At 35.6% G+C, this 57,671-nt stretch carries 53 protein-coding genes and 2 pseudogenes (2 of these 55 cut by a window edge); 16 read left to right on the top strand and 39 right to left on the bottom strand.

The window, feature by feature from the left end; translation table 11 throughout:
* The 5 genes from ACWNMZ_RS04745 to ACWNMZ_RS04725 form a co-directional block, all read right to left on the bottom strand.
* Positions 1 to 105 carry the beginning of a pseudouridine-5'-phosphate glycosidase gene (locus ACWNMZ_RS04745; protein WP_031537417.1) on the bottom strand. Its footprint begins 807 nt before the window's first position, so 105 of the gene's 912 nt are visible here — the first part of the coding sequence; the start codon lies at positions 103 to 105; its stop codon lies off the left edge, out of view.
* Between the two features lie 13 nt (positions 106 to 118).
* A complete protein-coding gene (locus ACWNMZ_RS04740; protein ID WP_031537416.1) occupies positions 119 to 1,222 on the bottom strand; it encodes a carbohydrate kinase in 1,104 nt (367 codons plus the stop codon).
* Between the two features lie 208 nt (positions 1,223 to 1,430).
* Positions 1,431 to 2,231, bottom strand: coding sequence for a flagellar motor protein MotB (motB, locus tag ACWNMZ_RS04735; RefSeq protein ID WP_031537415.1), 801 nt, complete (start codon positions 2,229 to 2,231; stop codon positions 1,431 to 1,433).
* Positions 2,224 to 3,024 (bottom strand): flagellar motor stator protein MotA, encoded by an 801-nt coding sequence (motA, locus tag ACWNMZ_RS04730; RefSeq protein ID WP_031537414.1) that lies wholly within the window; start codon positions 3,022 to 3,024, stop codon positions 2,224 to 2,226. Before motA ends, motB begins: the two co-directional genes overlap by 8 nt.
* A gap of 262 nt (positions 3,025 to 3,286) precedes the next feature.
* Positions 3,287 to 3,667: a DnaJ family domain-containing protein gene (locus tag ACWNMZ_RS04725; RefSeq protein ID WP_031537413.1), complete on the bottom strand. Its 381-nt coding sequence runs from the start codon at positions 3,665 to 3,667 to the stop codon at positions 3,287 to 3,289.
* A gap of 113 nt (positions 3,668 to 3,780) precedes the next feature.
* Between ACWNMZ_RS04725 and ACWNMZ_RS04720 the strand changes: the two genes are divergently transcribed.
* From ACWNMZ_RS04720 to ACWNMZ_RS04705, 4 genes and pseudogenes are all read left to right on the top strand, one after another.
* The gene (locus tag ACWNMZ_RS04720; RefSeq protein ID WP_162837578.1) at positions 3,781 to 3,939 is read left to right on the top strand and encodes a hypothetical protein; all 159 of its coding nucleotides are present in this window, start codon (positions 3,781 to 3,783) and stop codon (positions 3,937 to 3,939) included.
* A gap of 245 nt (positions 3,940 to 4,184) precedes the next feature.
* Positions 4,185 to 5,276: pseudogene (locus tag ACWNMZ_RS04715) on the top strand (DNA topoisomerase); the annotation flags it as partial.
* Positions 5,277 to 5,974: 698 nt separating this feature from the next.
* Positions 5,975 to 7,801: a group II intron reverse transcriptase/maturase gene (gene ltrA, locus ACWNMZ_RS04710; RefSeq protein ID WP_251627701.1), complete on the top strand. Its 1,827-nt coding sequence runs from the start codon at positions 5,975 to 5,977 to the stop codon at positions 7,799 to 7,801.
* Between the two features lie 103 nt (positions 7,802 to 7,904).
* On the top strand, positions 7,905 to 8,894 hold the full coding sequence (locus tag ACWNMZ_RS04705) for a DNA topoisomerase (protein ID WP_311296933.1): 990 nt from the start codon (positions 7,905 to 7,907) through the stop codon (positions 8,892 to 8,894).
* A gap of 47 nt (positions 8,895 to 8,941) precedes the next feature.
* Here the strand turns inward: ACWNMZ_RS04705 and pgmB are convergent, their stop codons facing one another.
* Positions 8,942 to 9,607, bottom strand: coding sequence for a beta-phosphoglucomutase (gene pgmB / locus ACWNMZ_RS04700; RefSeq protein ID WP_251627702.1), 666 nt, complete (start codon positions 9,605 to 9,607; stop codon positions 8,942 to 8,944).
* Between the two features lie 213 nt (positions 9,608 to 9,820).
* Between pgmB and ACWNMZ_RS04695 the strand changes: the two genes are divergently transcribed.
* On the top strand, positions 9,821 to 11,053 hold the full coding sequence (locus ACWNMZ_RS04695; protein ID WP_449598296.1) for an aminopeptidase: 1,233 nt from the start codon (positions 9,821 to 9,823) through the stop codon (positions 11,051 to 11,053).
* A gap of 107 nt (positions 11,054 to 11,160) precedes the next feature.
* Here the strand turns inward: ACWNMZ_RS04695 and ACWNMZ_RS04690 are convergent, their stop codons facing one another.
* Entirely contained in the window at positions 11,161 to 12,279 is a 1,119-nt protein-coding gene (locus ACWNMZ_RS04690; protein ID WP_048717935.1) for a DUF4309 domain-containing protein, read from the bottom strand.
* Between the two features lie 389 nt (positions 12,280 to 12,668).
* Here ACWNMZ_RS04690 and ACWNMZ_RS04685 point away from each other — a divergent pair, with 389 nt between their 5' ends.
* From ACWNMZ_RS04685 to ACWNMZ_RS04675, 3 genes are all read left to right on the top strand, one after another.
* Positions 12,669 to 12,941, top strand: a complete 273-nt coding sequence (locus tag ACWNMZ_RS04685; protein WP_048716789.1) for an acylphosphatase — start codon at positions 12,669 to 12,671, stop codon at positions 12,939 to 12,941.
* A gap of 139 nt (positions 12,942 to 13,080) precedes the next feature.
* Positions 13,081 to 13,458: a large conductance mechanosensitive channel protein MscL gene (gene mscL, locus ACWNMZ_RS04680; RefSeq protein WP_349204154.1), complete on the top strand. Its 378-nt coding sequence runs from the start codon at positions 13,081 to 13,083 to the stop codon at positions 13,456 to 13,458.
* Positions 13,459 to 13,531: 73 nt separating this feature from the next.
* Positions 13,532 to 14,170, top strand: a complete 639-nt coding sequence (locus ACWNMZ_RS04675) for a Bax inhibitor-1/YccA family protein (protein ID WP_449598295.1) — start codon at positions 13,532 to 13,534, stop codon at positions 14,168 to 14,170.
* 72 nt (positions 14,171 to 14,242) lie between these two features.
* Here the strand turns inward: ACWNMZ_RS04675 and ACWNMZ_RS04670 are convergent, their stop codons facing one another.
* The 3 genes from ACWNMZ_RS04670 to ACWNMZ_RS04660 form a co-directional block, all read right to left on the bottom strand.
* The gene (locus tag ACWNMZ_RS04670) at positions 14,243 to 14,527 is read right to left on the bottom strand and encodes a hypothetical protein (RefSeq protein WP_449598294.1); all 285 of its coding nucleotides are present in this window, start codon (positions 14,525 to 14,527) and stop codon (positions 14,243 to 14,245) included.
* A 279-nt stretch (positions 14,528 to 14,806) separates the two neighbouring features.
* The gene (locus ACWNMZ_RS04665; protein WP_031537398.1) at positions 14,807 to 15,313 is read right to left on the bottom strand and encodes an acyl-CoA thioesterase; all 507 of its coding nucleotides are present in this window, start codon (positions 15,311 to 15,313) and stop codon (positions 14,807 to 14,809) included.
* Positions 15,314 to 15,419: 106 nt separating this feature from the next.
* A complete protein-coding gene (locus tag ACWNMZ_RS04660) occupies positions 15,420 to 16,352 on the bottom strand; it encodes a magnesium transporter CorA family protein (RefSeq protein WP_031537397.1) in 933 nt (310 codons plus the stop codon).
* 126 nt (positions 16,353 to 16,478) lie between these two features.
* Here ACWNMZ_RS04660 and ACWNMZ_RS04655 point away from each other — a divergent pair, with 126 nt between their 5' ends.
* The gene (locus tag ACWNMZ_RS04655; protein WP_031537394.1) at positions 16,479 to 16,739 is read left to right on the top strand and encodes a hypothetical protein; all 261 of its coding nucleotides are present in this window, start codon (positions 16,479 to 16,481) and stop codon (positions 16,737 to 16,739) included.
* A gap of 188 nt (positions 16,740 to 16,927) precedes the next feature.
* Here the strand turns inward: ACWNMZ_RS04655 and ACWNMZ_RS04650 are convergent, their stop codons facing one another.
* The 9 genes from ACWNMZ_RS04650 to ACWNMZ_RS04610 all read right to left on the bottom strand — a co-directional run bounded on the left by ACWNMZ_RS04650 (position 16,928) and on the right by ACWNMZ_RS04610 (position 25,764).
* Positions 16,928 to 17,488 (bottom strand): RNA polymerase sigma factor, encoded by a 561-nt coding sequence (locus ACWNMZ_RS04650; RefSeq protein WP_048716776.1) that lies wholly within the window; start codon positions 17,486 to 17,488, stop codon positions 16,928 to 16,930.
* Positions 17,489 to 17,576: 88 nt separating this feature from the next.
* Entirely contained in the window at positions 17,577 to 18,902 is a 1,326-nt protein-coding gene (locus ACWNMZ_RS04645) for an oligosaccharide flippase family protein (RefSeq protein WP_048716773.1), read from the bottom strand.
* Between the two features lie 197 nt (positions 18,903 to 19,099).
* Positions 19,100 to 19,732, bottom strand: a complete 633-nt coding sequence (locus ACWNMZ_RS04640; protein WP_031537391.1) for a response regulator — start codon at positions 19,730 to 19,732, stop codon at positions 19,100 to 19,102.
* Positions 19,725 to 20,771 carry a sensor histidine kinase gene (locus ACWNMZ_RS04635; RefSeq protein ID WP_031537390.1) on the bottom strand — a complete coding sequence of 349 codons (1,047 nt, stop codon included), beginning with the start codon at positions 20,769 to 20,771 and terminating at the stop codon, positions 19,725 to 19,727. Before ACWNMZ_RS04635 ends, ACWNMZ_RS04640 begins: the two co-directional genes overlap by 8 nt.
* Positions 20,768 to 21,502 carry a cell wall-active antibiotics response protein LiaF gene (gene liaF, locus ACWNMZ_RS04630; RefSeq protein WP_031537389.1) on the bottom strand — a complete coding sequence of 245 codons (735 nt, stop codon included), beginning with the start codon at positions 21,500 to 21,502 and terminating at the stop codon, positions 20,768 to 20,770. The genes ACWNMZ_RS04635 and liaF overlap by 4 nt, the downstream gene beginning before the upstream one ends.
* 288 nt (positions 21,503 to 21,790) lie before the next feature.
* Positions 21,791 to 22,441, bottom strand: coding sequence for a PspA/IM30 family protein (locus ACWNMZ_RS04625; RefSeq protein WP_031537388.1), 651 nt, complete (start codon positions 22,439 to 22,441; stop codon positions 21,791 to 21,793).
* Between the two features lie 20 nt (positions 22,442 to 22,461).
* Positions 22,462 to 22,812, bottom strand: a complete 351-nt coding sequence (locus ACWNMZ_RS04620; protein ID WP_031537387.1) for a lmo0954 family membrane protein — start codon at positions 22,810 to 22,812, stop codon at positions 22,462 to 22,464.
* Positions 22,813 to 22,978: 166 nt separating this feature from the next.
* Positions 22,979 to 24,175, bottom strand: a complete 1,197-nt coding sequence (locus ACWNMZ_RS04615; protein WP_031537386.1) for a Ger(x)C family spore germination protein — start codon at positions 24,173 to 24,175, stop codon at positions 22,979 to 22,981.
* Complete coding sequence (locus tag ACWNMZ_RS04610; protein WP_449598293.1) at positions 24,172 to 25,764, bottom strand: spore germination protein; 1,593 nt, start codon at positions 25,762 to 25,764, stop codon at positions 24,172 to 24,174. The genes ACWNMZ_RS04615 and ACWNMZ_RS04610 overlap by 4 nt, the downstream gene beginning before the upstream one ends.
* Before the next feature lie 428 nt (positions 25,765 to 26,192).
* Here ACWNMZ_RS04610 and ACWNMZ_RS04605 point away from each other — a divergent pair, with 428 nt between their 5' ends.
* The gene (locus ACWNMZ_RS04605; protein WP_031540352.1) at positions 26,193 to 27,422 is read left to right on the top strand and encodes an IS110 family RNA-guided transposase; all 1,230 of its coding nucleotides are present in this window, start codon (positions 26,193 to 26,195) and stop codon (positions 27,420 to 27,422) included.
* Positions 27,423 to 27,486: 64 nt separating this feature from the next.
* Here ACWNMZ_RS04605 and ACWNMZ_RS04600 read toward each other — a convergent pair whose 3' ends face one another.
* The 20 genes and pseudogenes from ACWNMZ_RS04600 to ACWNMZ_RS04505 form a co-directional block, all read right to left on the bottom strand.
* On the bottom strand, positions 27,487 to 28,401 hold the full coding sequence (locus ACWNMZ_RS04600) for a GerAB/ArcD/ProY family transporter (RefSeq protein WP_449598483.1): 915 nt from the start codon (positions 28,399 to 28,401) through the stop codon (positions 27,487 to 27,489).
* Between the two features lie 12 nt (positions 28,402 to 28,413).
* Entirely contained in the window at positions 28,414 to 29,775 is a 1,362-nt protein-coding gene (locus tag ACWNMZ_RS04595; RefSeq protein WP_449598292.1) for an IS4 family transposase, read from the bottom strand.
* 141 nt (positions 29,776 to 29,916) lie between these two features.
* Positions 29,917 to 30,207: a GerAB/ArcD/ProY family transporter gene (locus ACWNMZ_RS04590; RefSeq protein WP_449598291.1), complete on the bottom strand. Its 291-nt coding sequence runs from the start codon at positions 30,205 to 30,207 to the stop codon at positions 29,917 to 29,919.
* Between the two features lie 124 nt (positions 30,208 to 30,331).
* Positions 30,332 to 31,463, bottom strand: a pseudogene (locus ACWNMZ_RS04585) (GerAB/ArcD/ProY family transporter).
* A gap of 394 nt (positions 31,464 to 31,857) precedes the next feature.
* On the bottom strand, positions 31,858 to 32,091 hold the full coding sequence (locus tag ACWNMZ_RS04580; RefSeq protein ID WP_284561467.1) for a hypothetical protein: 234 nt from the start codon (positions 32,089 to 32,091) through the stop codon (positions 31,858 to 31,860).
* 193 nt (positions 32,092 to 32,284) lie between these two features.
* The gene (locus tag ACWNMZ_RS04575) at positions 32,285 to 33,439 is read right to left on the bottom strand and encodes a DEAD/DEAH box helicase (RefSeq protein ID WP_031540218.1); all 1,155 of its coding nucleotides are present in this window, start codon (positions 33,437 to 33,439) and stop codon (positions 32,285 to 32,287) included.
* Positions 33,440 to 33,635: 196 nt separating this feature from the next.
* The gene (locus ACWNMZ_RS04570) at positions 33,636 to 34,334 is read right to left on the bottom strand and encodes a GTP pyrophosphokinase (RefSeq protein WP_031539551.1); all 699 of its coding nucleotides are present in this window, start codon (positions 34,332 to 34,334) and stop codon (positions 33,636 to 33,638) included.
* Positions 34,335 to 34,680: 346 nt separating this feature from the next.
* Positions 34,681 to 36,510, bottom strand: coding sequence for an ABC transporter ATP-binding protein (locus tag ACWNMZ_RS04565; RefSeq protein WP_449598290.1), 1,830 nt, complete (start codon positions 36,508 to 36,510; stop codon positions 34,681 to 34,683).
* A complete protein-coding gene (locus ACWNMZ_RS04560; RefSeq protein WP_251627725.1) occupies positions 36,473 to 38,230 on the bottom strand; it encodes an ABC transporter ATP-binding protein in 1,758 nt (585 codons plus the stop codon). Before ACWNMZ_RS04560 ends, ACWNMZ_RS04565 begins: the two co-directional genes overlap by 38 nt.
* A gap of 519 nt (positions 38,231 to 38,749) precedes the next feature.
* A complete protein-coding gene (locus ACWNMZ_RS04555; protein WP_251627727.1) occupies positions 38,750 to 40,369 on the bottom strand; it encodes an ABC transporter substrate-binding protein in 1,620 nt (539 codons plus the stop codon).
* 49 nt (positions 40,370 to 40,418) lie between these two features.
* Positions 40,419 to 41,345, bottom strand: coding sequence for an oligopeptide ABC transporter permease (opp4C, locus tag ACWNMZ_RS04550; RefSeq protein WP_251627729.1), 927 nt, complete (start codon positions 41,343 to 41,345; stop codon positions 40,419 to 40,421).
* A gap of 12 nt (positions 41,346 to 41,357) precedes the next feature.
* Positions 41,358 to 42,308 carry an ABC transporter permease gene (locus ACWNMZ_RS04545; protein WP_031539562.1) on the bottom strand — a complete coding sequence of 317 codons (951 nt, stop codon included), beginning with the start codon at positions 42,306 to 42,308 and terminating at the stop codon, positions 41,358 to 41,360.
* Between the two features lie 15 nt (positions 42,309 to 42,323).
* Positions 42,324 to 43,334, bottom strand: a complete 1,011-nt coding sequence (locus tag ACWNMZ_RS04540) for an ABC transporter ATP-binding protein (RefSeq protein WP_251627731.1) — start codon at positions 43,332 to 43,334, stop codon at positions 42,324 to 42,326.
* Positions 43,331 to 44,353, bottom strand: coding sequence for an ABC transporter ATP-binding protein (locus ACWNMZ_RS04535; protein ID WP_235248897.1), 1,023 nt, complete (start codon positions 44,351 to 44,353; stop codon positions 43,331 to 43,333). The genes ACWNMZ_RS04540 and ACWNMZ_RS04535 overlap by 4 nt, the downstream gene beginning before the upstream one ends.
* A gap of 373 nt (positions 44,354 to 44,726) precedes the next feature.
* Positions 44,727 to 45,941 (bottom strand): M20 family metallopeptidase, encoded by a 1,215-nt coding sequence (locus ACWNMZ_RS04530; protein WP_031539567.1) that lies wholly within the window; start codon positions 45,939 to 45,941, stop codon positions 44,727 to 44,729.
* 43 nt (positions 45,942 to 45,984) lie between these two features.
* A complete protein-coding gene (locus ACWNMZ_RS04525; protein ID WP_031539569.1) occupies positions 45,985 to 47,190 on the bottom strand; it encodes an amidohydrolase in 1,206 nt (401 codons plus the stop codon).
* A gap of 629 nt (positions 47,191 to 47,819) precedes the next feature.
* Positions 47,820 to 48,542: an amino acid ABC transporter ATP-binding protein gene (locus tag ACWNMZ_RS04520; protein ID WP_251627732.1), complete on the bottom strand. Its 723-nt coding sequence runs from the start codon at positions 48,540 to 48,542 to the stop codon at positions 47,820 to 47,822.
* Positions 48,539 to 49,195 (bottom strand): amino acid ABC transporter permease, encoded by a 657-nt coding sequence (locus ACWNMZ_RS04515; protein WP_031539543.1) that lies wholly within the window; start codon positions 49,193 to 49,195, stop codon positions 48,539 to 48,541. Before ACWNMZ_RS04515 ends, ACWNMZ_RS04520 begins: the two co-directional genes overlap by 4 nt.
* A gap of 195 nt (positions 49,196 to 49,390) precedes the next feature.
* Positions 49,391 to 50,200, bottom strand: coding sequence for a basic amino acid ABC transporter substrate-binding protein (locus ACWNMZ_RS04510; protein WP_031539541.1), 810 nt, complete (start codon positions 50,198 to 50,200; stop codon positions 49,391 to 49,393).
* Positions 50,201 to 50,530: 330 nt separating this feature from the next.
* Entirely contained in the window at positions 50,531 to 51,877 is a 1,347-nt protein-coding gene (locus ACWNMZ_RS04505) for an aspartate kinase (protein ID WP_251627733.1), read from the bottom strand.
* 487 nt (positions 51,878 to 52,364) lie between these two features.
* Here ACWNMZ_RS04505 and ACWNMZ_RS04500 point away from each other — a divergent pair, with 487 nt between their 5' ends.
* The 6 genes from ACWNMZ_RS04500 to ACWNMZ_RS04475 all read left to right on the top strand — a co-directional run.
* On the top strand, positions 52,365 to 53,582 hold the full coding sequence (locus tag ACWNMZ_RS04500) for an MFS transporter (RefSeq protein WP_031539538.1): 1,218 nt from the start codon (positions 52,365 to 52,367) through the stop codon (positions 53,580 to 53,582).
* Positions 53,583 to 53,766: 184 nt separating this feature from the next.
* On the top strand, positions 53,767 to 55,113 hold the full coding sequence (locus ACWNMZ_RS04495; RefSeq protein ID WP_048717475.1) for an ISLre2 family transposase: 1,347 nt from the start codon (positions 53,767 to 53,769) through the stop codon (positions 55,111 to 55,113).
* 429 nt (positions 55,114 to 55,542) lie between these two features.
* Complete coding sequence (locus tag ACWNMZ_RS04490; RefSeq protein WP_048719012.1) at positions 55,543 to 55,758, top strand: hypothetical protein; 216 nt, start codon at positions 55,543 to 55,545, stop codon at positions 55,756 to 55,758.
* Positions 55,759 to 55,939: 181 nt separating this feature from the next.
* Positions 55,940 to 56,665: an AzlC family ABC transporter permease gene (locus ACWNMZ_RS04485; RefSeq protein WP_048719015.1), complete on the top strand. Its 726-nt coding sequence runs from the start codon at positions 55,940 to 55,942 to the stop codon at positions 56,663 to 56,665.
* Positions 56,662 to 56,988: an AzlD domain-containing protein gene (locus ACWNMZ_RS04480; protein ID WP_031539531.1), complete on the top strand. Its 327-nt coding sequence runs from the start codon at positions 56,662 to 56,664 to the stop codon at positions 56,986 to 56,988. The genes ACWNMZ_RS04485 and ACWNMZ_RS04480 overlap by 4 nt, the downstream gene beginning before the upstream one ends.
* A gap of 357 nt (positions 56,989 to 57,345) precedes the next feature.
* Positions 57,346 to 57,671, top strand: partial view of a glutamine--tRNA ligase/YqeY domain fusion protein gene (locus ACWNMZ_RS04475; RefSeq protein WP_048719018.1) — the 5' end (the start) only. It continues 1,324 nt past the right edge of the window; the window shows 326 of its 1,650 coding nt (coding positions 1–326); the start codon lies at positions 57,346 to 57,348; the stop codon falls past the right edge of the window.

Here is a 57,671-nt window from a genome sequence, read left to right as displayed (position 1 = left end):
AGGCATACCGTGTGATATAATAGTTGATTCTAATGCGACAATCGGTTGATTGTTTTTCTTTGCTTCCAATACTTCTTTTGAAAATTCTAGCCATTCTGTTTTCATGTTCATGCTCCTTTTAACGAAAGTATTTTCCGAAAATTTCTTGTAGCTTTTTATTATTTAATAAAGGGTTTACTGTCTGATTTGATTGCAATGTTATAATCGAACAAGCAATTCCAATTTTGCATGCATTTTCTGTGTTTAGCCCTTTGATATGCGAATACATGATGCCTGAAACGAGTGAATCTCCTGCTCCTGTTACATCAATCACTTCTGCTTCTGGAGTTAAAATAACCCCTGCTTCACCAAGTTTTGTAAAATAGATCAGGCCTTTATCTCCTCGAGTTATAACGACTTTTTCTACACCCTTGGCAATAATTTTTTCGGCAGCCTTAAAGAAATCTCCCTCTTCTTTAATTTTCATTCCAGTAAGTACCTCGGCTTCATCACTATTTGCAATAAGCCATGTTACTCCCTGTAAATTATCGGGCAATTTTTTGACCTTAGGTGCGGATACAGGGGTAATACATAATGCCATATTTTCTTGTCTACATCGAACAATAATATGCTCTAATACATCTCCTGAAAAATTAGTATCTAATATGACTAGTTCCGATGCTGCTATATAGCCCCATTTTTTATCAATTGTATCTTTATCAATGCTGTCATAGATAGACATATCCGCTAAAGCCACAGCGAGCTCACCATCTGAATCTAACAGCGCTGTATAGGTACCAGTTCTATTTAGATTAGACAACAGAGAAGGAGTGATATCCGCATAGTGCTGCGTATTATCTAATAACCATTCCCCTTCATGATCCTCTCCTACAATAGTGAATAAAGAGGTATCGATACCCAGTCTACCTAAATTCTCTGCAATATTTCTTGCTACTCCTCCAGGTGACTGACTGGTTGAGGCTGGATTGGATGTCCCATACTGAATCGTTTCTTCTGCTTGAACCTTACGATCAATATTGGCTCCGCCTATACAAATAACTTCTTTCTTTTTCGGTAGTACATAAGCTCTTCCAAGTAATTTTCCTTCTTTTGTTAAAGAAGAAATATACCCTGCCACAGCAGAACGGGACAGCCCCAGTTTCTCAGCTAATTCATTTTGCGTAACAAAGGGATTTTCTTTAATTAGCCGAAGGATGTACATCTCTTTATCATTCACTTCCATTTCCCCCTCAGGTTAAAGTGAAACTAACAATAATATAATGTGTAAAAACTTGTACTCTTGCCTAACAAAACTTTTGTTTATATTATAAACTTTTGTTTATAGAAAGACAATAATTTATTCATTCCTGCAAAAATTTTATCTATTCGTCTTATAACGAGCATCCTTCTTCCTAATTACAAAAAAACAGCAACAGAAAGACTGTCATTCGTTAGTCTTCTGTTGCTATTCGTGGTTGAATTAAAATATCCACTCTTCTATTTTGCGCTCTTCCTTCAGCAGTCTTGTTACTGGCAATCGGTTGAAACTCGCCGTAACCTTTAGCACTAAATGATTTCGGATCAAGTTTTTTATTTTCAAGGAGTAATTTCATGAAATTTAACGCTCTCGTTACACTTAGTTCCCAGTTTGAATCATAACGAGAATTACTAATTGGAACATTATCAGTATGCCCACTTATGATTATACTCCTTGGAGGATCCATCACCAGTAAATTGGCAATTTCTGAAACGATTTTTCTATCCTTGCTTCGTAAATCTGCACTTCCTGAAGCAAATAGGACATTATCTCTAATCGATACATGTAAGCCTTCCCCAGTAAGCTTCGTATCAAGCTTATTACCTAATTTATTCTCATCAATATAAGCATTTACCTTTTTCTGAATATCTTCCAATTCCTTTTGATCTTGCTGTTTCTTTAATTCCTTTAATTCCTCTTCCGAGAGCTCCTTTGATTCTTCCTGTTTTTCTTTATCATCTATATTAATATCTGATTCTTTCTCCTCCATGGATGGTGTGGGGCTAGGATATTCAAAGAAACCTGTCCCTCCCTGTAATTCTCTATTAAATGCATCTGCTAGTGCTGAGAATTTTTTTGCATCGACAGAACTCATTCCATATAATACGATAAACAAAGCTAACAATAACGTCAGAATATCTGCGTACGGAACCAACCAAGATTCATCTACATGTTCATCATGATGAACTCTCTTTTTTTTCTTCTTTTTACTCATTCGCATTCACACTACTTTCATTTTCCTCCAGAAATTTTCTTCTTTCTGAAACTGGTAAATACGATGCAAGTTTCTGTTCAATTACTCTAGGTGCTTCTCCCTCTAAAATAGAGAGAACTCCTTCTATCATTAAATATTTTTGGCTTGCTTCCATTTGTGATTTTCTTTTCAACTTATTTGCAAATGGATGCCATAAAACGTATCCTGTAAAAATTCCCATTAGAGTAGCGACAAACGCAGCACTAATAGCATGTCCAAGTGCTTCGGCATCTGACATATTTCCCAATGCCGCAATAAGTCCAATTACTGCACCTAGCACTCCTAATGTAGGGGCATAAGTTCCCGCTTGTGTAAAAATTTGTGATCCAGTGCGATGTCTTTCTTCCATCGCCTCTATTTCTTCTGTTAATACATCTCTAATATACTCTGCACTTTGTCCGTCAACAGATAAAGATAAGCCATTTTTCAAAAATGGATCTTCAATTTCATCTGTTTTTGCTTCTAAAGCAAGTAAACCTTCTTTTCTAGCTAATTGTGCCCACTCTGAAAACAAACGGATTAACTCTTTCGTATCCTGTATTCTTTGTTCCTTAAACAGGATACCAAATAACTTTGGAACTCGTTTAATTTCAGAAGCTGGAAAGGCAATAACTACTGCCGCAACTGTACCGACTAAAATAATAAGAATAGCCGCTGGGTTCAATAATACGATTGGGCTAACTCCTTTAAAAACCATCCCTACTCCAACAGCAATAATGGCAAGTATAATTCCTATCAAGGATGTTTTATCCATCTTGTTCACCTATCTTATTCCAAAATTTCGTTTCTAAGTCTTACCCTTTTTTTCGACAAATCTCCTCTTTTTTTTAGTTTTATTTTATGTAAATTTTGTTAACTTCCTGATTTATGCCAATAGTCCTGTTTTTTTCAAAAATAAGGGCGATATTTTCTCACCTTATGTTAATCATTCTATCCTTTTAAAAGATAAAAATCGAATAAGCAGTCCATCTTACCAAGTAAGCAAAAAATAACCTTTATTAGCTAAACCCAAAGACTTACTTAGGAAATAACCGTTCCTCTACCTTCTTCTGATAATTAGAAAAATACTTTGAATGATTAGTCCCTGTTCGCTCTTTTATCATTTTATTAAATCTCCATAATTTTTCATTATATTTTCTTTGCAAATCCACTTTCTCTTCTGATGTTTCACAAGAACGGATTAAATCTTCCATTGACAACAATTCCTGCCTAATCTTATCTTCCCCTAAAGAATATCCAGCATTTCTCAATACCCGATAAGCCATTCGCAATTCTTCTGGTACGGAGGCTAAGCTATCTTTTGGAAGTGGTTTACCGAACCCAGGAAGATTGCTAAACTCACCATTTTGGTACGCTTTTTTAATTTTGTCTTCTGAAACAAGAAACGAAAAATCCATTCCCAACCCCTCCTGTTTTATATGCCTATTTTCATTATATATTTTTCCATTTACTTTCGTATAGGATAGACCATTTTTATGAAAAATAGAAAGGTAAGAAAGGGGTGTTATCAATGGCACGTGGAGAACATTTTAATCATAAAAAGAAACATCATCCTGGACCGCTTCCAAAAGACACAAGAAAGCATACACATACAGAGGATGCTCCTGGAGATGAAGAATTTATTGTAACACAAGAAGCATTTAAGAATCGAATCGAAGAAGAAGAGTAAGACAAATCAACATACGGCGTTCAAAAAAAGAGAATGGACGCCGTTCCTCTTATTTCCGAAAAGCTAAAAGAAACACAGTCCCCCTCATTGAACACTATATCCTATTACCAGCCTCAACTCATGTTATACTAGAATGTATCGTATTATCCATAAAAAGCTTTTCCTTAAGTTGAATAAACAGTAATCAACCAACTTTTATTTAAAATCAAGAAACGGCCAAAAATTTATTGTTAGAAGGTGTTTAAATGAAGTCGCTTGTTTTATGTGAAAAACCAAGTGTTGCAAGAGAAATTGCAAGAGTACTTGGCTGCAATAAATCAAATAAAAGCTATTTAGAATCAGATAAATATATTGTTACTTGGGCTTTAGGCCACTTAATTGAATTAAAAATGCCAGAGCACTATGATCCTAAATATAAAAATTGGAATCTAGATGATTTGCCAATAATTCCACAGAAGATGGAATTAAAGGTCATGAAACAAACAAGTCATCAATACAAAGCCATTGAACAATTAGCAAAAAGAAAAGATATTAAAGAATGTATTATCGCAACCGATGCAGGACGAGAAGGAGAATTAGTTGCAAGATGGATATTAGAAAAAATCCATTTTAACAAACCAACTCAACGCTTATGGATTTCGTCTCAAACCGACCGTGCAATAAAAGATGGATTTAAGCAGTTAAAACCAGGGAAGGAATTTGATCGCTTATACCAATCAGCTGTATGTAGAGCTCAAGCAGATTGGCTAATTGGATTAAATGTTTCAAGAGCCTTAACTACTAAGTTCAATGACCCATTGTCTGCTGGTCGAGTTCAAACACCAACCCTCTCCATGGTTCTAGAAAGAGAAAAAGAAATTCAATCCTTTGTTCCGAAAGAATATTGGACCATCACTGCAAACGTAGACTCGCTGCAAGCAAAATACGAAAATAACCAGGAGCGAAGAATCTTTTCTAAAGAAAAAGCAGAACAGATTGTGGCTAAGTCAAAGGGAAAGCCCGCTACTGTAGAATCCCTTATTATAAAAGAAAAAACAGAACATCAACCATTGCCTTACGATTTAACCGAGTTGCAGCGTGATGCAAATAGACGATTTGGCTTTTCTGCCAAAAAGACGCTAAATTTATTGCAAAAGCTATATGAACAGCATAAACTAGTCACCTATCCTAGAACGGACTCACGTTACTTAACAACAGATATGAAGGCTACCATGTTTGATCGCTTAGAAAGTATTGCTGGCGCATTTAAAGAAGAGGTCCAACCGGCCTTACGTAATAAAGGAAAAATCGAGGCAAATAATGTGTTCAATAACAATAAAGTTTCTGATCACCATGCCAGTGCGACACGTTAACCTGAAATTCTGATAGAAATATCAGTTGGGATGGTTTAGTAGAAAACTGAAGAATCCTTGAGGGGAATGAAAGCCGTCATGCTGTGCTGAAACCCTCACACTAATACTCCCCTAAGCAGGGAAGCAGACTATGGTGGAACTGTTTAAAGCGGGGTGAAGTCGGCGAAAGTGAACAGGAATTAAGAACTGTCACTTAGAGTAGTCGGGTGGTTGTAATATATGGTGAGAATGTGTTTATACACTGACGAACCTCTGAATGTACGAGTCTATAGGTGGTTACGGTATCTGTGATGATAACGTAGTACCAATTTGGTACGTTAGCGGAGTTGAGTAAGAATTGGCGTTATGAAAGACTCTATACCGAGCGAATGACGGTATTAAGCTAACAGGCTCAAAGGAGGCACCTAAGTATTGCGTTAACGGGAATCTTTGGAACGTGGGAAGCCAAGAACTGTATCTGTCATGACAGAAACTCATAGTCGAGGACAGTTGTAGACGAAAAGCCAGATGAAGCTACTTAATCTTGGTGAAAGTAGTGCCACAGTACCGATGAAGCAGTGATAATAAGCTGTAGAGGGATAGGCACAAGTCAAGTAAGGACAAGTTGATTGATTCAAACTATGACTCTGTTTTTCGGGTAAGACAGGGAAAGCAACATCCTTCAAAGGAGTTGTCCCAACAGAGTGGCGAACAAATACAGGTATAATGATTACTATGAGATGACACAAGTCTTTGATGACTTGTATCAAAAATCGAAAAACAACTTTTCGTTTCGTAATCTAATGGACACCATCTCCAGTGAAAATAATATTCGATTGGCATTTAGAATGATAAAAACTAACACTGGAAGTCAAACAGCGGGTGTTGACAACATTACAATTAAAGACATTAAAGACAAGGGTTTGGACTCTTATATTAAAATGGTTCAAGCAAAGTTAAATAACTACAAGCCTGATACTGTTAAAAGAGTCTATATTCCAAAAGCAGATGGTAAGAAAAGACCATTAGGGATACCGACAATGGTGGATAGATTGGTACAACAGAGTATTCGACAAGTCCTTGAGCCAATATGTGAGGCAAAATTTCATCCGCATAGCTATGGTTTCCGACCAAACAGAAGTACCAAACATGCAATATCTCGTATGATGTCCTTAATCAATATCGGAAAAATGTACTATACAGTGGATATTGATATAAAAGGATTCTTTGATAATGTAAATCATACAAAGTTGGTTAAACAAATGTATGCATTAGGTATTCAAGATAGGAAACTAATTAGCATAATCAAAGCGATGCTAAAAGCCCCCATACAAGGAGAAGGAATACCAAAGAAAGGAACTCCACAGGGAGGCATTTTATCCCCTCTGCTATCAAACATTGTCCTTAATGAACTTGATTGGTGGATTTCATCACAATGGGAAACTTTTAAAACTATAAAAAAGTACAAGACTTATGCAAGTCAGTACAATCAACAAAAGAAAACAAACTTGAAACAAATGTACATTGTGAGATACGCCGATGACTTCAAAATAATGTGTAGAAATTACAACACTGCCAAAAGAATTTATACCGCTGTAAAAGAGTGGTTGAATATCAGATTAAAGTTAGAAATAAGTGAAGAGAAATCAAAAATTATTAATCTGCGTAAAAATTACTCAGATTTCTTAGGAGTCAAAATAAAAGCCGTCAAAAAGGGAAAAACATTCGGAGGATATGTAGCACAATCTCACATTTCAGGCAAAGCAATGAAACGAATGAGCGATGAAATCCGAAGTCAGGTTGAGCTAATTGCTAAACAACCTGAATCTTCCCATGTGACTAAGCTGAATAGCATGATTTTAGGTTGGCATGAGTATTATAGCTGTGCTACCTATGCTAATATTGACTTCTCTAAATTAGCTTTCTCTTTGGATAAGTTTATGCTCCACAAACTAAGAAATGTAGCGAACTATGGAACACCTAAACGTAGCGAAATATCGCCTTTGTATAAGAAATTCTATGGAAATTCGAAAGCAAAAACGTGGAAGATTCACAAGGTTTTCATCTATCCAATCGACCATGTTCAACACAAACCAGTTATGAATTTCAGCCAAGACATATGTGATTACACCCAAGAGGGGCGAAACAAATCCTCTAAGAAATTGGAAAACAGCACTAATAATAACATCATTCAACTCATGAAAAATTATAATCCATATGAAACGGCTGAATACAACGACAATAGAATTTCAAGAGCTTCCATGACAAAAATGAAATGTGAAGTAACAAAAATTGAACTTGCTATAGACACGCTACATTGTCATCACGTCATACCAAGAGAACTTGGGGGAACAGATGGCTACCAAAACCTTAGAATTGTTCATAAAGATGTCCATAAACTTATTCATGCAATTAAACCCGAAACAATAGAAAAGTACAGCAATCTCATTGAAGATAAAAAAGCTCTTAACAAGCTAAATAAACTTCGAACTCAATGTAATCTTGAACCGATCAATCTTGTAACTACTTGATGGAACGCCGTATGAGGGGAAACTTTCACGTACGGTGTGGAGGAGGGGAAAATGAGTACACTTAACGGATAATGCCGAAGTAGAAAGTTACCTATTCCTATTCATTCCAACGGAACAGCCCGTTTTTTTAAATCGCTTAGATAATGAGGAAGTAAAAATTTATGATTTAATCGTAAAAAGATTTTTGACATTATTTTATCCAAAATACAAATATGAAACGATTTCTACTATGTTAGACATCAATGGAGAAACATTTGTTGCTCAAGAAACGAATGTATTGGATTTAGGCTTTAAAGCTTTAGATAACCGTAAAACAGATTCTGACAAAAAGATTCAGCTTCAAAAAGGAAAACAATTAACAGTACAATCCGTGATAATGGAGCAAAAATTCACAGAAGCTCCATCACGCTTTACGGAAGCTGATATTCTAGGGAAAATGGAGAAATTTGGACTTGGAACACCTGCTACACGTGCAGAAATTATTGAAAGACTCCTTTCCTCTGAAGTGTTGGAAAGACAAAATGGGAAATTACATTCTACTCCTAAAGGGAAACAATTGATTAATCTTGTTAACGATGATTTGACTACTCCTGACTTGACAGCGAAGTGGGAAAAAGAGTTAGAGGATATAGCAAAGGGAAAAGCAAATGCTAAACAGTTTATGGAGCAAATCAAGGATCAAACCAAACGATTTGTCCGTGAAATTAAACATAGTGATAAATCATATAAAATGCAAAATTTAACGGGCTCTAAGTGTCCTGAGTGTGGTTCCTTCTTGAAGGAGAAGAATACAAAAAACGGAAAAATTCTTGTATGCTCCAGCCTAGAGTGTTCTTTCAGTAAAAGAAAGGATCCTAAGCTATCAAATAAACGCTGTCCGCAATGCCATAAGAAAATGGAGATTCATAACGGGGTAGCTGGAACCTATTTCCAATGCAGAAACTGTAATGTTGTAGAAAAAGCGACAGATCGTAAAAAAACGATAAATAAAAGAGAAGAACGAAAATTAGTTCAAAAATATAGCAAAGACGAAAGCTTTGGAAACAGTTTAGGTGACTTGTTGAAAGCCGCTATGAAGAAAGACGAAGATTAAATAGTAAATCCAAACAATCACACGATATATGATTGTTTGGATTTTTTCTATCTATTATGAAACTTTTCTAATAAAGTACTAGCTTTTAATTCCAAGGTAGAGGAAACTCGCCAATTTGCTTTTTCAAAAACTTCTCCCTCCCCAATACCAACAGCAAACATAGGTGTTTGCAATATTCCGCTCAAGCCTGCTTGCCCATCCTCTATTGCAGCACAATTAGCATAATCAACCCCTAAACAATCCGCAGCTGTTAAAAATATTTCTGGATCAGGCTTTCCTTTTTTTAGAGAATGAGGATCTACGATGCATTCGAACCAGTCGCTAATTCCAAAGCGATCCAAAAGATACGGAGCATTGGAACTAGAAGACGCAATTCCAAATTTTATACCGGCATCCTTCAATTCTTTTAGAAACACATACATTCCTGGCAACATATTTTCAACAGTAAATTGACTAATTAGGTCTTTATAGTAATCACTTTTCTGATTTCCTAGTGCTTCTTTTTCTGATTCTGAAAAAACATTATTTGTTCTTGCCACTAAATCATCAATAAGAATCTTTCTTGGTACTCCCTGATATCTTAAATTATCCTCTTTTGTAAATGGGGCTCCGATTTCCATCGCCATTCTTTTCGTTGCTTCATAATAGTGAGGGACAGTATCTGCTATAACTCCATCAAAGTCAAAGATAACTGCCTGTAATTTATTAGCCATATAATCCTCCTTGAATAATCGTCACGTCTATTCTAACAAAAAATACAGCTTAGTTGTCACGTTCCTCTAAATACCATCAATTATTATCCTAATGTTACGATGAATCAGTTTATTTATTATTCTAAAAAAGCTACAATAGAAGCAGCATCCATTCCATCCTTGGGATTCATGCTCATACATAGAGCTAATAGCTTAAAGAAAAGGAGAATGAAAATGAGTACATTTCAAGAAAATCTGCAAAAATATGCAGAACTTGCCGTAAAGGTCGGCGTTAACATCCAAAAAGGACAAACACTTGTTATCAATACATCTATTGAAGCTGCTGAATTTGTTCGTTTAGTAGTGAAAGAAGCATACCAAATCGGTGCGAAAAATGTCGTTGTTAACTGGGGTGATGATGTCGTTACTCGCACAAAATTTGAATTGGCACCAGACGAAGCATTCACCGAATATCCGGAATGGAGAGCAAAAGAAACAATTGCACTTGCAGACGAAGGAGCAGCCTTCATGTCTGTTGTATCTTCAAGTCCAGACCTTTTAAAAGGGATTGCTTCTGAAAGAATCAGCAATTTCCAAAAAGCTTCTGGCACCGCTTTAAGCCAGTTCCGTAAATATGTACAGTCCGATAAAGTAAGCTGGACAGTAATTGCTGTTCCTTCAAAGGCATGGGCAAATCTTGTTTTCCCTGACGCTCCAGAAGATTCTAGAGTAGAATTACTTTGGGATGCTATTTTCAAAGCAATCAGAGTGGATCAGGAAAATCCAATCCAAGCTTGGGAAGAGCATGATAAAACACTTCATACAAAAGTTGATTATTTAAATGGGAAGGCATATAAAAAGCTTCATTACACAGCACCAGGTACAGATTTAACAATCGAACTTCCAGAAGGACATCTATGGTGTGGAGCAGGCTCTATTAATGAAAAAGGGTTTGAATTCATGGCAAATATGCCAACTGAAGAGGTTTTCACCGTCCCTCATAAAACAGGTGTAAATGGAACTGTATCAAGTACAAAACCATTAAGCTATGGTGGTAATATTATTAATAATTTCTCTGTTACGTTTAAAGATGGACGTATTATGGATGTGAAGGCTGAGGAAGGAGAAGAAATTCTTCGCCAGTTAGTAGAAACAGATGAAGGCTCTCATTATCTTGGAGAGGTTGCTTTAGTGCCACATCGTTCTCCAATATCACAATCTAATATTCTATACTACAATACATTATTCGATGAAAATGCATCAAACCACTTAGCAATTGGAAGTGCCTATGCATTCTGTATTGAAGGTGGGAAAAAGATGTCTAGCGAAGAATTAGCAGAAAAAGGACTTAACGAGAGCATTACACATGTCGACTTTATGATTGGTTCAGACAAAATGAACATTGATGGTATTACAGCAGATGGTACTGTAGAAGCCGTGTTCCGTAATGGTGATTGGGCTTTTTAAGCACCAGCCTCCCGAAAAAAATAGAATGAAATAAAGGATGCCTCATGGATTGGTTACGATTTATAGCCATTCCATGAGGCATCCTTATTTTTGAAACGATAAAAAGCCTATTTTACTAATCGAATCGATTTAATCTTTTGCGATAAATCTAATTGGATTAGTAGCTTATAATTTCCTGCTAAGTATGTCGCAACATACCCATCATCTTTTGTAACATATTCCTCAGGCTTCCCTAATGTATCTTGAATGGCCTGCACCGATTCTTTTAATCGAATTCCAGGGATTGAAATGGAGGTAACAAGTTCTGTTCTCTTATCATAGTAATATGTCACCTCTGGAAGATCTAATTGATTGTATTTCTGATTATAATCAGCATCCGTATAATTCGAGTTTATTTTCTTTATCTCTTTTATATTAGTACCAATTGGATATTGAGCACCTATTAACATACCTTGTTCCGCTAAATTTAGTAAACTTGTCGTAACACTTAAATTTTTATATGGAAAATAAAACTCTTCCTGTTCAAGCCAATTTTTAATGATTTTCTTATTCTCAATTGAAGTTCCATCCACTTTTAATAATTTCCCAGTAGTTGGCTCAAGCATCCATGTATCAAATTCCATTATTTCATTATCTTTTTTTCTTAATGTCTGTATATAGTTTTGTTGAATATTTTTGATATTTTTACTGTATATTTTCATTCCATAATCTGTCAAAACATCCAATTTCTCTTCATGAATAGTATAGAAATAAGCCATTACTTTATCTGCTTCTTCCCCTTGAAAAACAGCAGCAATATTTTGCTGATTAACAAGAAATGTTCCAATGTTTTTTTGGGACAAATTAAAAGTCATCGGATTTGGTAATTCCAGCTCTTGTTTCACCACCTCATTTCCGTACTCTTTTGTCCATAAATAAAAGGAAAAGTCTCCGGTTACAATCGTATCATCTTTTTTTCCAAACTCATTATCTTCGACTTGCTGATACTTCCTTTCCCCTTCTCCTACAATAAATACCTGATACGCTTTCTCTTTGACTTTCATATCTATTTCAAAATAAGCATTTTCTTCTACCCACTGTAAATCTTTCTTAATAACGACATGTTTTTTGTCCATCTCGTTCTTTTGTTTTTCTGCTAAATAGGAATTCACCATGGAAGCCACTAAAATTCCTGCAATTATCATTATCCCTACCCATAATAACCAGATATATTTATTTCTTTTCATTATATTTCTCCTATTTTTCAAACACATCTATTCTCTCTATTTGGAGAATAAATATCTCGATTACGGTAAATTATTGCCTTTATCATTAAAGAAAATGGCACTCTCACCATAAGTTATTTTATTTAAGGCTAACAAAAAATAGTACTCACATTTTGTTTAAGCCTGACACACACCTATTTATAGTACCAAATTGCTCTCCAATCTACAAATCTAGCTTTTTCCAATTACTTTCCTCTCATCCTCCAAGACCATTCATACACAACATATGGACTATTTTTCTACAAGTTCCATTTCACTTCTATTGACCCACCTTGCGGCAATCTAAATAAATATGAGATGATTAATAAAAATCATTTCACATAAGAAGGTATCCCATAAGGAGGTAAAAAATGAAGCAATTTCATCTTATTGTTAGCGGAAGGGTGCAAGGAGTTGGTTTTCGTTATTTCGTCCAAACATTAGCTTTAGAAAACCATGTAACTGGATGGGTTCGAAATAAAGCAGATGGTACTGTGGAATGTATCGCCATTGCTCCGCTCGATACACTCCATGCTTTCGTGGAAAAAATAAAAAAAGGAAATCGTTTCATTAAAGTACAGCATATAGCGATAACGGAAAGTGAGCCGAAAGAACCATTTTCGAATTTCAAAGTAATCTATTAATCAAATAGGCTTCTCCTTATCCCTCTTCTCCCTATTTTATCAGTAGCAGAAGCTTGAAATTAAACATTTTTCATGTAAGAATAATTATATTTTAATATCCAATAATGGAAAACAAAAGTGATATTTTCAGGAGGATAATATGTGGAAAGAATTTAGAGCATTTGCAATAAAAGGAAACGTAATTGATTTAGCCGTTGGGGTAGTGATTGGCACAGCATTCAGCAAAATTGTCAGTTCTTTAGTGGAGGATTTAATTATGCCTCTCTTTGCTCATTTTGTTGTTGGAGTAAATTTTTCTTCATGGACTTATGCTGGTATTCATTATGGGAATTTCATGCAAAGAATTGTTGATTTTTTCATTATTTCTTTCTCGATTTTTCTCGTGGTTCGGTTAATAAGTAAATTTAAGAAAAAAGAAGAAGTCAAAGAAGAAGCTGTAACAGTAGATACAAAAGAAGAATTATTAAAGGAAATTCGCGATTTATTAAAAGCAGAAGCTGTTCGTGAAAAAGAATAATGAAATGAAACTTTTTAGAGGTTGTTTTCGTAGTAAATTATAAATCATAAATCAATACGGGAGTGAAGAAAAAATGTATGCATATAGTCCAAGCAATGAATATATGCCCTCTGTTTTAAGGACTTTTGCCCTTTCACTAGGAATAGCTTTTATCGGCACGATGATTGGTAATTTCGTACCAACCTTCTTATTCTTGCCATTATCTATTTTAGAAGTTGTTCTTTTATTAATTGCCATTTTTGCGAGAAAAGGAAAATCATTATCCTATGGTTTCTTATTTATCTTTACGTTTATTTCAGGAATTACTACCTTTCCAATCGTATCTTATTATGTATCAACTGTTGGAGGAAATGTAGTTATTAATGCATTAGGAACCACAACTGTTGTATTTGCTAGTGTCGCTATTTACGCGACAAAAACGAAGCGAGATTTCTCTTTCTTAAGAGGAATGTTACTGGCTTCCTTAATCGCTTTAATTACTATCGGGATTTTTAATATCTTTTGGCCATTAGCAACAGGCGGTATGCTTGCATATTCCTTCATTGGTGTGCTTGTATTCAGCGGCTATGTGCTATATGATTTTAATCGAATGAAGCATTATGGCGTCACAGCAGATCAAGTTCCTTTAATGGCGCTTAATTTGTACCTTGATTTTCTAAATTTATTTATAAGTATCCTACGTATATTCGGCATACTGTCCAATAGAGATTAAAAAGGTTTGAGTAAAGAGGTCCAAAACCTCCTTGCTCAAACCTTTTTTGCTAAAAAAACGACATTTATCCCTTTAAAAATAATCTTCCAAACGACTTTTGATTTGTCGAATCATTTCCTCTGGATTATCTTTTACAACAAAAGAGAAAACACCTCTATTTGTGTGCAAGTAAAGGATTTTATAGCAATTTGGGGATGGTTTAAATGAAATGTCATGTATCGCATTTAACGGAAATGTTTGCTCTTCACTTGTAACTCTATCACTCCATAAAATAAGCGTTTTTTCTTCTTCTTCGATTTGAATATGTAAGTCAATCTTCCTTGTAATCACAAAATAGGAAAGGGAAAATATTTTCATTTTTACCTCCTAGCATCTATCCCTTGATAGTATGAGGATACTATATAGACAAGGAAAAACGGAAACCTATCCTCCCTGCAAAATCAGACAATGATATTAGACAAGATATCGGAAATTCCCCATCATTTCCTGGAAAATAATTTGATATTTCGACAGCATCTAATATCGATTTTTTACCATTCGAGGAATCTTAGTCATTTAAACAATATCTCTTCGACAACTTCTTCCCCTATTGTTTAGAGATTGTTCCATATAAAGAAAATGGGATTTCTCGATTGATCATCCTAAACTTCTATATTTTTTTGCAAGCTCTTCTGTTTCTTTCTTCCGTTTCTTTCTTGCCTCTGCTCGTTCTTTCGCAGACTCATATAAACTTTTTTCTTCTTCCGTTTGCGGTATTACTTTAGGAACTTTTGTTGGTTTTCCATGTTCATCAATAGCAACCATTGTTAGAAAACTGAGTGCACATAAATGCCGTTCACCGGAAATTAAATCTTCCGCAGTTACTTTAACAAAAACCTCCATCGATGAAGATCCTGTATAGGTCACAAAAGCTTCTAAGCAAACAGCATTCCCTTCATGAATCGGATACAAAAAATCGACAGAATCAGTCGAAGCCGTCACAATTCCCCTTCTTGCATGTCGCATCGCTGAAATGGCAGCTGTATCGTCAATATATGCCATTAGCTTACCGCCAAATAAAGTACCATAAGTATTCGTGTCAGTTGGAAAAACAATGCTTGTTTTTACCACAAGGGACTCACTACAAAATTTAGACTCTTCCATATATCCTCCTTGCATAACCTTTGGGAGTTTGAATTTCCATAACATATCTACCTTCATTATTATATGCTACTTTATAAGGGAGAGTCTAATTTTCTTTGGTAATCTATTATCGAAAAAACGAATTTTTCTTCCGCGCTTTTAGTAAATCACCCATCCAACCTCTTGATTTGAGAAAGAAATAAACTACGACAGTAGACCCAATAATAATTGCTAAAGAAAATAGATAGCCTAACTTCCATTCTAGCTCAGGCATTATTTTAAAGTTCATTCCCCATAGTGCACCCCATGCCATAATGGGAGTGCATAGTGTAGTAAACACTGTAAGAGTTTTCATAATTTCATTTCCTCGATGTTGCGATACAACTTCTTCAAAATCGACAAGATTATTTAATTCCTTCTGATATTCTTCTACCAAAATTAATCCTCTGTCAATTCTTTTACTAATGCGCGCATATTCTTTTCCCTTTGTAATTTTCTCTCCAAATGCCTCTTCCAATGAATATCTTATTTCTAAAAAGGGAATCATGACATTCTTCCAAATAAGAAGTTCATGTCTAGATTTATATACTTTATCTAATGTCTTTATACTATTTCTCTGTTTTACATCCCAAATCAATTCATCTAATTGCTGTTCATAGGAATCAATATGATACAAAATTTCTGTCATTATTTTTCCTAAAATAACCATAAACCCTTCAATCGGCGTTTGCGCTCTCTTTATTTCCTGGATAAAGTTACTTCTATCGATATGCAGGCTATTATCTTTGTAATCAAAGGTGATTAGCGCTTCATTGGATAAATAGAAATGAAAAATTTCATACTCTTCCTTCTTATCTACTTCCCGATGATATATAAGGGAGCCACTTAATGTTTCCTGATCTTCTACTGACGTATCAATGTGAAGATAGTTCGTTCGTTTATCTTTTATTTCACGAAACCACGTATTTATTAACGGTCCTTTTTCTAACGAAACTTCTCCAACATCCTCTTCTTCTAACAACTGATACCAATCCCAGTTTTCTAACCGGTATTTTTTCATATTTATCCCCCTTACTAGTTTTCTATTATTATTCCCTGATCATAGTTTATAAAACTCTCAATGGGGTAAATAAAGGAATAGTAGTAAAACAAGAAGGACCAGTAAAATAATAGGAGGGATTCTCTCATGTTTGGAAAAAATTCAATGCGTACCTTTGCATTATTAGGAGCAGGTGTAGGAAGTTTTTTTCTTTTCACAAATAAAGGAAGAGATATGTTTAATCGCTTAAAAAACAAATTCAATTCTACGCAAAAAGACGATTTACTTTCTAAAGCAGGAAATCCCGCTCCAGATGATATTGGTGACAATAATATGGTAAATGAAGGTGCCATGTATTCGGTAAATTACTATAATAAACAAAGAAATAATGAATTAGCAGAAACATAAGTCTATTATGACAAGATTTGAATTGCGACTATGTATGATGATGCCTACTATGAATGGATTCAAAGCTAATATGTTCTTAGCTAAACTTAGTGAGGCTATCGAGTATTCGAAAGGAAACATCAATGCACCATTATCCTGTGACGAATCAGTGAGCAGATCAACTTTCTCCCACTGATTCCATTTTCTTTTTACAAATAAGCAATGTTTTTATTCATGACCTTAGGCTTTAATTGATCCTTCGCTCGTTTCATTCTTGTTTTCACCGTGGATAACGGTGTTTTTGTATGATTACTAATTTCTACTAATGTTTGATTATGATAATAGAAAAGGAGTAATGGTTCTTTATACATATTAGGAAGTTCTCCTAATGTATCAATCATTTCCTCTTTATCACATTTGCATAGTAATGTTTCCTCTGGTTCCAAAGCAACAGACGTATCTCGTGCATATGTATAGACAGTCTCTTCCCAAAATTTCTTCGAGGATTTTTCCTTTCTCCAATAATCTCTACATTTATTTAAGGCAATTTTATATAGCCAACTTTTCACTTTCTGGACATCCTCAAAGTATCCAAATGATGTATAAGCAGAAATTAATACTTCCTGATACAAATCCTCTGCAAGTTCTTTATGTTTCACGAGTGATACTATATAAATATAAATTGATTTTCCATATTCTTTCACTACTTGTTCAAATAATTCTTCTTGATTTTCTTCCGCTAATTGCGTTTTATCTATTAGGGATTCCATTTTCTTTCATCTTCCCCTTCCCTTTTTACGATTCTACATAATAAACGTCTTACAACATTCGAATCCCTACACAATTTATCAAAATTTTTTAATGAAGTTTATTTACAGGTGTTAACCATATCGAAATCCCTATTTTTTTGCAGATCGTTAAATAATGTAATGAGGCTAAAATGACTGCCCCTAAATTCATGCCGATCGCAATTCCACTCATCTGAAGCTGACTTAAAGAACCTAAATAATAGATTGCTGCATAGGAGAAAGAAGTTGACCAAATACTATGAAAAACTGCATCCTTTAGCAGCCCTAACCCTATTAAGTATGCTTGCATTGGAATGGTAAAGTAATGCAGCAAAAAATACGGCCATAAAAGCTGAACAATTATTGCTGCCTGAGTGGAATGAAAAAAGGTCATTGTCAATGTATCCGCGTAAAAATAAAATATTCCAACAGCAATAGTACCGTAGATAGCGGTAATTATCATTACTTGTTGCAATAGTTTTTGCAGTTTGGAATAGTCTTTTTGGACATATGCTTTCGAAACGGTCGGTATCAGCATTGTCATAAAGCTATGGGAGATAAAGGCTGGGAAAAATCCAATCGTCATTGCTATCCCAGCAAGCATTCCATACTGCTCTGTTGCGTTCGCTGCTGTAATTCCTGAAGCCACTAATGCACCTTTAATTAAAAATGGCTGAATAGCATGGGTCAGTGCATGAAATATTCGAAGTCCCGTTGTCGGAATAGAGACAGATAATAAATCTTTCCAAATTACCTTTCCATTCATGGTTTCATTCTTCCCTTTTTTAATCCGCTGATACTGTACGAAAAACATATGCATTAAGTACAGTAAGACGACTGTATCACTTCCAACGATTGTAAAAAAGGCAATTAATACAGATGTATTAAGGTCAAAGGAAAACCACTGAAATAAGAAGACCAATAATCCAAGCTGAATGATTTTTTTCAAAAAATTAGAAGCGGCAATTTTCCCCATCTGCTGTTTTCCCATAAAATAACCTCTTGCAATAGAGGTGAAGGAAATAATCGGCAGCAGGAGAATGACTAGCCACTTTAATAGTGGATGATAGGAATAAAAAATAGGGATAAAAGGTATGATGATAGATGCGATGATCGTTAGAAAAATAGTAAATATAATGGTCCACTTTAGCACTTGCTGAAGCATGGATAAATGATACTTTGAATCTTTCTCTGCTATAAATTTTGAAATAGATGTTGGCAACTCAAAGGTAGCTAGCAGGACGATGAGAAAAATAGTAGGCAACACTGTCATGAATAGGCCTAGTCCATGTTCTCCAAGTTCCCTGGCCATTATCATATTAATAATAAATTCAATACATTCGCCAAAAAAAGCTGTTACAATTAATAAGAAGGTCCCTTTGTAAAATGAACTCATGAATCTCTCCCTCAATCTATCTTCTACAAACGTAAATGTAAAAGACGTGTGTTTATTTTTCTCTTCTTTACCATCATATGAGACAAGTTCGAAAAATATTTTCCTAGTTTGTCTTTTTCTCGATAGAAGAGAGAGAAATATCTTATTTAAACGTTTGATTAAGGGAGTGTTCCTAATATGAAAGGGATTTGGCTTTCTTATTCTACAAGGGAATGCTTAAATGCATAAATGACTGCCTGTGTTCGATCTTGTACTTGTAGTTTGCTAAGTATATTACTAACATGTGTTTTTACCGTTTTTAAAGCGATAAATAAATCATCGGCAATTTCCTGATTGCTTTTGCCCTCTGCCATTAATAGAAGAATTTCCATTTCTCTCGCGGTTAATTCTTCATGCAGAGGAGTTGCTTTCTTTTCCCGCATTTTTGTCATCATTTTATCGGTGACTTCTGGCTCTAGCACAATTTGGCCTTGAAATGTTTCGCGCACAGCTCTTGCTATTTCACTAGCCTTCGATGTTTTGAGCATATAGCTAGTTGCACCAGCCTGTAAAGCTGGATAGACTTTCTCATCATCAAGAAAACTAGTGACAATAATAATTTTTGCATCCTCCCATGCTTCTACTATTTGGCGTGTTGCTTCTATTCCATCCATTTCTTCCATCACTAAGTCCATCAAAATGACATCTGGTTTTAACGAGAGTGCTAGCTCTACTGCTCTGCTGCCATTTTCCGCTTCTCCCACCACATCGATATCTGTTTGCGCAGATAAATAAGAGGAAACGCCAATCCGTACCATTTCATGATCATCAACAAGTAATACTCTAATCATTTATATCCTCCTCCCCTTCCAAAATCGGAACTTTTACTTCCAAACGTGTTCCTTTATTTTCCAAACTGATTAACTTTAATACCCCACCTATTTCTGCTGCTCTTTCATGCATGTTTTGAAGTCCATAAGAGCCTGCCTTTCTTTTATCAATATTGAAACCAACTCCATCATCTATTATTCGTAAAATGACAAATGATTCTCTTTGAATAAGCTGGACCTGTAAGGAACTTGCCTTTGCATGTCTTAATGTGTTGGATACAGATTCTTGAAGAATCCGAAAAAGATGATCTTCCATTCCTTTATCCAAATCAATATCTTCTAATTTCCATTCTATTTCTAAGCTGACCTTTTGCTGTAGCTCCTGCAATAATTCAATAATTCCTGTTTTTAATGATTTCCCTTTTAATGCAGCAGGACGTAAATGAAGCAATAAGGCTCTCATTTCTAATTGAGACTGATGAATCGTTTCCTCTACTAGCTGTAGCTGCCGAGACTCGTGATCATTTGTTTTCGGTCTTGTTTCATTAATCGCTGACAATAGCATGGATACTGCGAATAATTGCTGGCTAACCGAATCATGTAGCTCTCTTGCTAACCTATTTCGTTCTGCAATAATGATACTTTGCACTTTCACCTCTTCATCCTCTGCTTTCTCTTTTACAAGCTTTTGTGAAAGCTTCGTTTGTTCTACTAATTGATTCTGCAATTGAATCATCTTATAGCTCAATGACTGTAATTCCTCTGTTGAACCAATTGGCTCAACAGGACGGTACTCCATTTTATCCATCGTATGTAGAGCTTGTTCCATGGAACGAATTTGTTTTTTCCAGGAAAAGCCGGACAAATAACCAATTAGAATACCTAATGTAATATCGACACTTGTTATAAATAAGACAAACGGAACATCCATTAATTCTTTTTCCCACAAAGCTCCCCAGTTTTCTGGAGGAAAAACAAATAAATAACAAATGGAAAAGAATACAAGTAAAAGAAGGGATATACATACTCCCCACAAGATTTGTCTAGTTATAATACTCATATTCTTTTCACCTCTAAGCTACCAGCAATAAAGGAAGTGAAAATCTTCACCCTTGTTTCTGCTTGATCAAAATTAGCAGTCCGGATGCTTACATTTTTATTCCAAGCATTCTCTTCTTCTTCTCCAAATATATGATAAGAACCGAAGAAAATGGAGTGATTAATGCTAACTTCCATATCATAAGGGATATACAGCTTTACATCTCCTACAATATTTTTGATCATCATAACCGTTTCTCCTTCTGGCAAAACGGTATAGCTAAGATCAACCATTGTATTCGTTATTCCACATTGAATATTAATATCATGCCATTCATATACATGATCTGGCGTAATATTGCGATTATAGATTGAATTAGTAAATAAGGGCTCCTTCTTTATGATTGGCTCCTGTGTAAATGGTTCTGTTTCCTTATCTTTAATTATCGGTTTAATCACATCAGTAGTATTCTTCTTTTGGAATAATTGAAAAAAATAATAGGCAAGAATCGTAAATAAAATTATTTTTACGGTAACCATATTTAGGATACTAACGATCAAAATCAGTAAACCAACCCAAAATAGGATTTTTCCGACTCCGCCTTGCAGAGATTTCTTTGAGATATACATCATACCAATGGAAACAAGAAGGGAAAAGATTAGTCCTGGATTAAAGACAAAGATTTCTAATAATAAAAACCCTCCAACCACATATACCCAATTCGCATAATGATCTTTTAGTTGTTTAAACATTGGCTATTCTCTCCCTTCTTTGTTTTATTATGGTGAAAATCTGATTGTTTCTCCCTACAAAAAATAAATGGCTAATACTAAATCATTAAATTAAGACAGACTAAAAATGACAATACACGTTGAATGAGTAGGTTGCTTTCCACTCCAATCACCCGTTTTACAACGTGGTTACCTACATAATTTATTAAAACAATCTTTGAAATTTTATTTAATTCTTTCTGTTTGTCTATATCAAAAATAAAAGGGGCTGGCTTTTGTAGCTCCAGCCTCTTTTAGGATATCATTTTTTTATAGAGAAATGGTATCATCTTCTTTTTTTAGCATATCTTTCTCTAAAGCTGCTAACTTTTCATCCATTGTTTGTTTATAGTATTCTGTATTTATCTTTTTCTCTAGTTTTTCAATATATTCTTCCATTTCGGTAAAGCGCGCTTGATTTGTTGGGCTTGCTTGTTTTTCTTCTAAAACTTTATTCATTGTATGATGTGCCTTTGTGATATTTTCCTTTGCCATTAGCTCCATTTGACGTATCTTCATATCTTTTAATTTATGCTTCATATCCATGTATTTTTTTTCGATTTCATGCAATTGCTGCTCGGTATTTCTCAACGATTCCTTTAAACGGACTACTCTTTCTTCATAATGAGTTTGTTCTAGTTGAGCAAAAGAAGAAAGCTCTTCTTCTTCCGCTTTACGAGCAACCTCTGCCTGTCTTTTCCTTTTTTCTGCCATTTCTTCTGCCTGGCGTAATTCTTTTGAGAATTCCTCTTTTAATTTATATTGTCTTTCCACTAATTTCTTTACTTTATCTGTCTCTTTTTCACATTCTCTTACGTATTGATTTAAAAGCGCAAGCGGATTCTTTTCTTCCTTCTTATCCAATAAATTATTTATATCAGCCAATACAGTATTTTTCATTCTTTCTAATAAATTCGTCATGCCTAATTCCTCTCCTTCTCTTATTTGTTTAGTTCTGACCATTGCTTTTCAAAATTTTGAAATGGGTCATCTGATGATTTTTTTGTGATAATAGATTGTTTGTTGTTATTCCATTTTTTATAAACAAGATACAATATATATGCTGCTGCCAAACCAATAATTGCTGGAAGGTTACTTGCAGTTATAATAAGCATGATAATTCCAGCTATCCCCCACCCTACTTTTCCTGCTGTACTTGTCGCCTTTACATATTGCTTAAAAGCGAAATAAAGAATGGCTGTACTAATTACTAAACCAAATAATGGACCTATCTGTGATAAAAGGATAATAGAAGCAGCTGCTCCAATAATAAATAAACCAAATTTTTTCATTTTGTATTTTCGCTCCTTTCTTATCTACTATGTTACCTTTCCCTTGTTTTTTTCATAACGTGCCTTAGCTTGATTTTCCTCTACAACTTTAGTCTTAGAGGGAGCTAATCCAAAAAAAGCATAGAAAAAACTGTTCGCCATGACCAGTTTTTTCTATGCTTCCTGTTTATTTTTCCGTCTCGGTTAAAAAGCTCTTAGAACGTATTCCAGACCTTCTTAAAACAAAATCCATATCTACTTTTACATCTCCTGAAGCAAATTCTTCACTCCAGTTATCTTTTACTTTCATAAAAGAATTAAAATCTTGCCTTCTCATTACTTCTCCGAATCCAAAAATATCCGCTTGGTATTGTTTTTGGACCTTTGTAATGGTATCTGTTATTTTTTTTGAAAAAGTTTCATTGATTAACTTTTCATATTTAGCAATCGTTCCAAGCTTTTCCACGTTATTATAACATTGAGTTCCTTCAATAAATCCTTCTGCTTTTATACTTACATGAAAAAAAGGCTTACCGTTCTTCATCTTAGACGTTACTTCTGTTTGCGATTCTGTTACTCGAATCGCGCTAAAGTCTCCCTTTTTGCATTCGAGTGTCAAAGAAGTAGTCTTTATATCATTCCTCGTCCATAAATAATTCCTAGTATCCTCTAAGCTCAGAAACCCCACTAACTTACCATCTTTAAAAATCGCCAGTGAGTCTACCACAACAATTGCATCAGGGGTTACCTTCTGAATATTTTTCATACTCATCCCCTTTTCAACATCTCCTTTTAGCCTTACGGTAGCAAGCACTGGTTCTTTTCCTTCCAAATTAAGTTCAGAGATAAAATTAATAATGTTCATTCCAGGGTCTCCTCCCCAGTCTTCCATCAAATGATCCAATTGTGGAGATAGCTTTAAAGAAGATGCCTTTCTATAATGGGCAGCTATTTTTAAAATATCTTCTGCTTTCCCATCTTTAGCGATAATAATGTTAAAGTCATCTCTTATCTCTCTATTTCTTTCCAAAAAATCAATAAAATCCAGTCTTCCTGCACTTGCTACTTCCTCACTGATTACGAGCACTTTCATATGAGAATATATTAAAATCTGTGCATAATATTCATTAAAAAGATGGGTAATTTCTGAGATAGAATCCCCTTCAATCCCTTCAACTACCGTAGGCGCATTCCCAGCTGAAGATTGGGTGTTTAATTCAGCAGCATTCAACGCCTCTACTGTCACTTTATACTTCCCATCCTCCCCTTTATCAATTGCCATCCCTGCTACTAATTTAATTTCTGATAATTCCTTTCTATCCCAACAGCCTGTTAATAGAAATAAACAGTTTAGTATACATAGAAAGACAGCGATTCTTTTCACTTTTTGTCCCCACCTTCATGCTTAGGAGGAGACGGAGATCCTTGGGGCTTTTGCTTATTTTTTATATTCGGACTTAAATAGGATGGTCTCTTACTAATTGCCCACAGTGGAAATCGGACAAATACATCTTTTTGATCTTCAACGATAAATGGAGCAACTGGAGCTAAATATGGAACTCCAAAAGAACGAAGGGAACTTAAATGAGCAACCATAAATACAAGCACTAAAAGAACACCATATAAGCCTAATACTGATGCAACAATGATAAGAACGAATCGAATAAGTCTCGATGCATTTGCAAAGTTATAATTCGGGAATACGAAATTAGCAATCGCCGTTATCGCAACAATGATAACCATAATGTTTGAAATAATTCCTGCTTCAGCCGCAGCCTGTCCGATAACTAATGCACCAACAATAGAAACCGTTTGACCTACAGCCCGTGGCATCCTTACCCCTGCTTCTCTTAAAATTTCAAATGTAATCTCCATAATAAATACCTCTACTACTGCTGGAAAAGGAACATCTTCCCGTTGAGCAATAACACTTAATAGTAAAGTGGTTGGTAAAAGTTCTGGGTGAAAGGTCAATACACCTACATAAGCGGACGGCATAATTAAGCCAATCATAAAGGACAAATAGCGGATCATCCGAACAAAGCTACTCATAAAATAGTTTTGATAGTTATCTTCTGGAGATGTAAAAAAATCAGTAAGAACAGCTGGAACTATTAATACAAAAGGGGAGCCGTCAATTATAATGACAATCTTCGCATCCATTAAATAAGTTGCTACTGCATCTGGACGCTCTGTATTCATAGCAAGTGGAAAGACCGTCAAGCTTTTATCTATAATTAATTCCTCGACATTTGCAGACTCAAACACGGCAGAAATATCAATCTTATTTAGTCTTGAACGCACCTCGTTTACTATTTTTTCATTTGCAATAGAATACATATAACCCATATAAACATTTGTCCGCGTTTCGTTTCCAAGCATAAATTTCTCAAAACGCAAATGATGGTTTCGTATTCTTTTTCTTATTAAATTTATATTGGTTGAGGCATCCTCTACAAAAGAGTCTTTTGGTCCCCTTACTACTGTTTGTGTAGTAGGCTCTGCTACCGCTCTCCCTTCACTGTTTATATAATTTAAACTAAGCGCCTGCCCAACTCCTCTGAAAACAATCACAATTCTGCCTTCCAAGAGAGAAGAAACAATTTCATTCACCGTTTTCAATAATTTATATCCTGATACCCCAAAGCTTCTTTTACTTAGATTATGCAAATCTTCTACTGTTTCTATGACAATATCTTTATCCACTGAATTCTCTAACGTATTTCCTAACATTTCTTTTAACATTTCTGTATTAACTACTGTTTCTAAATAGTAAATACGTCCATCGCTTTTACCTACACGAATGTCATCAGACTGCAAATCAGCCGTATTCCCAAAGGTTTTATTAATTTCTAATTTTAGCTCTTCAAATGTTAATTTATCTAAGCCTATCTCTTTTGCTTTTGTTGGAACTACATCGGAGGGTATTTCTTTTTTACTATTTATAGACAGTATCTTTTTAAAATAATTCATGCTCTTATCTCCCTCGTATAGTAAGTTTATAGTCCTCTTTCGAGGTAATTTCCAATTAAAATATTGTTCTTTGATAATTCTATAGATGTTAGTTCAGATAGTGGGGGGCTAGCCCCCCACTATCTGAAAAAGTTTTCCAAAGGGTGGACTTTTCGTGATGTCCCTAGATAATGGTCTTAGGATCATTTGGGGGATTTCTATCATCTCCTGTAGCTTTGACTACTACAAAAGTCTGTCTCCCCAGTCCTTGTTCGAACTTCTAACCCGCAGGCTGTTCCCTTTGGCAGCCCATGCTGGAAGTTGCAGCTTCCAGGCAGCTCATGGACCAAAGTGAGTTCTAATACGCGAGGGTGATTGACCGACAAGTACACTGGGGATATCCCGAAGAGTCCTTCCCTTGATCCTAGATTGAAAGGAGGTTAGCCACCATGAAATTATTTGTTGGAATAGACGTTAGCTCTCAAGATATGAAAGCTTGTGTCATGAATTTTGAAGGAGAAGCATTAACTGCTCTCACTGTTGACAACAATTTGACTGGGGCATCTTATCTGAAAGATCAGATTGTCAAGATAGCCCAAAGTAACTCAATTTCCGAGATTCAAATCGGGATGGAGGCCACTTCAGTCTATAGTTGGCATCCTGCTATGTTTTTTCACGAGGATGAATCTCTTAAAGAATTTAAAACAACAGTCTTTACTATTAATCCAAAACTAATTAAAAAATTTAAAGAGTCATATGTTGACCTGGATAAAACAGACCAAGTCGATGCTTGGATTATTGCAGATCGCTTACGGTTTGGACGTCTTCCACTAACGGCGGTGATGCAGGAACAATTTATTGCTCTTCAAAGGTTGACAAGAATGAGATATCATCTCGTTCACAACCTAACGCGAGAAAAGCAATATTTTCTGCAACACTTATTTTATAAGTGTAGTTCCTTTACGACTGAAGTGGATAGTTCGGTTTTTGGAAATGCCATGTTAGAGCTATTTCTTGAACAATATAGCTTAGATGAAATTAGCTCAATGGATCTTCAAGAACTTGCGAATTATCTTCAAGATAAGGGCAAAAATCGCTTTACTGACGCCGAGTGTGTGGCGAAATCCATTCAAAAGGCTGCGAGATCTTCCTACCGATTATCAAAGTGTGTGGAAGATTCTATCGACCTATTATTAGGGACTTCAATAGAGTCCATCCGTAGTATAACTAAACAGATTAAAGAACTTGACAAAGCCATCCAAAAGCTTCTAGAAGGTATCCCTAATACCTTACAGACGATTCCAGGAATAGGCCCAGTCTATACCGCTGGTATTTTAGCCGAAATTGGACAAATTGATCGCTTTGATAACCAAGCTTCCATTGCCAAATATAGTGGACTTACATGGTCCAAGAATCAATCAGGAAAGTTCCAAGCTGAGGAAACCAAAATGATACGTTCAGGAAATAGATTTCTTCGTTATTACCTTGTTGAAGCTGCCAACTCGGTTCAACGAAATGAACCTGAATTTCGGGCATACTACCTGAAAAAATATCGTGAGGTTCCTAAGCATCAACACAAAAGAGCACTCGTCTTAACGGCAAGAAAACTTGTGCGGTTGGTCGATGCGCTGCTACGCAACGATCAAGTCTACACGCCAAGAAGGAAGGTGAATAACTAAAGGATAAAACATCCTAAATCCTTCAATATTTTCCAGTAAATGGTTTAATATCTTACTGGGTTTCTTAAGTATTGTCTTTTTTAGGTATTGGTTGGCTTACAATTTCCAATTCCTTAGATTTTGGTACTTGACATATTACCGCAGGACTTTTTTCATTCCTTTGTTCCTTCCATTTTTTTATTAACAGTACAAACACAATCAAAATAGGAAATCCAAATTGAAGTGGAAGATGGAGTAGAAATATACCTACATGTAATCCTTCTACCAAATGATCGGAAAAATCTATCGTAATAAAGATTGAAAACATCGCTACTATACAGGATACCGGCATTGCAAAATAGCGAAATGGAATCTTAAAAATATACTCTATTCCTTTTAAGCCTCCATATAAAAACACTGAACTTTTGATCAATATTCCTAGCATCATAATAAACACAACTAACACATCTATTCTTTCAAGAAACTCACCAATGCTAACAAGCCTTGCAGCAATCAATAATGGGAAATTTGCGCGGGTTGCAGTATTTTCTCCTAATGTAGCAATGATGAGAAAAACAGAGGACAATAAGATTACACTAGCAATAAATACACTTATTAAACATACCTTTCTAGCCGCTTTAAAGTCTCCTATATTTGCTAAAATAACCGTAAATGCTATAAGCTCTCCATAAGGAAATGCAATAATCGAAGGTATGGTCGATTTAATAACTTCCATTATTCCACTGCTAAGAATTGGCTGTATATTCGTAAGATTTATTTTGCCTCCAGCGTATAATAAAATAAACAGCAAGAATACAAATACAAACATATAGGGGCTAAATATCTCTGCCGTTCTCCCTAAAACCTCAATTCCTAGATACAATATATAGCCAATTACTAACATGAGCGTAAATATCGTAAATTCGATAGGTGTTGCAGGAAGAATGGCAGTTGTGATTAGTTCCCCAAAGTCTCTAATAACCCTTGCAGAAATATAGATAAAATAACTTACTCAACTTTCGCAGAGTGATATCGGCAAATAAGCCTTGATATAATTAGGAAGGCCAGCGATCCACTGTTCAAGTTGACTTTGAATTATTTTTTTGATTTTCTTATTCGTTTGTTTAAGTGCATCTTGAAGAAGCTCGATCAATTGCTGTAATGCGACAGCCCAATCAAGTTCATTTACTTCATCGCATAATTCGTAAAACAGACCACCTATTGTGCGTTGATCGGTATTACAGCGATTCTGCCACGACAGAACGATAAAACGAGAAAACACAATCGTTGTATGGCAAATAAGCGCGTCATATGAACGGCTTTGGAATTCTTTTTCAAGTTTCAAAAGAGATTTGGCCGCCTTAAAGAATACCTCGATATCCCAGCGCATTCCATAGATTCGGACGATCTCCTGTTCTGAAAGAGTGCAGTCTGTGCTGAGGATGGCAAGCCAGTCGCTTTTCTTATTTCTGTTTTGAATGAATACCACTTTAATTGGTGTTCCATTAGCCATCATCGTATGGATGGAACGAAGAATTCCTTTCTTGGATTGAATGGGTCCAGCTAGGTGGTATAGTTGCTTTAAAGAAACCATCTCCCCGTTTACGTTATAACGTTGTTTTGTTTCTTTGACCATACCAATTACGTCTAATCCTTGATCCACAATAGACTTTACAAGTGGTGGCAATGTAAACCAAGAATCCATAAGGACATAACTTGCATCTATCCCATTGGCTAATGCACGTTTAATCATGTCAGGAACTTGTTCAGGCTCAGTTTGTAATGCATTTTCTCGACGCTTGTATCCACAAGTACGTTTATCAATTTTTTCAGAGATACCATTGATTTGAGACTTTTTTGAACTGACTAAAGAAAAGTCAATTGGCATAAATGTATAGCCATCTGACCAGCCCAAAGTGAGCATACGAAACCCCTTAAAGAAACGCATTTTCAGGGAAGCATGATCAAAACAACGAGCGAGAAGCTCTACCTTTTTACTACGATTTCGGTCATACGCAGAATCATCGATAATCAGTACTTTTGGACGCTCTTTATTCGTAAGGCGAGTCACCTTTTGAATAGTAAAAATGCTCAACAGTAGTAAGAAACGGCGCCAATTAAAAGTTGATTGGTTTAAAAAGCGATAGACGGCATCTTTGGCTGGAAACTGATCGGCTTTCTTTGAATCAAGAAGTGAAAACCAATTTTTGTGCTGGAAAATCAAACAGAAAACAAGCTGAAATAAGTAGGAACAGCTGAAACCGAAGGATTTTTTAATTCCTGCTTGGCGCAGGTGTTTATTCATTTCAAGCTCAGAAAAAACCGAATTAAGTTCTTTTGGTAGTTGATTGTTTTGGCTATTTTGGTCTATCATATAGGGAGCACCTCTTCTGTATGGTAGTGTTTTCTCTACAATTACACTATACCAAAGAATGAGGTGTTATTTCATTTTATTAAACACTGTCAAGCAACATATTTAATAGACCATAGACGCAATACAACTAACGATTTGCACTTATTTTTTTGGTGCGAAAGTTGAGTAACTTAGATAAACAAGAGCAAGAATAACTGCAACTTTTCGAGAAAAACAATATTCGATTATCTCATATATATTTTTTCCCGGTAGCAATGACATGAAATAAAGATAAAAATTCATAATAAGTAAGCCGATAAACATTCCAATTAAAACAACCAGCCACGCATCTCTCTTGGCTTCCATTCCTATGCCAACTACGATAGAGCTTCCAAGAAGGAAATTGATAATCATCGTAAATATTTGTGTTAAAGATAGTTTTTCTGTCAACATAATCATTCAGCACCTTATTGGTTATAATTTTCATCCAGTATTTAAATCAGCTATTTCATTGCTAGTTGGCATTTAAGCATCACTTCATCCGAAATGGTATCTTCTTTATAATCAATCGCACTTTTTATGAACCGTGTTCGCTATAATCTCTATTAACCTTTTTCCTAGTATTAGATTTGTTCCAATGCTTAATCATCATAATAAGCACCATTAGTGATGGTAAGCCAAATTGCAGAGGAATATGTAGTAGGTAAGGATTAGACTGCAACCCTTCATTCATATGATCGGAATAATTCCGAGCAATTAAGGTTGTAAAAACACCAACCACGCATACCATTGGAAAGGCAAAATATCGAAATGTTTGATTAAAAATATATTCCAAAGCCTTTAATCCCCCATAAATATAGATACAGCTTTTCACGAGTGTTCCTAGCATCATACAGAAAACAACAATTGCATCTATCCGCTGCAAAAAATTGCCAATTGATACAAGCCGGGCAGCACTCAATAATGCAAAATTGGAGCGCAAGGCAATATCATGTCCTAGAGACAAAACAATCATCATCGACGTTACCAGCAAGGCTTGATATAAGTACACTATAAATAATTATTTTCTTGCTGTATTTGGCATTTGAAACATTGCTCAATATGTAGGTTAGAATAATCAATTGGCCATAGGGTCGAACAATTTCATAGGGAAAAATAATACTCCATAGTGGCTTAAACCCATCCTTTAATATTGGTCGAATATTGGAAAAATCGAAGTTATTGCCTGCATACAAAAAAATAAATAAAAGTAGGATAAAGATAAAGGCATATGGAGTAAAGATCTCTGCAGTTCTAGCAAGAACTTCCAATCCCATATACATAATATATCCCATCACAATGACAAGCATGATTGTCGATACTTCAATTGGTGTTATAGGAAGTACCGTACTTGCAATTAACTCTCCAAAGTCCCTAATAATACGACAACTATAGTAAAAAAAGTAAGTGGCATAAACAAAACTGAGGCCAATGGCAACTGGCCGCGTAAAACAATACTCAAACAACTCAAATAAATTTTTCCCCGGTGCCAAAGTCATCATATAAATAAAAAACATGGTTATAATTATGCCTAACCCTAAAGCAATCAGAAGAACAATCCATGCATCCTCCTTCGCTTTTAATCCAAGGCCAATGACAATCGTACTACCAATTTGGAAATTAAAAATTACTGCAGCCAATTGAGTTAACGAAATATTTTCTTTTAACATGCTGTTACACACTTCCTTTTAGAAAAGCGCAAGCGCCTTGGTTCCTTATGTATACAATTAAAAAACATGTACTTATATATACCTTGTGATGTTCTAAGTTTGCTTTCCAAGACTGTGTAGTTGTACCCTTCTTCTAAGAGTGAAAGCACACTAAAAATTAATCCGCTATTTAAAAGTGGTCTCTTAATCTAGATCAAGTGATCCTTCCATCAGTCGGTTTTTTCAGAATTTCCTCTTCCTTCGATGTCTCTTTTTGTTGGGATAGGATTCGTACTTCCAATAAATCTACCTTGCTTCTATTTATTAGACTGTTACCTTACCGAATTAGCCTGAATACTTTGAACAAAACAGAATCTTTTAGCAAATACACTCAAATAATTAGATAATGTTCATCCTAGTATCTTCTGCTTTCCCTTTTTTTATTTTTCCATAAACGAAAATCCACAATGACAGACCAAACGAAGCCAAATATTGCAGTAAATACAATTGTAATTGCACCTGCCCCAACTTCCGCCTCATAAATTTTTTTAAAACATTTCATAAACCCTTCATGAAACACAATAATATCTAAGCCAACGGTCAAAATACCCATAGATGTAAATATTAATAGATAAGCAAAAGTTACCATTTAACCCTTCCTTTAAGTGCTTTGTTTATTAATGGTATTATCTTGTGAAATTTCTCCATTTTTATGCCTAATTTTTCATTTTTTATCTAAGATTAGTCTGTTTAGGCTTGCCACCCCTTACCCTTTTGCCAAATAAAAAAGCTGTCATCTACCCAATTTTTTGGATTAATGACAGCTTTATATTGAAATGGTATTATTTCTTTTTTTCTCTCATTTGATAATCAATGATTTCCCCATGATAAAAGCTTTTACGTGATAATCTTAAGTTTAGCTTTTTAGCCATTTGCTTCAGTTCTCTTTCTTCTCTTTCTGTAACTAAGCTAACTACCACTCCTGATGCACCAAATCTCCCCGTTCTACCGGAACGATGAATATACTGTGTCTGATCAGTAGCTAAATCATAATGGACCACATGCGTGATATTTTGAATATCAAGCCCTCTAGCTGCCACATCTGTTGCTAGCAGCATATTACGCTTTCCATCTCGGAAATCTTTTAATGATTTCTGACGCTCCATCTTATTCAAATCAGAATGCAAAATACTCGTTTGAATATTTTTATAGGTCAATTTTTCATGAATTACATTTAAATTGCCAATATCTTTTACGAACACAAGAATTTTCGCATTGTTCAAACGAGAGATTGGCTCTAAAAGTTTTACCTTATCTCGATATTCTGCTTGAAAATAAATATGCTCCACTTCTGCTGCATCAATCACCTTATCTTTTTTCACACGGATAATTTCTGCATCTTGAACAAGTTCCTTGGCAATATCTTCTGTATGTTTTGGTAAGGTTGCAGAGAATAAGACAACTTGTCTATCTTTTAAAGTGGCTTTTACAATTTGTCGGACAGATTCAATATGCTCTGATACCAATAATTGGTCCGCTTCATCTAGTACAACTGTTTTTACTTCGTGCATTTTCAATTTTTTCTGTTTAATCAGCTCTAACGCTCTTCCAGGTGTACAAATAACAAGATGAGGGTGTTTTTTCAGCTTTTCTAATTGTCTTTTTACATTGGCTCCACCAATAAACGAAGCCGAACGAATACCGCTACCCTCTCCCCATTTTTGTACTTCTGCCAAAATTTGCATAACAAGCTCTTGAGAAGAAGCAAGACAAATCGCCTGGATATTCTTTGAGTCCGTATCAATTTTATTTATAACTGGCAATAAATAAGCTAGTGTTTTTCCCGTTCCTGTTGGGGATTCAGCAATTACATCTTTTCCCTCCAATATAAGTGGTATGGATTGTGCTTGGATAGATGTCGCGTGTTTAAAATTCGCTTTCTCCCAGTTCTGCTGTATAAATGGTTTAAATGTATTCCAAAATTGCTGTTCTTTCATTTCGTTCTCCTTTTAAAAAAGTTAGACGAATTGCATCTAACTTTAAAATATGTCTTCTTATTATAAATTATTTACTGAAAAATTGATATGAAACCTTTTTTATTGAGGTAATATATATTTTTGATGGGGTGCGCTTACTTTGGATCACCCTCAATAAAAAAGGGGAAGCGTCCCTTAAGAAGCTTCCTCCCTCAACTTATATTAACGTTTGTTGTTTACCAACAGTTTGAAAAATATCGACTCGGTCTTTAATTTTCTTCATTTTCACATCTAATTCATGTGCTGCATCTGCTGCTTCCTTTAATTCATTAAGCAAATGTCTAGGAACATCTTTATCAAATTTATAATAGATTTTATGCTCTAGGCTTGCCCAGAAATCCATCGCGATTGTTCTAATTTGAATTTCGACACATACTTCTTGCATACCAGTACTTAAGAATACAGGAATACTGATGATTAAATGTAAGCTTTTATAGCCATTGGCTTTTGGATTTTTTATATAATCCTTCACCTGTAGGACCTTAATATCATTCTGTTTTTCTATAATGTTAAAAACTTCATAAATATCCGATATAAATGAACATGTAATACGGACTCCAGCAATATCGTGTATATATTTCTTCGCGTTTTCAATTGAAATTGCATGTCCTTTCCGATGTAACTTCTGCATGATTCCTCTTGGATCCTTAATGCGCGATTTTATATGTTCAATCGGATTATGATTATGAATAAATTGAAATTCTTCATTTATAATTTTTAATTTCGTATTTATCTCGTCTAGAGCAAAGTTGTATATGATTAAGCTATTTTTCCATTCATTTAGTTCATTTGATAATTCATTTAAATCAAAATGATTATCTTCCATATATGTTTTGAGGTGTTTTACGCTTTCCATCTACTAGTAAGTCTCCTTTGGATTCCGATAAACCTTTTCTGCGTCTACTCCGATACTCTTTAAAAACTCAATAATTTGGTCAATTGTTTTCATTTTCAACATCCACCTTTATATAATTCGAGCTATTTTCGGGTGTTGACTTGCACCGAATATATTTATATAGTAAACCAAAATGACCGGTCAGTCAAATATCATTTATATCCAATACTATTTTTTATTAAAAAAGAAACAGTACTCCCTTTAACCTTTATATACAAGACATTAAGAAAGGGAAATACTGTTCAATAAGCTTAATAGCCTTACTGACCAACCGGTGTATTAGATGAAAATTCCGTTTATAAAAATACTATTCTGCTGCTTCTGAAAACTGATTTTGATGTAGTTCATAATAAAATCCTCTTGTTTTCAATAATTCATCATGAGAACCTTTTTCGATAATCATTCCCTTATCTAAGACAAGGATCATATCTGCGTGTTTAATCGTATTAAGCCGATGGGCAACAACAAAACTAGTTTTCCCTTTCATCAAGCGCTTTAAAGCCTCTTGTATTTTCACTTCTGTAATGGTATCAATACTGCTTGTGGCTTCATCGAGAATAAGAATGGACGGATCAGCTAGGATTGCTCGTGATATCGATAACAATTGTTTTTGCCCCTGACTTATTCCATTTCCATTTGCAGAAAGAATCGTATCATACCCATCTGGGAGATGTTCAATAAAGCCATGAGCATTCGCCATTTTTGCTGCATCCTCGACTTCCTTATCGGTTGCGTTCAGTCTGCCGTATCGAATATTTTCCCGTATCGTTCCTTCAAATAAATAATTATCCTGAAGGACAAATCCCATATGTGAACGGAGGCTTTCTCTTTTTATTTTTGTTATATCATGACCATCCACCAATATACTTCCAGTTGTTGCATCATAAAATCTCGTAATAAGCTGGATAATCGTAGTTTTTCCTGCTCCTGTTGGTCCAACAAAAGCGATTGTCTCGCCAGGATTTACTTTAAAGTTAATATCCTTCAATATTTCCTTATCTGTCTCATAAGAAAAGGAAACTTGCTTGAATTGAACTTCTCCCTTTGTCTCTTTTATTTCGCTTGCCGTTTTCTCATCTTCTTCTTCTCTTTCCTCATCTAATACCTCAAATACTCTTTCCGCACCAGCAATTGCAGATAGTAAAGTATTAAATTGGTTAGATAAATCATTCAATGGCCGAGTGAATTGTCTTGAATATTCTACGAAAATAACAATTACTCCAATTGATACAGCACCTGACTTCAGTGCTAACAGCCCGCCAACTCCAACAATAATCGCATAGCTAGCATTATTTAACATATTCATTAGCTTTGGAATAAATCCTGAATATACTTGTGCCCAAAAAGCAGAATTCTTAAGTTTATCACTTTTTTCTTTCATATCATTAATCATTTTTTTCTCTAGGGAAAATGTTTTTATGATTTTTTGACCAGAAATGGATTCCTCGATAAATCCATTTAAGTCACCTAAGTTCTTTTGCTGCTCCTTAAATAACACACTCGTTCTGCTTGTTATCCATTTCATCCCCAAAAACATTACTGGAACAATTATTAAAGTCAGAACCGTTAACAACGGGCTTAGTATAAACATCACCACTACGGTCCCGATTAAAGTGATTATACTAGAAAAGATTTGAATAACAGAGCTATTTAAGGTGGAGCTTACGTTTTCAATATCATTGGTAACACGGCTCATTAGTTCCCCATGCTGTTTTTTGTCAAAATAACTTATCGGTAATTCATGAAATTGATGAAATAAATTTGCTCTTAGCTGAAAAACAGTTGTTTGTGATATTCCAATCATCCAATAGCTTTGTAAAAATAATGCAATGGAATTAAGAAAATAAATACAGCCAAGGAATAGTAGCAGTCCTGTAAATCCATCTAAATTTCTATTTACAATAAAACGGTCAATAGACATGCCTAATACATATGGTCCCAATAAACCTAATGCACAGCTTAGTGCAACCATCACTAAAACAAGAATCAGTAACCCCTTTTTTTGGGCAAGATATGCCCATAACCGATATAAAGTTTTCCCCATATTCTTTGGTTTTTTTCCTTTTTTAACAACTGTAGCATCTGGCTTTATATCAGGTTTAGGATAGTGAAATGGATCGGTTAGTTCCCTTTGCATTCTCCCACTCTCCTTCCCCTAGCTGTGATTCGACTATTTTTTGGTAAAGCTTGTTTGTTTTATATAATTGATCATGGGGAGCAAAGCTTACAATTTCCCCATTTTCTATTAGCATCACCCGATCTGCCTTCATAGCAGTAGATACTTTCTGGGTAATGAGCAGAAGCGTGCATTGATAAGAGGCGACTGCATCAAGCAGTTTTTTTTCTGTCTTCAAATCTAAAGCACTTGTACTGTCATCTAAAAGAAGAATACTTGGTTTTCTGACAAGGGCTCTTGCAATGGAAAGACGCTGTTTTTGTCCACCCGATAAATTAACTCCCTTTTGCCCAATTCTCGTATCGTATGTATTGGGCATTAACATAATTGTTTCATGTATTTGGGCATCCTTTGCAGCTTGCACCACCTCATCAAAGGTAGCATTGGGATTTCCCCACATAATATTTTCCTTAATCGTTCCAGTAAAGAGCATCGATTCCTGTGGTACATAGCCTATTTGCTTTCTTAGTGCATTTAATGAGTAGGAATCGATCCGTTTATCATCAATTAAGATCGTTCCTTCTGTTGGTTCATACAGTCTGGGAATCAATTGGAAAAGTGTTGTCTTTCCTGATCCTGTCGCTCCTAATATCGCAATTCTTTCTTTTGGCTGAATGGTAAATTGCAAATTTCCAATGGTGTTTTTTTTATTAGAAGGATAACAAAAGGATACATGTTGAAAATTAATTTTTCCTTTAATTTTTGAATTCCTATTTCCTTCCGGATTATCCGTATCCTTTTCTTCTATATCAATAATCTCTTGAATACGATCTGCTGAAGCCTTTGAGCGGGAGATAACCATTACTAACATACTGACTACAGAAATAGAAGAAGTTATCCTTAATGTGTAGTTAATAACCGCGACTACCTCCCCAATCTGAGCTTCACCAGTATTTATTTGCCCAGAACCAATCCAAAGTATCGCAATAATACATAAATTCATTGCAAAAAGTAAAAGCGGTACCGTTGTTTCCATGATTCTTAATGCTCTTTGTGTAAGATTTTTTAGCTCTTCACTTGTTTGTGTAAAACGATTTCTTTCGAATTGCTTCCGTATATAAGCACGAATCAATCGGACAGCTGTTAAATTTTCAAGCATGACACTATTAACATGATCCAACTTCTTTTGGACAGATTGAAAAAGCTTTCTCCCTATTTTGATTACCCAAATAAACATAATCACGATTAATGGAATGGTCACTGCCAGAATTAGTGCCAGCTCTACATTAACTAGAAAGGACATAACGATTCCGCCTACAATTAAAAGTGGTGCCCTTAATAAAAATCGCAATCCCATAAATATGGTGTTTTGTAATTGGGTAATATCATTAGTTAATCTCGTAATCAAAGAGGAGCTTGCAAAAACATTACTACTTGAAAAGGTAAAATATTGAATGATTTGATATAGCTCATTCCGAAGACTATAGCCAAAATTCTGACAAACATGGGAAGAATAAAACGTATTTATGATTCCCGCAGCAAAGGCTACAAGGGAAAATACAATTAGCAGCCCTCCCCAAATTAGGACAACTTTTGTATCTTGATGAGCCAATCCATCATCAATAATTTTTGCCATGATTAATGGTTGAACTAATTCTACTGCAAGCTCTGTTAACATAAGAAAAAGAGCAATTGTTATACTTAGTTTATATACTCGAAGTCTACCAAATATTTTTGACATTATTCCCTCCAGCCTTTGTCCTGATTGGTTGAAATATCCGTCCTTTCCAACCATCGATGAAATTTCTTTAGGTTTACTAAACATTATTTTTATCATACCTCTTTTTAGTCAGTTAGAAAACACTAATTTTCATCCTTCAGAAGAAGATTTCGGGAGTATTTAGGGGGAATTTTTCGTTAGATTGTGCTAGAAAGACATTGTTTTATTTTATTGGTGACGTCTCCACACGCAATCAGATTATAATTATCCAGTTACAGATACTTTTGTTACCACTCATTACGGTATCTATTCTGAAACAAGATGTAGAATTTTTATCTGTTACTCTTTTGATTGTTTATTTAAAGAAGAGGGATTAGAGAGTGGCTCTCTGTTACCTTGTCACTCCTTTTCTCTCGCTTTCGGGCTTAGAGAGCCGCTCTCTCTTTTCCTTTCTACACTTAAACACTTATCACTAGCAATCCCCCTACTCACTAAAAAAAGAACGACGTTGCCAAAATAGGCTCAGTCGTTCTTTTTTTATTAGTTTGCACCTGTCAATGACCATTTATATAGTTCATTATGGAAACCGAAAATCTTTGGTCCTCCAAATGCTACATCTTTCGATACTGCTGCAAAGTCATAGTCAGAATATAATGTAAAGATTGGCAGTTCTTCACTCCAAATTTCTTGAAGTTCATTATAAATCTGTTTACGTTTTTCTGTATCTGGTTCTTGTTTTCCTTTTTCAAGTAATTCGTCTACCTTTGGATTGTTATACTTCGTGTAGTTGCTTGATCCACTTGAACCATATATCGTAGTTAAATCTGGATCAATTGTATTAGTAAAACCAATTAACATTAAATCATAATCTCCAGCTTTCGCTTTTGACATAATAGTTGGGAAATCATACGTTGTCGTATTAAGCTTTAAGCCAACCGCTTTTAGATTTTCTGCAATAATATTTGCTGATTGCTCACGTACTTTATTTCCGATTGGTACAACGAATTCAATCGTCTTATCGAAATCCCATCCGGCTTCTTCTAATAGTTGCTTCGCCTTTTCTGGATCATATGTGTATGTTTCTAGATCTTTATTCAGGTATGGACTGATAGACGTATAAGGTCCGTCTATAATTTCTCCTTCCCCTTTCAGCAATTGATCAACAATCTTTTGACGGTCGATTGCATATGCAATTGCCTGTCTCACTTTTTGGTCTGACATTGTATCCATATTAAAACTCATGTTTTGATATCCATACGTTTTCTCTGTTTTTGTGGTTACATTATCAAAGCCTTCTACTGTTTCAAAATCTTGAACTGCTATTTTCCCGATACCTCCGGCTGCATTCATATGAATCTCCCCTGTTTGTAATTGGGCTACAAGGTTTGCAGCTGGCATGATTTTCACGAATAATTTATCTAATTCTACTTCTCCTAAATAGTAGTCATCATTTTTCGCATATTCGATATACTGATCTTTCGCATACTTAACAAATTTGAAAGGTCCATTGGTTACAGTTGGACTCATCATGAAAGGATCTTTTTGTAAATTTTCTGGTGCTACGTCCTTTAGTATATGTTCTGGTAGAATCATAAATTTTGATCCTAACTGTTCTTTTACCATATTCGGATCAACAGGTTCCTTTGTTTTAAATTGAATTGTCTTATCGTCAACAATCGTTAAAGAAGGTATTTCTGTTACACCGTCTGGAAGTTTTCCATTTACCGTTAACCCGTCTAATTGGGTTAAATAAGCTCCAACAGCTGTTTCAGTCTTTGGATTGGCAACTAAATTCAAAGTAAAGGCAACGTCTGCTGAGGTAACTGGCGTGCCATCTGACCAATTTGCATCCTTATTAATCTTTATTGTAAATGTTTGATTATCCTCTGTCTCAAACGATTCTGCTAGTTTTGGTGTGAATTCTAGTGGTGCCGTCATTTCTAGGAAAGTATCAAACATAAACTTTTCTAACCATGCTGCTGCAATATCAGAAGAGTTTATTGGATTAAAGCTTACTGGAGCATTTACTAGGCCGAGATACATCGTATTTTCTTTTGACCCTCCACTTGTTGATGCTGTATTATTTGCACCAGCACATGCTGAAAGCAACAATAATATCACAATGGAAAACATGCTAAATATTGTTTTAAATTTTTTCATGATTTTTCCCCCGTCTATTTTCTATAATGTTAGTAAATAACAAACTCCATTATTTAAGGCTCTTCGGATCCATTGCATCCCTTAATCCATCTCCCATAAAGTTAATAGATAAAACGGCAAGTAATATCATTACTCCAGGAGGAATCCATAACCAGGGCTGCGTTGCTAGTACTGTTATAGATTGAGCTTCGTTTAACATATTTCCCCAGCTTGCTGTTGGAGGCTGAACGCCCATTCCCAGAAAACTAAGGGAGGCTTCCATAATAATGGCAGAAGCAATACCAAATGTAGCATTTACTAAAATAGGTGCAATACAGTTTGGTAGAATATGCTGAAATACAATTTTAGGCGTTGAATAGCCTAGGGCAACACCCGCTTTTATATAATCCATTTCTTTAATTGTTAGAACACACCCTCTTACTAATCTGGCGATTGACGGCCAACCAAGCAAGCCCAATACCAAAATAACGTTAAAAAGACTAGGTCCCATTATACTTACAAGGACTAAAATAACCATTAAATACGGAAATGACATAAATATATCTGTAATACGCATGATGACCATGTCTACCCATTTTCCAAAGTATCCTGCAATCGCTCCTAGAATGGTACCGATGGCAACATAGATTGCAACTGCCCCTACTCCTACTGATAAGGAAACTCTAGCAGCATATAATAGGCGACTAAACAAATCCCTGCCCACTTCATCTGTACCAAGGATATTCACAGCAGAAGGAGGTGCCGCAAATTCTCCATCTACCGAATATGGATTATGTGGTGCAATTACTGGAGCAAAGACTGCAATCAAAACCATTAATGAAAAAATAATCAGCCCACCAACTGCTAGCTTATGTTTAAAAAAACGCTTTGTAATTAGTTTCAGGTAACTTTCTTCATTCCCCAACTGTTCTTGAACAGGAATCACCACATTATTTACTGGTAAATCCGTATCCATTTTCACATTAGGAATACTCATGTTCACTCCCCCTTAGTTATACTTTATTCTTGGATCCACAACAGCATATAAAATATCAGTAATCAAATTAGAGAAGAGTACAGCAAGTGCTGCGATAAAATTTATCGCCATTAATGTTGGATAGTCCCGTGATGAAATGGATTGAATCGTTAATTGCCCTAAACCAGGCCATTGAAAAATTTGCTCTGTTACTACTGCCCCACCAATTAAAATCGGTATCTCCATCCCAATAATAGTAATAATAGGAATAAGCGCATTTTTTAATCCATGTTTGTTGGTAACGATAAATTCCTTTAATCCCTTCGCTCGAGCAGTCCGCAAATAATCCTGCCCCAATACTTCTAGCATGCTACTTCTTACATAACGGACTGTACTTCCTGCAATGGCAGTCCCTAATATAGCTGCTGGCATAATAAGGTGAAATAATGTATCAGCAAATCCACCGTTGCTACCAAGTGTAAACATCCCACCTGTAGGTAAAATATTTAAAACGAGAGCAAAAACATAAATACTTCCTAATCCTAAGAAAAAGTTAGGAATAGATACACCTAAAAAGGAAAAGGTAGTTGTTAAATAATCAATCCACGAATACTGCTTGGTGGCACTTAAGATTCCAATTGGAATGGCAATGATATAAGCAATAATTAAGGCAGTGCTCATAAGAAGTAAGGTTGGCCCAACTCTATTTAGCACTAAGTCCAATACTGGTTCATACGTGGTATAAGAAAATCCAAAATCTCCTTGAAGAAGATTTCCGAGCCATCTAAAGTACTGAATGTAAATAGGATCATTAAGTCCCAATGCTTCTTTCTTCGCATCGATATCTGCCTGGGTTGTATCTGGATTAATATACATATCCACAGGGTTACCTGGAGCTAGGTTAATAATGAAAAAGTTAAAAACAGTTACTCCCAGCAACACTGGAATGGCAATTAATAATCTCCTAATAATATATTGAAACAATCAAATCTCCCTCCTTTAATTTAGTGGAAAATGGCAGGCGACTGAATGATCTGTAGCATTCAATAGCGGCTCCTTCTCCTTACAAATAGCTTGAGCCATTGGACATCTTGTATGAAATCTACAGCCCTTTGGTGGATTTGCTGGACTTGGAACATCTCCTTCCACGACAATCCTTTCTCTATTTCGAAGATGGGGATTAGGAATAGGATAAGCACTTAACAATACTTTCGTATAGGGGTGCTTGGGATTTTTAAAGATTTCTTCTGTTTTTCCAATTTCAACGATTTTTCCTAGATACATAACAGCTATTCGATCACTTATATATTTAACTGCTCCTAATCCATGCGCGATAAATAAATAGGTTAAGTTAAATTCCTTTTGCAAATCTTTTAATAGATTTAACACCTGTGCTTGAATAGAAACGTCCAATGCTGACACTGGTTCATCACAAACAATCAATTTCGGATTTAGCATAAGCGCTCTAGCAATGCCAACCCTTTGTCTTTGACCACCAGAAAATTCATGAGGATATCTACTTTTATGAAATTTAGTTAATCCTACTATTTCAAGTATTTGGTCTACCTTTTTGTTTGCCTCTTCTTTCGTGGCAAGTCGATGGGCAATTAATGGTTCTGCCAATAAATCGCCTATTCGCTTACGTGGATTAAGAGAAGAATAGGGATCCTGAAAGATTATTTGCATCTCCGTCCTAATTTTTCTTAATTCCTTATGCTGAATTGTCGCCATATCCTTTCCTTCAAATAACACTTTTCCGTCTGTCAGTGGATCAAGCTTTACGATTGCTCTTCCTGTAGTGGATTTCCCACAACCAGACTCCCCGACAAGGGAAATGGTTTCACCAGGATAAATCGAAAAATTAAGCCCATCCACCGCTTTGACATGACCAACTGTTTTCGATAAAATCCCCTTCTTAATTGGATAGTATTTCTTTAGGTTTTGAATTTCTACTAACGGTTGTAGTTGTTTGAATATTCCGTCTTTTATAGGTAAAGTTTCTATGCTCATACAGTAACCTCCCTCTCTTCATTTGACATACTCTCTTGCTGTTTTTCCTCATATAGCCAACAACGAACTTTATGATTTCGTTTATTGTCTATGCTAATATGGGGAGGTTTTTCGGCAATGCATTTTTCAGTCACGTAAGGACATCGTGTGTGAAACCTACAGCCTTTAGGCATTTGCTGCAACGTTGGAACAGAACCGGGAATGGAATATAGCTTTTCCTGAGCATCATACTCTAGGTGTGGGATAGAGTCGATTAAGCCTTTCGTGTAAGGATGCTTCGGCTCATCAAAAAGAGTAAAGACATCTGCTTCTTCTACTACTTGTCCCGCATACATGACAATTACTTTATCTGCCATTTCTGCAATTACACCTAAGTCATGTGTAATCATCATAATAGCTGTCTCTGACTCATTTTTTAAGCTTTTCATTAATTCAAGAATCTGTGCCTGTATCGTTACATCTAATGCAGTAGTTGGCTCATCTGCAATTAATAGCTTAGGTTTACAAGATAGCGCCATCGCTATCATTACCCTTTGTCGCATTCCTCCAGAAAGCGCATGTGGATATTCATCTATAATTACCTCCGCTCTCGGAATACCTACTTTCTTAAGCATTTCTACCGCATAGCTTTTAGCTTTCTTAGCATTTAAACCCATATGTAAACGAATCAATTCCACCATTTGATTACCAATTGTAAAAACTGGATTTAAAGAGGTCATTGGTTCTTGAAAAATCATAGATATTTCATTTCCTCTAACCTTACGCATTTCTGCTTCTGTTAATTTTGTTAAATCATTTCCATTCAGATTAATCGAACCGTTTTTGATATATCCATGTTTTCCTAGCAACCTCATAATGGATAAAGAAGTTACACTTTTACCACATCCAGACTCTCCCACAATACCAATGGTTTCACCTGGTTGAAGCTGAAATGAAACCTCCTCTACCGACACAACCTCTCCCTTATCCGTCCGAAAAGCCGTTTGCAGTTTATCCACTTCTAAAATATTCTCCCCCATACTTCCCCTCCTAAATATAAAGCGTAAGCGCCTGGTTATCAGCGTACAAACTGGAAGAACACCGACTGAGATAAAGGAAACACAGTGAACGTTAGTGAACTGATGTTGACTTATCGTAGGGAGGTGATCAGAAGTTTGCTAGCTGATAGGCGCTGGAGCTAGATTGGTCTCTAACTTAGAATCTTAATCCCTGTTATTTCGTAAAGCGTAAGCGCCTGGTTATCAGCGTACAAACTGGAAGAACACGTTCTTTCGATAAAGGAAACACAGTGAACGTTAGTGAACTGATGTTGACTACGCAAAAGAGGTGATCAGAAGTTTGCTAGCTGATAGGCGCATACTACTTAGAGAATGCTAGAATCTAATTCTAGTTTTATATAGTAGAACTATTTACTAAGGCCTCCGTCTTTTCTGCATTCGTATAATAATCTACCAAGCTTAAAAATATTTTAGCTGTATGAAGCAATGCCCTTTCATCAAAAGTGAATTTTGGATGATGATGAGGATACACAGCATCAATTTCTTCATTTCGAGCTCCAACCGAAAAGAAACATCCAGGACGATTTTGCAGATAGTAAGAAAAATCTTCTCCACCCATGCCTGGTTTTTCTATTTTTACAAGCTTGCTTTCTGGTAAGACGTCGATCAAACACTTTTCTAAAATATTCGTTTCATCTGCTGTATTAACAGTAGATGGATAGCCTTTTGCATAATTAAATGCATATTCTGCATGAAATGCTTTACATACACCACTAATTAGCTGCTCCATCTCTTCCTCAATCAGGGACCGGACATCCTCATCGAATGTGCGGACTGTTCCAGTTAGTTCAGCCGTATCTGCTATGACGTTCCCTGCATTTCCTGCATGGAATGAACCGATCGAAATTACTGCAGGCTTTTGCGGGTTAACCCTTCTACTCACAATATGTTTTAACTGATTAGCAATTTGGGCACCAACTGCAACAGAATCAATCGTTTGATGTGGAGAAGCACCATGTCCCCCTTTTCCTTGGATTTTTAATTCAAAGGCGTCACTTGCAGCTGAAACAGGTCCTATTCCATAAAGAACACTTCCTAGTTCAGCACCAGAAGCTAAATGAGCACCATAAACAACATCAACCCCATCTAAACACCCATCTTCAATCATCGCAATGGCTCCCCCTGGCGGCAATTCTTCAGCATGCTGATGTAGCAGCACCACATTTCCAGCTAAGTCATCCGCATTCTCTTGTAGAACCTTCGCTACAGCTAATAAGGTAGCGGTATGCCCATCATGTCCACATGCATGCATCACACCCGGTACCTTCGATTTAAAATCAACGTCTTTCTCATCCTGAATAGGCAATGCGTCAAAGTCTGCTCGTAAAGCAATCGTTTTTCCTGGCTTTGCCCCATAAATTTTGCCGACAACTCCGTTTCCACCGACATTCCGTCTGACCTCAATACCGAAGCTTTCTAATAAGTCACCAATCATTTTACTTGTATTTACTTCTTGAAAAGACAGCTCTGGATTTTCGTGTAAATATCGTCTCCACTCTACCATTTGGTCATACATTGCTTCGATTTCTTTGTACCATTTATCTAACATCTATTAATCGCTCCCATCCCATTTATTTTTCGAAAATGCCTTTTTATCGAACTGGTTCAGCAAGATTTTCTTTCACCTGTGACGATACATAATTATCGACAATACTTAGGAACGCTTTTCCAGTATTAATCATTGCCCTTTCATCAAAATCGAACATTGGATGATGGTGAGGATAAGCTTTTCCATCTGCTACCTGTGCCCCTGTATGAAAAAACATACCCGGCTTTTCAAGCAAATAATAGGAGAAATCCTCTGCCCCCATAATTGGTACAGAACGAACTAACATATTCTTATCAAGTGAATCTTCAATGACCTTTTCAAAAACCTCTACTTCTTCCTCATGATTATAAACTGCAGGGTAACCCTTAATATAATTAATTTCACAAGTAGCCTGCATACTTTCGCAAATTTCATTTGCCATTAATTTAATTTCTTCTTCCATAAATAAACGCAAATCTTTATCTAGCGTTCTTACAGTTCCTGTCATCACCGCAGTATCGGCAATTACATTTTTAGCATTTCCTCCATGGAAGGAACCTATAGACAATACAACAGGATTTAATGGATCAACCCGTCTACTAGCAATATATTGTAACTGGCTTACTAATGCAGTACCGATAGCAATAGCATCCACCGTTTCATGAGGAGCAGAACCATGTCCGCCCTTTCCTTTAATCGTAATTTCAAAAGCGTCGGCTGCCGCCTGGGAATAGCCTGGTTTATAATAGTACTTTCCTAATTCATTTAGAGAAGATAGATGGGAGCCATAAACAACATCTACATCTTTTAAACAATCATCTTCAATCATCGCCTTTGCTCCACCTGGCGACATCTCTTCTGCATGCTGATGAAGCAATACAATATTTCCTGTAATACTGTCTCTATTATCTTGAAGAACCTTTGCCACTGCTAATAAGGTAGCAGTATGTCCATCATGCCCACATGCATGCATGACACCAGGGACTTTTGATTTATATGGTACATCCTTTTCATCTTGAATTGGTAGAGCGTCAAAATCAGCACGCAATGCAATTGTTTTTCCAGGTTTCGCACCATAGATTTTTCCAACAACTCCTCTACCGCCTACATTTCTCCTTACCTCAATACCGAATCCTTCTAAAATTTCAGCAATCATTCTTGGTGTTTCCACCTCTTGGAAAGATAGTTCCGGATACTGGTGAAAATGTCTTCTCCATTCAACCATTTGATCAAACATCTGCGCTAATTCACTATGCCATTTTTTTAACATACTACCCCTCCTAATAATTTTGCTCTTAATAAGGCATACCTCCTGAGAAGAAAAAATGGAGCTTAAACCAATACTTCATTTCAATTTCTTTTATATTAACGGTAATTTCCAATAAAGTATAATAAGAATTTTTAATCATCAAAATATTCAGAATTAAATTTATAACTGCTACATTTTTATCAAATCTTTCTATATAAAGGTTGTTATCGTTTACAATTTTCTTTTCTTATAGACGAAATGACATTCCTAAATTCTATAAAAAAAGGCTGGCACAAAACTAAATAACTAATCTTTAAAGACGAACAATCTTTAATTTAACTTTTAAATAAAGCTACTTTCTCATGATAGTTATCTATGTTTTAAATATAGTTAAGTGTAAAAACTAAGTCGTTCCATTGCGCTACAGACGCACGATGCGCCGGGGAGGAAGCTGAGCCTCCTCCCATGCGCTGCGGGGTCTCAGCCTTTCCTCTATTTCCCGCAGGAGTCGAGCGTGCTCCGCTCCATTTCACTTCGTTTTTAAACCTTTTTCTAAAACAAAAACGCGAATAATCATGCGGATTAATCACATAATTGTTCGCGTTTATTACTAGATGAAATGTTTATGTCCCAGCCTCTTTCGTAAATTCCTATAAGACTTTACTTAAGAAGGATATTGTTCGCTCTTCCTTAGGATTACTAAATAGCTGTACTGGAGTATCTTCTTCTACAATATATCCTCCATCCATAAAAATAACTCGGTCGCCAACCTCTCTAGCAAATCCCATTTCATGTGTTACGACAATCATTGTCATTCCTTCCTTTGCAAGATCCTTCATTACTTCCAATACCTCTCCTACCATTTCTGGATCTAGGGCAGATGTAGGCTCATCAAATAACATAATACTTGGTTCCATCGCTAAAGCTCTTGCAATTGCTACACGCTGTTTTTGTCCACCTGAAAGGGAATCAGGATATACTTTTGCTTTATCCTCTAAGCCCACTTTCTTTAATAACGCCAGTGCCTTTTCCTCGGCCTCTTCCTTCGATACTTTCTTTACCTTCATTGGAGAAATCATGATATTTTGCAGAACCGTTTTATGGGGAAATAAATTAAACTGTTGAAATACCATGCCTACATCCTTACGAACTTCATTAATATTAGTTGTCTTATCGGTAATATTCTTCCCTTTAATGTGAATGGTCCCATCTGTTATACTCTCTAATAAATTGATACAACGTAGAAAAGTAGACTTTCCAGATCCAGAAGGGCCAATAATAACAACTACCTCTTGAGGGTTAATCGTTATACTAATATCCTTCAATACTTCATTATTTCCAAAAGACTTTTTCAATTTATCTACAACAATCATTCTGTTTTCAACCTTCTTTCCAAACGAGTTAAGAAGAAGCTTAATGTTAAAGTTAGAACTAGGTATATAACAGCTACTGTTAAATATGGCTCCCAAACTCGATTATATTGCCCCATCATGAGCCTTGCATAATACATTAACTCCGGTGCAGCTATAACCGCTGCTAAAGAGGAATCTTTAATCAAAACGATAAATTCATTGCCAAGTGGTGGGATCATTCGTTTTACTGACTGTGGCAGGATTATGTAGCGCATTGCCTGTACATGGGTCATTCCTAAAGACCTTGCAGCTTCCATCTGTCCGCGGTCAATAGATTCAATTCCGGCTCGAAAAATCTCTGCAATATAAGCAGCCGCGTTTAGCGATAATGCGACTATTGCTGCTACCATAGCATTTGTAGTGTTCAAGAATAACGGGATGAACCCAAAATGAATAATTAAGATTTGTACAAAAAGGGGCGTTCCACGGAAAACCGCAATATAGCAGCGAAACGGAAGGGAAATCCACTGATTTTTTGCTATTTTACCAAGACCAATTAATAATCCTAAAATGGTCCCAAACACAATTGCATATAAGGATAATTGAATGGTTACTAATATACCTTTTTTAAATAAATCAGCATATTCCCAAATTATCGTGAAATTAAAATCCATTACTTCTCCTCCAAAAAACAGTATTACTGCTATCCATTTACTTTTTAAGTAATAGAAAACCTCAAATTTCTTTAAAAAAAGGTACTCAGAAGGACCTTCCCTCACTTAGCTACAATATGGAAGAAATTTGTGCTCCCTAATTGTTCAAGCGGGGAAATGCCTATTTTTGAGTACCCTTCCTCATCTGTAATATTTCTATTGTTGTGCTTTTAAATTTTCAATATCTGGTTCCTGACCAAACCATTCTTTATATATTTCTGCATATTTTCCATTATCTAAAATCGCATTAAGCCCTTCGCTTAAATCCTCCACAATTTCGCTTCCTTTAGGGAACATGAAACCATAATATTCAGATTCGAATCCTTCCTTATCTTCAATAACCGTAAAGTTATCCTGTGGATTATTTTTAGCATAGGTTTCTAGTACTGCATTATCTGCAACAACTGCATCTGCACCATTATTTTTCATTTCAAGAATAGCTAAATTATTATTCTCAAATTTTTTCACTTTCTCATTGCCATTTCCTAATAGTGCATCCACTGCATCTGCACCTGTTGTTCCTGCTTGAACTGCTACTGTCTTATCTACCAAATCAGCAGCTTTTTCAATATCCGTTCCTTCTGGAGCTAAAATTTTATTAGTACTTTCAAAATAAGGAATAGAGAAATCATAAGATTTTAATCGGTCATCGTTAATCGTAATGGCAGATAAACCTACATCTGCTGTTCCATTTTCTAATTCCGCAAAAACAGGATCCCATCCAACATTAACAATTTCAAAATCATATCCTGCTTCTTTTGCAGCAGCAGTGAAAATATCCACATCAAAACCTATAATCTTGTCTTTATCCATGTATTCAAATGGTGCATAGGCCGCGTCGGTTACTACTCTCAATTTCTTTTTGCCTTCTTCATCACTATTTGATTTTTCTGAGCTTGTACCACATGCAGCTAGAACTAGTACTATCGACATAAATAAAGCAAATAAATACCCTTTTTTCTTCAATGTAATTCCCCCTCTTTTGATGTAAAATTTTATATTTATATAATATAGAATTTTCCGATAATAACAGATAAAAAAACTCTTCCATAACCAATCTTATCTTAATATATCTATCTTTTGTAATGCATTTATTATAACTTTTTGTTAATTTATATACAAGAAAACTTTTTAAAATTTCTCAAGATTTGAATAATAGACATAAATTAAAAGAAGAAGCCCCTTTTCAAATAAAGATTTGAAAGTTGAACTTCTTCTTTTTCAAAAAATTTTCCTATTCTTTTCCCTGCATCCTCTAATATTTCTTTGCTATAGCATTATCATTTCCGCGTTAAATTATTGAAAAAATTCTTCGTAAATTGCCTTTACCGCTTTTTTTACGACTGTTTCTTTCACGCCGAACATCATACTTACTTCTGATGATCCTTGGTTTATCATTTCAATATTTACTCCTGCTTCTGCAAGTGCTTTAGATGCACGGGCATTTGTACCAACATTATGACGCATGCCTTCTCCTACAAGCATGATAAGTGCTAAATCATGCTCTACCTTTATCTCATCTACATGTAATTCATCGGAGATTTTTGCTAATATTTCTTGTTCGCTTTTTCCAGTTAATTGATCCTGACGCAAAACAATTGTTAAATCATCAATCCCAGACGGCATGTGTTCATAAGAAATATGATACTCCTCTAATATGGATAGGACTTTTCTTGCAAAGCCAACTTCACGATTCATTAAGTATTTACTAATATAAATAGAACAAAATCCCTTATCATTAGCAATTCCAACTACCGGTCCATTTGTATTGCTTCTTGATGCAACAATTCTTGTTCCTGGTGCTGAAGGATTATTCGTGTTTCTTACTTGTACAGGAATTCCTGCACGGTAAGCCGGTATAAGTGCTTCCGCATGGAATACAGAAAATCCAGCATAAGACAATTCACGCATTTCCCGATAGGTTAACTCCTTTATTTCTTTTGGCTGTTTAACAATGGAAGGATTGACGGAGTATACTGCATCAACATCTGTGAAGTTTTCATATAAATCCGCCTTCACTCCATTTGCAAGAATCGCACCAGTTATATCGGAGCCGCTCCTTGAAAAAGTAACAACTTTTCCTGATTCGTTGTATCCAAAAAAGCCTGGGAAAACAATAATGTTCTTTTGTTCCCTTAAAGTGAATAGTCGATTATATGATTCAGCAAGCACCTGAGCGTTTCCAGGATGATCACTTACAATTAAGCCCGCTTCTTTCGGACTAACATAGATTGCATCTAATCCTCTATCTTTAAAAAAGTGTGCAACTAATTTTGCATTATTATCCTCGCCACTAGCTTTCATCGCTTCCATAAAAGCATCTTTATCAGCGGAATTATTTATTAGTTCTAATAAATCTCGTTTTATATTTGCTATGATATCACTGGAAAGATCCAATTCTTTGGCAATATTTGCATACCTGGCTAACACTTCCTCTAAATAAGGGGAAGGGCTATCCCCATTTATGACAGCTGTTGCGCATTGGATTAATAAATCTGTAACCTTCGTATCTTCTTCATATCTTTTTCCAGGTGCAGATACAACAACAATCCTTCTCTCCTTATCTGCTTTAACTATTTGCAATACTTTTTCCAATTGATTCCCCGTAGCTAATGAACTACCCCCAAATTTGACAACCTTCATTTCGACAACTCCCACTAATTGTTAAATAGTAATAATTTTCAAAATTATTCACTATCGCTATTATCACTATTTCACACTAAATAATCAAGTGCTATCCTTTCTAAAAATACATTTGTATACTCTAGAAAAACAAATGCATTTTAATTATTTTTCACAAGAATTCCAATAAAAAAGTATGAAAATCCTCCATTGGTAATTTCAGTTAATTATTCACTCCTTTGCAACTCTACAACCACTACATTACAGTCTTTTCTTGATAGATACCTCTTCTTCTTTTATTAAACATCGAACATCTGTTGGAAAAAAACATCCAAAATACTTTCTTTTATGTAAATTTTACGTTAAACTAATATTTAGTTAAGCGAAATTGTTTGTGCTGTTTTTTACAATCTCCTCGTCCTTCCTTTCGAATTCTCTTTCCATCCTAGATGGAGGAGGCCTTTAATGAAAAATTTTCTACTATATTAGAAAGAAGTGTTTTTACAAAATGGAAAACCAACAATATTCAAAACGCAATTTAGGAATCATGTGGTTTGCCAACTTTTTTATAAGTGCCTGTATGACCATGGTTCTCCCATTTTTATCGCTTTATATTGAATCCTTTGGTCAATATTCGCCAGAATTTGTTCAACATTGGTCAGGACTTTGTTTCTCTGTCACCTTTGTAGCAGCGTTTTTATTTTCGCCAATCTGGGGAAAAATTGGCGATAAGTTTGGCAGAAAAACAATTCTTATCATCTTGGCAATCGGGCTTGGTATATCGATATTTCTTATGAGTTTCGCTAATTCTGTATGGGAAGTTTTTATTCTTCGGTTCTTCACAGGATTTTTTACTGGCTTTATCCCAATGTCTCAAGCATTTATCTCCACTCAAACACCAAAAAAAGTTGCGGGAAAAGTGTTAGGAACATTACAAACAGGAAGTATTACAGGGGCATTGATTGGTCCATTGCTTGGAGGCGTCTTAGCAGATAGCTTCGGCTATGGAGCGACTTTCCGATTTACCTCACTTGCAATCTTTATTTCTGCCATTCTAGTATTTACGACGAAAGAATTTGTTCTCCCTGTTCAAAAGGGTACGAAAAGCAGTTATACAAGCAAAGAGGTATTAGCCCATATTCTTAAGAATCCTGTTTTCATCACCGTACTACTTATCTCGGCTTTTATTCAAATTGCCCATTTTAGCATCCAACCAATTCTTTCTCTATATGTCAGTGACTTGCACGGACCTGAGAACATTGCCTTTTTCGCTGGATTAGCTTTCTCAGCAGCAGGATTAGGTAACTTGCTAATGGCAAGGAAATGGGGAGAAATGGGAGATCGCTCAGGTCATCTGAAAGTACTTGTTATTCTCTTATTTATTGCTGGGATCATTTATTTTCCAGGGGGATTTGTTAATCAATACTGGCAATTACTTATTATCCGCTTTATTCTTGGTGTAGCGATTGGTGGAATGGTTCCAGTACGTATAGCTTATATTCGTCAAGAAGTACCAATTGCCATGCAAGGAGAAGTAATGGGGTATGAAACAAGTCTCCGTTTTCTCGGAAATATTATCGGCCCTGCTCTTGGTGGAATAATCGCTGGTAATTTTGGTTTCTCCATGGTATTCTTTTCAACCAGCTTTCTCTTATTAGCAAGCGGTATTTTTCTTTTTGCAATGATGCATCGACATCCTAAGTTATCGAAACAGTCGATTTCTTAACATCCCAATGTAGTATGAGTAAAATGTTTGTGGGTAGAAAATAATTTACCCTCTGGTTTGGTTGGTGGTCGTTAGACCGCCAACCAAACGCAAGCGCGGTAGTATGAGCAAAAATAAAGAAAAAGGGACTTTCTTTTTGTATAGTAGTGTTTGCGGACAAAACATACAAAAGGAGAAAGTCCCTATGAAACAAAATACCATAAAACTACCTACATTAAAAGAAATAGAAAGTGATTTATTTAAAACATTACAGGAAACTTTTTCGGAAGTTCTCGAGGAGCTGTTAACTGGGTATGACAGAGAAATAGCTGAACAACGAGATAAAGGAAGATATCAACTCAAAGATAAGAGAGCGATTCAGATGGACACCTTATTTGGATCTGTTTCAATTAAGCGAAATTACTATTGGGATCGTATCGGCAACAAATATGTCTATTTATTAGATCAATATTTACAGTTTGAGGGCGGTAAAGGATTTAGTCCAGTTGTGGAAGAAATGGCGATGGAATTGGCGGTTACTGGGCCATCATACAGACATGCATCTTCTACGTTAGAAAAATTACTTGGATACTCTGTAGCTAGTCATGAAGCGATTCGTCAACATTTATTACAAACAGAAGTTGTACCGAGCTTGCCAATCGAACCAAAAAGAAAGGTATTATTTATCGAAGTAGATGGCTTATTTATTAAACGGCAAGGTGGTAAGAAGCGCGGACGAGAAGAAAAGATCGCAGCTATCCATGAAGGTTGGTCTATGAATGGAAAGAGAGCCAGTCTTGTGGGAAAACGGCATTTTATTCATAAAGCAGAAGCACCTTTCTGGGAAGAGTTAGAACAATTTTTAATGGATACGTATCATTACGATCCAACTACTCATCTTTTAGCTATCAATGGGGACGGAGCTAGTTGGATAACTGCGTGCAGAGAGTATTTTCAAAAGAAAGCTTTTTTCACGATAGACAGATTCCACGTAGCTCGAGAAATCCAACGTATTTTTAAAGAACATCCTAGATATAAAGCGATACGAAAAAAGCTAGCTAAGTATGATGGAGAGGGATTATTAGTAGAGTTAAATAGTGCAGTGGCGACCCTGGATACAGAGAAAAAAGAAGAACGATTAGAAGCATTAATTAACCAGCTTTCTCCATATCCCGAGGCACTTGGAGACTATAGAATTTGGTTACAGGAACAAGGAATAGATACGAGTGATATGCGTCCGATGGGCAGCGCAGAAGGAACCATGAGTGTGTTTGCCAAGCGTCTGAAAAACGGAAGGGCATGGAGTGAAAAAGGAATAGATGCATTTATTCGATTCATGGTTGGCTTAAAAGATGGATTAGATATTAAAACACTGATCGGAACAATGACGAAACGATTGGAAGAGAAGGAATCAAATCATATAAAACCAAAATACTACCGTGAAAAACTAACCAAAACAGCAGGACAGGCAACAAGACAAAACATTGCCTATTTGAGTCAAACAACAGGAAAGCCACTATATCATGCGTTAAAAGCATTACAAGGATTTTAAAAAGGATTGTCGACGTTTAACTGTAAACTGTATTCTAAAAGGTTATGGATTTTAACAACATAGAAAACGCAGAGTGGATTGGAGCGAAAGGCACTTGACTCCTGCGGGACATAGAGGAAAGGTCGAGACCCCACAGCCGGAACGGCGAGGAGGCTCGACTTCCTCCCCGCGGAAAGCAAGTGCCTGTAGCGGAAAGGAACGGTCTATTGATCCCAAAAAATTTTACGAAAACAGCCTGACTATAAATAGAGTAAGTATAGAAAGCGTTAACAATAGAGATAGCAAACACACTGAAAAAGAGAGAAATTCCGACGATAAAAAATTTCTCCCACAAATACTTGACTCAAACCCCAATGTATAACTAGTAACATTGTTCTCCTTTATGATGTATAATTAAGGAAATGATTCACATCAAAAGGAGGAAACGCAATGGCTAAATCAGCGGCAAGAAAGAAACGGGAAAAAGCGTTAAGAGAAAGTGGATTTGATACAACGATGCGAAGAGGCTCCTGGGGATCCATCGTACCAATCACGAAAACAACAAAGACAAAACAGGAAAAATTAACACGAAAAGAAAAGAAATATAAACAAAACCATTCTTCTAGATATGATGAGAATGGTTTTTATTTTTGTGTTATTATTTAATACGCTTCTTTTCAGAATTCCAAACTACTGCAATAAATGGCAGTGATGGCTTTCATTCTAACTTTGCGTAAAATAACCACAAATTTTCACCCCTACTACTTCATCTATTAAGGCATTGCCTAAAATTTTTCTCCCTTATATAATAAATGTAATTACTAATTCGCAATAAAGGGGATTGACCGTGCAAAGTTTAAATTTAGAAAAACAAGAAGAACAACAAACACTCTCCTATTTGGATGGGGTGAAGGACTGTATTCCAACGTTACTAGGCTATATCAGCATTGGCCTAGCAATGGGCGTGGTAGGTGTATCGTCTGGATTATCTGTATTCCATGTTTTCTTTCTTGCCACATTTGTTTATGCAGGTGCCTCTCAATTTATTATCTGTGCAATGATTGCAGCTGCAAGTCCCATTAGTGCCATTATCCTTACTACATTCATTGTGAATTTGCGCCACTTGTTATTAAGCTCAGCATTAGCACCTAAATTCACACAATATTCCGTACTGAAAAATATCGGTATTGGAAGCCTTGTTACAGACGAGTCATTTGGAGTAGCTATTACGAAAATTGCTAGAAAAGAGCCTATTAATGATCGCTGGATGAATGGACTAAATCTTACTGCCTACCTTGTTTGGATTGGAGCATGTACAATCGGGGGATATATCGGTGGCTGGTTCCCAGATCCTGAACAATTTGGATTAGATTATGCTTTGCCCGCCATGTTTATTGCGTTATTAATCCTGCAATTGCAAACAATCAAACCTACTAAGCTGAAACACTATTTATTATTAATCACATTGATGATCATATGCATGCTTGTTTTCTCTACTTTTTTATCAAGCAGCTTAAGTGTCATTATATCAACAATCATTGTTGCTACAATTGGGGTGGTGACAGATAAATGATGAGTAACACTAGCTTTATTCTTTTATTAATTGGTTGTACACTTGTTACGTTTATTCCGAGAGTTATTCCATTTTTAGTAGCACGCAATTTCACCATTTCTGAACCAGTTGAAAAATGGCTTTCCTATCTCCCGGTATGTATATTTACTGGATTAATTGTAGAAAGTCTTTTAGAAACTAGCGGAAGTACTGGTATCCGTATTAATTGGGAAGCCCTTCTTGCGACTATCCCGACTATCATTGTTGCTTTTCTTAGCAAAAGCTTATTAACTACCGTATTATTCGGAGTGGTGTGTATGGCTATTGTGCGATTGAGTATGTAATTATTTTTGTTAAATGCCTCTTTTGCTTAAAGGGGGCATTTTATTTTAATGAAAACCAACTTCCCCTCTTCCTCCTGCTTTTTTGGCGTTCATCCTTCTCATAAAAGCCTCTCACTAACTAAAATTGCTATTTCTTCAAAATTAATCCAAAACTATACAAATCATTTTCCAAAACCATAAAAATTTACAAATTTATTGTACTTTCGTTTCCTTTCTATGAAGTTTATAATAAAATATTGGTTATATTATTGATATAATCATACTAAGATCGTTTGGATATTTTCGATATAAACGAGTTACTAGGCTCAACATTCAAAACTAAAAGTATTCATACATAAAAGAAAGGTGGCTATAATCTTGGAGATTGGCTCTAATTTTATAAAAAACATCATGAAAGAAGATTTAGAAACAGGTAAGCATGATACAGTTATCACTCGCTTTCCGCCAGAACCAAATGGCTATTTACATATTGGACATGCTAAGTCCATTTTTATTAATTTTGGGTTGGCAGATGAATTTGGCGGCAAAACAAACTTGCGCTTTGACGATACAAACCCTTTAAAAGAGGACATTGAATATGTTAACTCTATTAAAGAAGATGTAGAATGGCTTGGATATGAATGGGAAAATCTGCTCTTTGCTTCTGACTATTTTGAAGAAATGTACGAGCGTGCTGTTCTATT

The organism is Niallia sp. Marseille-Q9988, from assembly GCF_976954375.1.
Note: the sequence above shows the minus strand (reverse complement) of the source record. Positions and strands in the feature narration are given on the sequence as shown.

What these genes read in the sequence shown, in the direction of transcription:
- ACWNMZ_RS04640 (WP_031537391.1), bottom strand. Translation starts at nt 19,732, where the DNA reads ATGATTAGAGTATTACTTGTTGATGATCATGAAATGGTACGGATTGGC.
- ACWNMZ_RS04675 (WP_449598295.1), top strand. Translation starts at nt 13,532, where the DNA reads ATGTATGCATATAGTCCAAGCAATGAATATATGCCCTCTGTTTTAAGG.
- ACWNMZ_RS04725 (WP_031537413.1), bottom strand. Translation starts at nt 3,667, where the DNA reads ATGGATTTTTCGTTTCTTGTTTCAGAAGACAAAATTAAAAAAGCGTAC.
- ACWNMZ_RS04565 (WP_449598290.1), bottom strand. Translation starts at nt 36,510, where the DNA reads ATGCAAAGGGAACTAACCGATCCATTTCACTATCCTAAACCTGATATA.
- ACWNMZ_RS04555 (WP_251627727.1), bottom strand. Translation starts at nt 40,369, where the DNA reads ATGAAAAAATTTAAAACAATATTTAGCATGTTTTCCATTGTGATATTA.
- ACWNMZ_RS04570 (WP_031539551.1), bottom strand. Translation starts at nt 34,334, where the DNA reads ATGGAAAGCGTAAAACACCTCAAAACATATATGGAAGATAATCATTTT.
- mscL (WP_349204154.1), top strand. Translation starts at nt 13,081, where the DNA reads ATGTGGAAAGAATTTAGAGCATTTGCAATAAAAGGAAACGTAATTGAT.
- ACWNMZ_RS04660 (WP_031537397.1), bottom strand. Translation starts at nt 16,352, where the DNA reads ATGAAAAAATACCGGTTAGAAAACTGGGATTGGTATCAGTTGTTAGAA.
- ACWNMZ_RS04495 (WP_048717475.1), top strand. Translation starts at nt 53,767, where the DNA reads ATGAAACAAAATACCATAAAACTACCTACATTAAAAGAAATAGAAAGT.
- ACWNMZ_RS04635 (WP_031537390.1), bottom strand. Translation starts at nt 20,771, where the DNA reads ATGAGTATTATAACTAGACAAATCTTGTGGGGAGTATGTATATCCCTT.
- ACWNMZ_RS04625 (WP_031537388.1), bottom strand. Translation starts at nt 22,441, where the DNA reads ATGACGAATTTATTAGAAAGAATGAAAAATACTGTATTGGCTGATATA.
- ACWNMZ_RS04650 (WP_048716776.1), bottom strand. Translation starts at nt 17,488, where the DNA reads ATGGAATCCCTAATAGATAAAACGCAATTAGCGGAAGAAAATCAAGAA.
- ACWNMZ_RS04645 (WP_048716773.1), bottom strand. Translation starts at nt 18,902, where the DNA reads ATGAGTTCATTTTACAAAGGGACCTTCTTATTAATTGTAACAGCTTTT.
- ACWNMZ_RS04690 (WP_048717935.1), bottom strand. Translation starts at nt 12,279, where the DNA reads ATGAAAAGAAATAAATATATCTGGTTATTATGGGTAGGGATAATGATA.
- ACWNMZ_RS04505 (WP_251627733.1), bottom strand. Translation starts at nt 51,877, where the DNA reads ATGAAGGTTGTCAAATTTGGGGGTAGTTCATTAGCTACGGGGAATCAA.
- ACWNMZ_RS04740 (WP_031537416.1), bottom strand. Translation starts at nt 1,222, where the DNA reads ATGGAAGTGAATGATAAAGAGATGTACATCCTTCGGCTAATTAAAGAA.
- ACWNMZ_RS04535 (WP_235248897.1), bottom strand. Translation starts at nt 44,353, where the DNA reads ATGGGGGAGAATATTTTAGAAGTGGATAAACTGCAAACGGCTTTTCGG.
- ACWNMZ_RS04605 (WP_031540352.1), top strand. Translation starts at nt 26,193, where the DNA reads ATGAAATTATTTGTTGGAATAGACGTTAGCTCTCAAGATATGAAAGCT.
- opp4C (WP_251627729.1), bottom strand. Translation starts at nt 41,345, where the DNA reads ATGAGTATTCCTAATGTGAAAATGGATACGGATTTACCAGTAAATAAT.
- ACWNMZ_RS04480 (WP_031539531.1), top strand. Translation starts at nt 56,662, where the DNA reads ATGATGAGTAACACTAGCTTTATTCTTTTATTAATTGGTTGTACACTT.
- ACWNMZ_RS04530 (WP_031539567.1), bottom strand. Translation starts at nt 45,941, where the DNA reads ATGTTAGATAAATGGTACAAAGAAATCGAAGCAATGTATGACCAAATG.
- ACWNMZ_RS04655 (WP_031537394.1), top strand. Translation starts at nt 16,479, where the DNA reads ATGTTTGGAAAAAATTCAATGCGTACCTTTGCATTATTAGGAGCAGGT.
- motB (WP_031537415.1), bottom strand. Translation starts at nt 2,231, where the DNA reads ATGAGTAAAAAGAAGAAAAAAAAGAGAGTTCATCATGATGAACATGTA.
- ACWNMZ_RS04490 (WP_048719012.1), top strand. Translation starts at nt 55,543, where the DNA reads ATGGCTAAATCAGCGGCAAGAAAGAAACGGGAAAAAGCGTTAAGAGAA.
- ACWNMZ_RS04590 (WP_449598291.1), bottom strand. Translation starts at nt 30,207, where the DNA reads ATGTTGACAGAAAAACTATCTTTAACACAAATATTTACGATGATTATC.
- ACWNMZ_RS04665 (WP_031537398.1), bottom strand. Translation starts at nt 15,313, where the DNA reads ATGGAAGAGTCTAAATTTTGTAGTGAGTCCCTTGTGGTAAAAACAAGC.
- pgmB (WP_251627702.1), bottom strand. Translation starts at nt 9,607, where the DNA reads ATGGCTAATAAATTACAGGCAGTTATCTTTGACTTTGATGGAGTTATA.
- ACWNMZ_RS04620 (WP_031537387.1), bottom strand. Translation starts at nt 22,812, where the DNA reads ATGAAAAAATTTGGTTTATTTATTATTGGAGCAGCTGCTTCTATTATC.
- ACWNMZ_RS04575 (WP_031540218.1), bottom strand. Translation starts at nt 33,439, where the DNA reads ATGAAAGAACAGCAATTTTGGAATACATTTAAACCATTTATACAGCAG.
- ACWNMZ_RS04695 (WP_449598296.1), top strand. Translation starts at nt 9,821, where the DNA reads ATGAGTACATTTCAAGAAAATCTGCAAAAATATGCAGAACTTGCCGTA.
- ACWNMZ_RS04670 (WP_449598294.1), bottom strand. Translation starts at nt 14,527, where the DNA reads ATGAAAATATTTTCCCTTTCCTATTTTGTGATTACAAGGAAGATTGAC.
- ACWNMZ_RS04540 (WP_251627731.1), bottom strand. Translation starts at nt 43,334, where the DNA reads ATGAGCATAGAAACTTTACCTATAAAAGACGGAATATTCAAACAACTA.
- ACWNMZ_RS04500 (WP_031539538.1), top strand. Translation starts at nt 52,365, where the DNA reads ATGGAAAACCAACAATATTCAAAACGCAATTTAGGAATCATGTGGTTT.
- ACWNMZ_RS04560 (WP_251627725.1), bottom strand. Translation starts at nt 38,230, where the DNA reads ATGTCAAAAATATTTGGTAGACTTCGAGTATATAAACTAAGTATAACA.
- ACWNMZ_RS04525 (WP_031539569.1), bottom strand. Translation starts at nt 47,190, where the DNA reads ATGTTAAAAAAATGGCATAGTGAATTAGCGCAGATGTTTGATCAAATG.
- liaF (WP_031537389.1), bottom strand. Translation starts at nt 21,502, where the DNA reads ATGTTTAAACAACTAAAAGATCATTATGCGAATTGGGTATATGTGGTT.
- ACWNMZ_RS04610 (WP_449598293.1), bottom strand. Translation starts at nt 25,764, where the DNA reads ATGAATTATTTTAAAAAGATACTGTCTATAAATAGTAAAAAAGAAATA.
- ACWNMZ_RS04595 (WP_449598292.1), bottom strand. Translation starts at nt 29,775, where the DNA reads ATGATAGACCAAAATAGCCAAAACAATCAACTACCAAAAGAACTTAAT.
- ACWNMZ_RS04580 (WP_284561467.1), bottom strand. Translation starts at nt 32,091, where the DNA reads ATGGTAACTTTTGCTTATCTATTAATATTTACATCTATGGGTATTTTG.
- ACWNMZ_RS04515 (WP_031539543.1), bottom strand. Translation starts at nt 49,195, where the DNA reads ATGGATTTTAATTTCACGATAATTTGGGAATATGCTGATTTATTTAAA.
- ACWNMZ_RS04720 (WP_162837578.1), top strand. Translation starts at nt 3,781, where the DNA reads ATGGCACGTGGAGAACATTTTAATCATAAAAAGAAACATCATCCTGGA.
- ACWNMZ_RS04520 (WP_251627732.1), bottom strand. Translation starts at nt 48,542, where the DNA reads ATGATTGTTGTAGATAAATTGAAAAAGTCTTTTGGAAATAATGAAGTA.
- ACWNMZ_RS04685 (WP_048716789.1), top strand. Translation starts at nt 12,669, where the DNA reads ATGAAGCAATTTCATCTTATTGTTAGCGGAAGGGTGCAAGGAGTTGGT.
- motA (WP_031537414.1), bottom strand. Translation starts at nt 3,024, where the DNA reads ATGGATAAAACATCCTTGATAGGAATTATACTTGCCATTATTGCTGTT.